At 72.7% G+C, this 55474-nt stretch carries 54 protein-coding genes and 1 CRISPR repeat array (1 of these 55 cut by a window edge); of the genes, 27 read left to right on the top strand and 27 right to left on the bottom strand.

What is annotated here, in order from left to right:
• On the bottom strand, positions 1-591 hold the beginning of the coding sequence (locus KBB57_RS06680; protein ID WP_290747847.1) for a protein meaA. 1377 nt of this gene lie to the left of the window's left edge; 591 of the gene's 1968 nt are visible here — the first part of the coding sequence; the start codon lies at positions 589-591; its stop codon lies beyond the left edge, outside the window.
• A gap of 259 nt (positions 592-850) precedes the next feature.
• On the opposite strand from KBB57_RS06680, the gene ccrA reads away from it, so the two are divergent.
• From ccrA to KBB57_RS06645, 7 genes are all read left to right on the top strand, one after another.
• The gene (gene ccrA, locus KBB57_RS06675; RefSeq protein ID WP_290747844.1) at positions 851-2149 is read left to right on the top strand and encodes a crotonyl-CoA carboxylase/reductase; all 1299 of its coding nucleotides are present in this window, start codon (positions 851-853) and stop codon (positions 2147-2149) included.
• A gap of 205 nt (positions 2150-2354) precedes the next feature.
• The gene (locus KBB57_RS06670; RefSeq protein ID WP_290747842.1) at positions 2355-2570 is read left to right on the top strand and encodes a hypothetical protein; all 216 of its coding nucleotides are present in this window, start codon (positions 2355-2357) and stop codon (positions 2568-2570) included.
• Positions 2548-3249, top strand: a complete 702-nt coding sequence (locus KBB57_RS06665; protein WP_290747840.1) for a LuxR family transcriptional regulator — start codon at positions 2548-2550, stop codon at positions 3247-3249. Before KBB57_RS06670 ends, KBB57_RS06665 begins: the two co-directional genes overlap by 23 nt.
• A 269-nt stretch (positions 3250-3518) precedes the next feature.
• The gene (locus KBB57_RS06660; protein ID WP_290747838.1) at positions 3519-4334 is read left to right on the top strand and encodes an SDR family NAD(P)-dependent oxidoreductase; all 816 of its coding nucleotides are present in this window, start codon (positions 3519-3521) and stop codon (positions 4332-4334) included.
• 43 nt (positions 4335-4377) lie between these two features.
• Positions 4378-4728, top strand: coding sequence for a YraN family protein (locus KBB57_RS06655; RefSeq protein WP_290747836.1), 351 nt, complete (start codon positions 4378-4380; stop codon positions 4726-4728).
• A 225-nt stretch (positions 4729-4953) separates the two neighbouring features.
• On the top strand, positions 4954-5898 hold the full coding sequence (gene gshB, locus KBB57_RS06650; protein WP_290747834.1) for a glutathione synthase: 945 nt from the start codon (positions 4954-4956) through the stop codon (positions 5896-5898).
• A complete protein-coding gene (locus KBB57_RS06645; RefSeq protein WP_290747833.1) occupies positions 5895-6788 on the top strand; it encodes an alpha/beta hydrolase fold domain-containing protein in 894 nt (297 codons plus the stop codon). The genes gshB and KBB57_RS06645 overlap by 4 nt, the downstream gene beginning before the upstream one ends.
• An 85-nt stretch (positions 6789-6873) precedes the next feature.
• Here the strand turns inward: KBB57_RS06645 and KBB57_RS06640 are convergent, their stop codons facing one another.
• Entirely contained in the window at positions 6874-8376 is a 1503-nt protein-coding gene (locus tag KBB57_RS06640) for a YifB family Mg chelatase-like AAA ATPase (RefSeq protein ID WP_290747831.1), read from the bottom strand.
• 191 nt (positions 8377-8567) lie between these two features.
• On the opposite strand from KBB57_RS06640, the gene KBB57_RS06635 reads away from it, so the two are divergent.
• The 4 genes from KBB57_RS06635 (at position 8568) to KBB57_RS06620 (ending at position 12427) form a co-directional block, all read left to right on the top strand.
• On the top strand, positions 8568-9449 hold the full coding sequence (locus tag KBB57_RS06635) for an RNA polymerase factor sigma-32 (protein WP_290747828.1): 882 nt from the start codon (positions 8568-8570) through the stop codon (positions 9447-9449).
• Between the two features lie 119 nt (positions 9450-9568).
• Positions 9569-10477 carry a ChaN family lipoprotein gene (locus KBB57_RS06630; protein WP_290747825.1) on the top strand — a complete coding sequence of 303 codons (909 nt, stop codon included), beginning with the start codon at positions 9569-9571 and terminating at the stop codon, positions 10475-10477.
• Between the two features lie 11 nt (positions 10478-10488).
• Positions 10489-11703, top strand: a complete 1215-nt coding sequence (locus KBB57_RS06625; RefSeq protein ID WP_290747822.1) for a TIGR03862 family flavoprotein — start codon at positions 10489-10491, stop codon at positions 11701-11703.
• Positions 11704-11872: 169 nt separating this feature from the next.
• Positions 11873-12427: a DUF2087 domain-containing protein gene (locus KBB57_RS06620; protein WP_290747819.1), complete on the top strand. Its 555-nt coding sequence runs from the start codon at positions 11873-11875 to the stop codon at positions 12425-12427.
• 109 nt (positions 12428-12536) lie between these two features.
• On the opposite strand, the gene KBB57_RS06615 is transcribed toward KBB57_RS06620, so the two are convergent.
• Positions 12537-13004: a PaaI family thioesterase gene (locus KBB57_RS06615; protein ID WP_290747816.1), complete on the bottom strand. Its 468-nt coding sequence runs from the start codon at positions 13002-13004 to the stop codon at positions 12537-12539.
• 81 nt (positions 13005-13085) lie between these two features.
• Here KBB57_RS06615 and KBB57_RS06610 point away from each other — a divergent pair, with 81 nt between their 5' ends.
• Positions 13086-13877, top strand: a complete 792-nt coding sequence (locus tag KBB57_RS06610) for an enoyl-CoA hydratase (RefSeq protein ID WP_290747814.1) — start codon at positions 13086-13088, stop codon at positions 13875-13877.
• Positions 13878-14058: 181 nt separating this feature from the next.
• On the opposite strand, the gene rpmG is transcribed toward KBB57_RS06610, so the two are convergent.
• The 4 genes from rpmG to serS form a co-directional block, all read right to left on the bottom strand.
• Complete coding sequence (gene rpmG, locus KBB57_RS06605; protein WP_012179442.1) at positions 14059-14226, bottom strand: 50S ribosomal protein L33; 168 nt, start codon at positions 14224-14226, stop codon at positions 14059-14061.
• A gap of 285 nt (positions 14227-14511) precedes the next feature.
• Positions 14512-14970 carry a universal stress protein gene (locus KBB57_RS06600; RefSeq protein WP_290747802.1) on the bottom strand — a complete coding sequence of 153 codons (459 nt, stop codon included), beginning with the start codon at positions 14968-14970 and terminating at the stop codon, positions 14512-14514.
• A gap of 179 nt (positions 14971-15149) precedes the next feature.
• Complete coding sequence (locus tag KBB57_RS06595; RefSeq protein WP_290747801.1) at positions 15150-15893, bottom strand: VIT1/CCC1 transporter family protein; 744 nt, start codon at positions 15891-15893, stop codon at positions 15150-15152.
• Between the two features lie 649 nt (positions 15894-16542).
• On the bottom strand, positions 16543-17835 hold the full coding sequence (gene serS, locus KBB57_RS06590) for a serine--tRNA ligase (protein WP_290747800.1): 1293 nt from the start codon (positions 17833-17835) through the stop codon (positions 16543-16545).
• Between the two features lie 658 nt (positions 17836-18493).
• Between serS and KBB57_RS06585 the strand changes: the two genes are divergently transcribed.
• Entirely contained in the window at positions 18494-20047 is a 1554-nt protein-coding gene (locus KBB57_RS06585) for a trimethylamine methyltransferase family protein (RefSeq protein ID WP_290747799.1), read from the top strand.
• A gap of 6 nt (positions 20048-20053) precedes the next feature.
• Here KBB57_RS06585 and KBB57_RS06580 read toward each other — a convergent pair whose 3' ends face one another.
• Positions 20054-20587 carry a hypothetical protein gene (locus KBB57_RS06580; RefSeq protein WP_290747797.1) on the bottom strand — a complete coding sequence of 178 codons (534 nt, stop codon included), beginning with the start codon at positions 20585-20587 and terminating at the stop codon, positions 20054-20056.
• 136 nt (positions 20588-20723) lie between these two features.
• Positions 20724-21017 (bottom strand): DUF6477 family protein, encoded by a 294-nt coding sequence (locus KBB57_RS06575; protein WP_290747795.1) that lies wholly within the window; start codon positions 21015-21017, stop codon positions 20724-20726.
• 268 nt (positions 21018-21285) lie between these two features.
• On the opposite strand from KBB57_RS06575, the gene KBB57_RS06570 reads away from it, so the two are divergent.
• On the top strand, positions 21286-22419 hold the full coding sequence (locus tag KBB57_RS06570; protein ID WP_290747793.1) for a DUF6456 domain-containing protein: 1134 nt from the start codon (positions 21286-21288) through the stop codon (positions 22417-22419).
• Between the two features lie 94 nt (positions 22420-22513).
• Positions 22514-23611: a redox-regulated ATPase YchF gene (gene ychF, locus KBB57_RS06565; protein WP_290747791.1), complete on the top strand. Its 1098-nt coding sequence runs from the start codon at positions 22514-22516 to the stop codon at positions 23609-23611.
• A 10-nt stretch (positions 23612-23621) separates the two neighbouring features.
• Here the strand turns inward: ychF and KBB57_RS06560 are convergent, their stop codons facing one another.
• Together KBB57_RS06560 and KBB57_RS06555 are read right to left on the bottom strand one after the other, a co-directional pair.
• Complete coding sequence (locus KBB57_RS06560; RefSeq protein WP_290747789.1) at positions 23622-24011, bottom strand: type II toxin-antitoxin system VapC family toxin; 390 nt, start codon at positions 24009-24011, stop codon at positions 23622-23624.
• Between the two features lie 6 nt (positions 24012-24017).
• The gene (locus tag KBB57_RS06555) at positions 24018-24248 is read right to left on the bottom strand and encodes a type II toxin-antitoxin system Phd/YefM family antitoxin (protein ID WP_290747787.1); all 231 of its coding nucleotides are present in this window, start codon (positions 24246-24248) and stop codon (positions 24018-24020) included.
• 187 nt (positions 24249-24435) lie between these two features.
• Between KBB57_RS06555 and KBB57_RS06550 the strand changes: the two genes are divergently transcribed.
• Entirely contained in the window at positions 24436-25068 is a 633-nt protein-coding gene (locus KBB57_RS06550) for an acyl-homoserine-lactone synthase (RefSeq protein ID WP_290747786.1), read from the top strand.
• 66 nt (positions 25069-25134) lie between these two features.
• Complete coding sequence (locus KBB57_RS06545; protein ID WP_290747785.1) at positions 25135-26655, top strand: ATP-dependent RecD-like DNA helicase; 1521 nt, start codon at positions 25135-25137, stop codon at positions 26653-26655.
• Here KBB57_RS06545 and KBB57_RS06540 read toward each other — a convergent pair.
• Both KBB57_RS06540 and KBB57_RS06535 read right to left on the bottom strand, forming a co-directional pair.
• Positions 26646-27521 carry a transglutaminase family protein gene (locus KBB57_RS06540; RefSeq protein ID WP_290747784.1) on the bottom strand — a complete coding sequence of 292 codons (876 nt, stop codon included), beginning with the start codon at positions 27519-27521 and terminating at the stop codon, positions 26646-26648. The two genes, KBB57_RS06545 and KBB57_RS06540, sit on opposite strands and share 10 nt — an antisense overlap.
• 292 nt (positions 27522-27813) lie before the next feature.
• Positions 27814-28020 (bottom strand): DUF1674 domain-containing protein, encoded by a 207-nt coding sequence (locus KBB57_RS06535; protein ID WP_290747782.1) that lies wholly within the window; start codon positions 28018-28020, stop codon positions 27814-27816.
• A gap of 59 nt (positions 28021-28079) precedes the next feature.
• Between KBB57_RS06535 and htpX the strand changes: the two genes are divergently transcribed.
• From htpX to purH, 4 genes are all read left to right on the top strand, one after another.
• Positions 28080-29087: a zinc metalloprotease HtpX gene (gene htpX, locus KBB57_RS06530; protein ID WP_290747780.1), complete on the top strand. Its 1008-nt coding sequence runs from the start codon at positions 28080-28082 to the stop codon at positions 29085-29087.
• A complete protein-coding gene (locus KBB57_RS06525) occupies positions 29084-30355 on the top strand; it encodes a transcription antitermination factor NusB (protein ID WP_290747778.1) in 1272 nt (423 codons plus the stop codon). The genes htpX and KBB57_RS06525 overlap by 4 nt, the downstream gene beginning before the upstream one ends.
• Before the next feature lie 253 nt (positions 30356-30608).
• Entirely contained in the window at positions 30609-32303 is a 1695-nt protein-coding gene (locus tag KBB57_RS06520; protein WP_290747776.1) for a heparinase II/III family protein, read from the top strand.
• Positions 32304-32336: 33 nt separating this feature from the next.
• Positions 32337-33926, top strand: coding sequence for a bifunctional phosphoribosylaminoimidazolecarboxamide formyltransferase/IMP cyclohydrolase (gene purH / locus KBB57_RS06515; protein ID WP_290747774.1), 1590 nt, complete (start codon positions 32337-32339; stop codon positions 33924-33926).
• A gap of 57 nt (positions 33927-33983) precedes the next feature.
• Here the strand turns inward: purH and cobT are convergent, their stop codons facing one another.
• Both cobT and KBB57_RS06505 read right to left on the bottom strand, forming a co-directional pair.
• Positions 33984-35858, bottom strand: a complete 1875-nt coding sequence (gene cobT / locus KBB57_RS06510) for a cobaltochelatase subunit CobT (protein ID WP_290747772.1) — start codon at positions 35856-35858, stop codon at positions 33984-33986.
• On the bottom strand, positions 35855-36268 hold the full coding sequence (locus tag KBB57_RS06505) for a helix-turn-helix domain-containing protein (RefSeq protein ID WP_290747770.1): 414 nt from the start codon (positions 36266-36268) through the stop codon (positions 35855-35857). Before KBB57_RS06505 ends, cobT begins: the two co-directional genes overlap by 4 nt.
• Before the next feature lie 81 nt (positions 36269-36349).
• Here KBB57_RS06505 and KBB57_RS06500 point away from each other — a divergent pair, with 81 nt between their 5' ends.
• Both KBB57_RS06500 and KBB57_RS06495 read left to right on the top strand, forming a co-directional pair.
• On the top strand, positions 36350-36955 hold the full coding sequence (locus KBB57_RS06500) for an NADPH-dependent FMN reductase (RefSeq protein ID WP_290747768.1): 606 nt from the start codon (positions 36350-36352) through the stop codon (positions 36953-36955).
• Positions 36956-37231: 276 nt separating this feature from the next.
• Positions 37232-37531, top strand: a complete 300-nt coding sequence (locus tag KBB57_RS06495; protein WP_290747767.1) for a hypothetical protein — start codon at positions 37232-37234, stop codon at positions 37529-37531.
• A gap of 18 nt (positions 37532-37549) precedes the next feature.
• Here the strand turns inward: KBB57_RS06495 and KBB57_RS06490 are convergent, their stop codons facing one another.
• Positions 37550-37858 (bottom strand): hypothetical protein, encoded by a 309-nt coding sequence (locus tag KBB57_RS06490; RefSeq protein ID WP_290747766.1) that lies wholly within the window; start codon positions 37856-37858, stop codon positions 37550-37552.
• Between the two features lie 105 nt (positions 37859-37963).
• Positions 37964-38089, bottom strand: a complete 126-nt coding sequence (locus tag KBB57_RS06485) for a Loki-CTERM sorting domain-containing protein (RefSeq protein WP_290747765.1) — start codon at positions 38087-38089, stop codon at positions 37964-37966.
• Here KBB57_RS06485 and KBB57_RS06480 point away from each other — a divergent pair.
• Positions 38084-39031, top strand: a complete 948-nt coding sequence (locus KBB57_RS06480; RefSeq protein WP_290747764.1) for a hypothetical protein — start codon at positions 38084-38086, stop codon at positions 39029-39031. The two genes, KBB57_RS06485 and KBB57_RS06480, sit on opposite strands and share 6 nt — an antisense overlap.
• A gap of 46 nt (positions 39032-39077) precedes the next feature.
• Here the strand turns inward: KBB57_RS06480 and KBB57_RS06475 are convergent, their stop codons facing one another.
• From KBB57_RS06475 to crcB (KBB57_RS06435), 9 genes are all read right to left on the bottom strand, one after another.
• Positions 39078-39563 carry a cupin gene (locus KBB57_RS06475; protein WP_290747763.1) on the bottom strand — a complete coding sequence of 162 codons (486 nt, stop codon included), beginning with the start codon at positions 39561-39563 and terminating at the stop codon, positions 39078-39080.
• A 38-nt stretch (positions 39564-39601) separates the two neighbouring features.
• A complete protein-coding gene (gene gltB, locus KBB57_RS06470) occupies positions 39602-44125 on the bottom strand; it encodes a glutamate synthase large subunit (RefSeq protein ID WP_290747761.1) in 4524 nt (1507 codons plus the stop codon).
• 53 nt (positions 44126-44178) lie between these two features.
• Positions 44179-44601: a GFA family protein gene (locus KBB57_RS06465; protein WP_290747759.1), complete on the bottom strand. Its 423-nt coding sequence runs from the start codon at positions 44599-44601 to the stop codon at positions 44179-44181.
• Positions 44602-44606: 5 nt separating this feature from the next.
• The gene (locus KBB57_RS06460; RefSeq protein WP_290747757.1) at positions 44607-46043 is read right to left on the bottom strand and encodes an NAD(P)-dependent oxidoreductase; all 1437 of its coding nucleotides are present in this window, start codon (positions 46041-46043) and stop codon (positions 44607-44609) included.
• Positions 46044-46229: 186 nt separating this feature from the next.
• Positions 46230-47051: an undecaprenyl-diphosphate phosphatase gene (locus KBB57_RS06455; RefSeq protein WP_290747755.1), complete on the bottom strand. Its 822-nt coding sequence runs from the start codon at positions 47049-47051 to the stop codon at positions 46230-46232.
• Between the two features lie 95 nt (positions 47052-47146).
• Positions 47147-48133, bottom strand: a complete 987-nt coding sequence (locus tag KBB57_RS06450; protein ID WP_290747753.1) for a complex I NDUFA9 subunit family protein — start codon at positions 48131-48133, stop codon at positions 47147-47149.
• Positions 48134-48204: 71 nt separating this feature from the next.
• Entirely contained in the window at positions 48205-48888 is a 684-nt protein-coding gene (locus KBB57_RS06445; RefSeq protein WP_290747751.1) for a DUF2270 domain-containing protein, read from the bottom strand.
• Positions 48889-48992: 104 nt separating this feature from the next.
• Complete coding sequence (gene crcB, locus KBB57_RS06440) at positions 48993-49370, bottom strand: fluoride efflux transporter CrcB (protein WP_290747749.1); 378 nt, start codon at positions 49368-49370, stop codon at positions 48993-48995.
• Between the two features lie 17 nt (positions 49371-49387).
• Positions 49388-49801 (bottom strand): fluoride efflux transporter CrcB, encoded by a 414-nt coding sequence (crcB, locus tag KBB57_RS06435; protein WP_290747747.1) that lies wholly within the window; start codon positions 49799-49801, stop codon positions 49388-49390.
• 165 nt (positions 49802-49966) lie between these two features.
• Here crcB (KBB57_RS06435) and KBB57_RS06430 point away from each other — a divergent pair, with 165 nt between their 5' ends.
• The 3 genes from KBB57_RS06430 to KBB57_RS06420 all read left to right on the top strand — a co-directional run bounded on the left by KBB57_RS06430 (position 49967) and on the right by KBB57_RS06420 (position 53600).
• Positions 49967-50521, top strand: a complete 555-nt coding sequence (locus KBB57_RS06430) for a dihydrofolate reductase family protein (RefSeq protein ID WP_290747745.1) — start codon at positions 49967-49969, stop codon at positions 50519-50521.
• 131 nt (positions 50522-50652) lie between these two features.
• Entirely contained in the window at positions 50653-53253 is a 2601-nt protein-coding gene (gene clpB / locus KBB57_RS06425) for an ATP-dependent chaperone ClpB (RefSeq protein ID WP_290747743.1), read from the top strand.
• Positions 53250-53600, top strand: a complete 351-nt coding sequence (locus KBB57_RS06420) for a hypothetical protein (RefSeq protein WP_290747741.1) — start codon at positions 53250-53252, stop codon at positions 53598-53600. Before clpB ends, KBB57_RS06420 begins: the two co-directional genes overlap by 4 nt.
• 21 nt (positions 53601-53621) lie before the next feature.
• Here the strand turns inward: KBB57_RS06420 and KBB57_RS06415 are convergent, their stop codons facing one another.
• Positions 53622-54560 (bottom strand): transposase, encoded by a 939-nt coding sequence (locus KBB57_RS06415; RefSeq protein WP_290747739.1) that lies wholly within the window; start codon positions 54558-54560, stop codon positions 53622-53624.
• 594 nt (positions 54561-55154) lie between these two features.
• Positions 55155-55319: a CRISPR direct-repeat array (repeat unit 23 nt; unit sequence GTTTCGATCCACGCCCCCGCGCA).
• Positions 55320-55474 lie beyond the last annotated feature (155 nt).

Below are 55474 nucleotides of genomic sequence, written 5' to 3'. Positions count from 1 at the left end.
CTTCACCTGGTCGAGCACCGCGCAGGCCGTCGCCAGCGCGAAGGCCAGCTCCTGCTCCGGCGTCGCCCCGGCCTCCTGCAGATGGTAGGAGCAGACGTTCATCGGGTTCCACTTCGGAACCGCCCGGAACGTGTACTCCGCCACGTCCGCGATCAGCTTCAGCGACGGCGCCGGCGGGAACACGTAGGTCCCCCGCGAGAGATACTCTTTTATGATGTCGTTCTGCACCGTGCCCTGGAGCCTCGCGACATCCGCCCCCTGCTCCTCGGCGACCGCGACATAGAGCGCGAGCAGCCAGGCCGCGGTGGCGTTGATCGTCATCGAGGTGTTCATCGCCTCGAGCGGGATCTGGTCGAACAGCGCCCGCATGTCGCCGAGATGGCTGACCGGCACCCCCACCTTGCCGACCTCGCCGCGCGCCAGCACGTGGTCGCTGTCGTAGCCGGTCTGCGTCGGCAGGTCGAAGGCGACCGACAGCCCGGTCTGCCCCTTCGCGAGGTTCTGGCGATAGAGCGCGTTCGACTTCGCGGCCGTCGAATGCCCGGCATAGGTGCGGAACAGCCAGGGCTTGTCGCGCTTAACCTCGGTCATGTGCCCTCTCGCCCTTCCGAATCACCGTCGTTCGGCGGCAAGCTTAGTTCGTTTGCAGTGCAGCGCAAACGCGAGAAACAATCTTGCGCGAGCCCATGGCCACGCCACGTTAATCTTGCCCGCGGCGCGCGCCGCATCGCAGCAAGAATCCGGTTGATCGCGAGGTCCGATAATGTAATAGCTCCTAGCTGGCCTCTTCCCGCAACAAAATTTCGCCGCCGCTCGCAGCGATCCCTCGCCGAGATCAAGGAGACCCCCGATGGCCTTCATGGACGTCACCCAGACCCAGCCGGCCTATGACGCGCCGCAAAAGGAGCTCTACGAGGTCGGGGAGATCCCGCCGCTCGGCTACGTGCCGCCGAAGATGTACGCTTGGGCGATCCGCCGCGAGCGCCACGGCGAGCCGGACAAGAGCTTCCAGCTCGAGGTGGTCGAGACGCCCTCGATCGACTCGAACGAGGTGCTGATCTTCGTCATGGGCGCGGGCGTCAACTACAACGGCGTCTGGGCCGGCCTCGGCAAGCCGATCTCGCCCTTCGACGTGCACAAGGCCCCCTACCACATCGCCGGCTCCGACGCCGCGGGCATCGTCTGGGCCGTGGGCGACAAGGTCCGGCGCTGGAAGGTCGGCGACGAGGTCGTGGTCCACTGCAACCAGGACGACGGCGACGACGAGGAATGCAACGGCGGCGACCCGATGTTCTCGCCCTCCCAGCGCATCTGGGGCTACGAGACCCCGGACGGCAGCTTCGCCCAGTTCGCCCGCGTGCAGGCCCGCCAGCTCATGCGCCGGCCGCAGCACCTGACCTGGGAGGAGAGCGCCTGCTACACGCTCACCCTCGCCACCGCCTACCGCATGCTCTTCGGTCACGAGCCGCACGAGCTGAAGCCCGGGGACAACGTGCTGGTCTGGGGCGGCACCGGCGGCTTGGGCGTCTACGCGGTGCAGCTCATCAACACGGCGGGCGCCAACGCGATCGCGGTGATCTCCGACGAGAGCAAGCGCGACTACGTGCTCAGCCTCGGCGCCAAGGGCGTGATCAACCGCAAGGACTTCAACTGCTGGGGCCAGATGCCCAAGGTCAACACGCCGGAATACAAGGCCTGGTTCGACGAGGTCCGCAAGTTCGGCAAGGCGATCTGGGACATCACCGGCAAGGGCGTGAACCCCGACATGGTGTTCGAGCACCCCGGCGAGCAGACCTTCCCGGTCTCGGTCTTCGTGGTGAAGCGCGGCGGCATGGTGGTGATCTGCGCCGGCACCTCCGGCTTCAACCTGACCATGGACGCGCGCTACCTCTGGATGCACCAGAAGCGGGTGCAGGGGTCGCACTTCGCCAACCTCAAGCAGGCGAGCGCCGCGAACCAGCTCATGCTGGAGCGCCGGCTCGACCCCTGCATGTCCGAGGTCTTCCCCTGGAACGAGATCCCGCAGGCGCATCTGAAGATGCTGCGGAACCAGCACAAGCCCGGGAACATGGCCTGCCTCGTCGGCGCGCCGCGCACCGGCCTGCGCACCTTCGCGGACGCGATCGAGGTCAGCCAGGGCCGCGCCTGACCCCCTCCCGCGACCTCGCCGAGACGACCCGAAAACGCCCCGATTCCGGGGCGTTTTCTCTTTTCCGTTGACGCGAGGTTAAGGAAATCAAGGATTTGGCCTGGACCGCCCCCGCAGTTTCTGGGGGGTCAATATTGGTGAGTTTAACGCTTTCGGGCCCCGTGCTATCGACGTTCATCCGGAATTCATTGACACCGAGGCAGCCATGACGAAATCCGACTGGGTCATTGATATTCTGAGGGACATCCGGCAGTTTTCCGAGAAGAACGGCATGCCGGAGCTGGCGGAGCAGCTGGACGACGCGATCTTCGTCGCCGCCCGCGAGATCGGCGCCAAACTTGACGCTGCAGGATCGGGCGAACTTGGCACGGGCAGAGCTAGAAGCCGTACTGGAACGCTTGTCGAGCACGAAGTCCATTGAGGAGCTTCATGTCTGGATCCACGAGCTCCGGGATGTCCTCGGCGTAGATCACGTCATCTATCACACCGCGAACATCAGGGGCGAGCAGGTCGGAGCATTCACCTACCCGCTCGACTGGGTCCGCCACTACATCGAAAACGATTACCAGGCGATCGATCCGGTGCTGCTCGGGGCGGTCAAGCGATTCCATCCCATCGACTGGAAGACGCTCGACTGGTCGAGCCCGCACGCCCGCCAGATGATGCGTGAGTCGCAGGCGGCGGGGCTCGGCAACCAGGGCTGGTCGATCCCGATCTGGGGTCCGAAGGGCGAGTTCGCGATCTTCACCGTCAACCACCGCGCCACCGACCCGCAATGGGCGGTCTACACCCGCGACCACGCCAAGGAGCTCCTGCTCGCCTCGCACCTCGTCCACCAGCACACCAAGCGCATCCTCAACAACGAGGTCGAGGCCCCGACCACCGACCTCTCCCCCCGCGAGCGCGAGGTGCTCTCCCGCCTCGGCCTCGGCGAGAGCCGCGCCCGGGTCGCCGACGCGCTGCAGATCTCGGAGAACACGCTGCGCGCCTATATCGACAGCGCCCGCCACAAGCTGGGCGCCGCCAACGTCACCCACGCGGTGGCGCTCGCCACGGCCCGCGGCATGATCGTCCCCTCCGGGGTGTTGCCGAAGTATTGAGGCGCAGGGCCCCGCGCCGGCGACGCCGGGGCGCCCGGCGCGGGGACGGTGAAGATTTCACTGACCTGCCGCGCCCCCCATGCCGGCGGCGGCGCCACGCGATCGGCCGTCCCGCCGGCGCCGTTGCCGAAACGTCGATCCGGGCGCACGGTCGGACTTCGTTAACCCCGGCCCCTTAACGCTTCCCTACCTCTGCTGCCCACGCCTTCGCCGCGACGGCGCGCGCCCCCCGCGCGCCGTCCGGCGCCCTCGCCCCCGGGAGACCGCCCATGCCGCTCGACCTCGCCTCCGCCGCCTTCGATGGCCGCACGATCCTCGTCACCGGGGCCGCGCGCGGCATCGGCCTCGCCATCGCCGCCCGCTTCGCCGAGGCCGGCGCTCGCGTCGTCCTCGGCGACATCCTGATCCCCGAGGGCCGCGCCGCCGCCGAGGCGCTGACGGCCCGCGGCCTCGCCGCCCGGTTCACGCCGCTCGACGTCAGCGACGAGCCGTCCTGGACCGAGGCCGTCGCCTGCGCGATCGAGGACGGCGGCCGGCTCGACGTCGTCGTCAACAACGCCGGGATCGAGATCACCACGCTGATCGCCGACGCCGACGCCGCGGCGTTTCGCCGCCTGTGCGACGTCAACCTGACCGGCGTGCTCCTCGGCATGAAGACCGCCTTCCGCGCCATGCGCCCGGGCGGCGCGGCGGGGCGCGGCGGCGCGGTCGTCAATGTCTCCTCCACGGCGGCGCACACCGCCTTCCCGGCCACCGGGCCCTACGCCGCCACCAAGGCCGGGGTGGAGCGCCTGACCAAGGTCGGCGCGGTCGAGGCCGGCCGCCTCGGCTACGGGGTGCGGGTGAACTGCGTCCATCCCGGGATCGTCGACACCGCGCTCAGCGCCGGCTCGGCGCGCCGCCTGATCGAGATGGGCCTCTTCCCCGGCGAGGCCGAGCTCCAGGCCTTCATGCTGGCGCAGACCCCGATCGGCCGCTTCGGCGCGCCCGGCGACGTCGCCGAGACGGTCGCCTTCCTCGCCTCCGACGCCGCGGCCTACGTCACCGGCGTCGGCGTCCCGGTCGCCGGCGGCCTCGGCGTCTGACGGAGCCCTTCCCCTCCCTCCCCTCGCGTGCTAGTTTTGTTCCATGCGCGCGCAACGTCACCACACCGGAATCGCCGCCGAGGAGGCCGCCGCCCGGCGCTACGCCGCGGAGGGCGGCCGCGTCCGCGCCGCGCGCTGGCGCTGTCCCGAGGGCGAGCTCGACCTCGTGGTCGAGCTTCCCGGCGAGATCGTCTTCGTCGAGGTGAAGGCGCGGCGCGCCCATGGCGCCTACGCGGTCAGCGAGCGGCAATGGGCGCGCATCGGCGCGGCGGCGAGCCGCTATCTCGCCGAGCGCACCGACGGCAGCCTGCCCTGCCGCTTCGACCTCGCGCTGGTCGACGGCGCCGGCCGGCTCGAGCGCATCGAGAACGCCCGCTCCTTCGACGGCTGGTAGCCGCCTCCCCCCGCCGTCCGCGGCCAGGGGCCGCGGCCGCCGGGCGGACCCGGGCGCCGCGTCGAGGTCGCGCGGGTTGCGCCGTGCCGCCCGCGGCGCGCTCGACCGTTCCGCTTGCGGCGCCGTCTCCCCGCCCCGGCGGCCGGACGACGCCCGGCTGCGGGGCGGCTTGCGCCGGCGGGGCGGGTCGGCCATGACTGCCGCCGTCACAAGCGGAGCGCGCCCATGGGGTTGAACGTCGCCGTCCAGATGGACCCGATCCAGGCGATCAACATCGCCGCCGATTCGACCTTCCGCCTGATGGAGGAGGCGCAGGCGCGCGGGCACCGGCTGTTCTACTACACTCCCGACCGGCTGGCCCTCGACGACGGGCGGGTGACCGCGCGCGGCTGGCCGGTGGAGGTGCGGCGGGTCAGGGGCGACCACTGCACGCTCGGCGAGGAGACGGTGGTCGACCTCGGCGCCTTCGACGTGGTGTGGTTGCGCCAGGACCCGCCGTTCGACATGGGCTACATCACGACCACCCACCTGCTCGACCTGCTCGCGCCGGGCACGCTGGTGGTCAACGATCCGTTCTGGGTGCGGAACTTCCCCGAGAAGCTCCTCGTCCTGCGCTTCCCCGACCTGACGCCGCCCACGACGATCGCCCGCGACCTCGCCACCCTCAAGGCGTTCAAGGAACGGCACGGCGACATCATCCTGAAGCCGCTCTACGGCAACGGCGGGGCCGGGGTGTTCCGGCTCGACCCCAACGACCGCAACTTCACCGCGCTCTGGGAGGTGTTCGCCGGCATCAACCGCGAGCCGCTGATCGCGCAGAAGTTCCTGCCGGCCGTCTCGGCCGGCGACAAGCGGGTGATCCTCGTCGACGGCGAGCCGGTCGGGGCGATCAACCGCATGCCGGCCGAAGGCGAGACCCGCTCCAACATGCATGCCGGCGGCACCCCGGTCGCCGTCGGCCTGACGGAGCGCGACCGCGAGATCTGCGCGCGCATCGGGCCGCTCCTGCGCGAGAAGGGGCAGGTCTTCGTCGGCATCGACGTGATCGGCGACTGGCTGACCGAGATCAACGTGACCTCGCCCACCGGCCTCCAGGAGCTCGAGCGCTTCGACGGGACCAACGCCGCCGCGCTGATCTGGGAGGCGATCGAGCGCCGGCGCCGGGGATGAGCCTGCGGCTCCTCGCCGTCGACCTCGTCCTGCGGTTGCGCGAGAAGCCCTACCTCGCCCGCGAGACCGACTTTCCCCGCGGCCGCGCCCGCATGGAGCGCGAGGCGGCGCGGTTCCCGCTGCCGCCGGGCGCCGTGCTCCGGGACGCGCCGCTCGGCGGCGTTCCCGCCCTGCGCCTCGACGGGCCGGAGGGCGGGCCGGTGCTGCTCTGGCTCCATGGCGGGGCCTACTGCATCGGCTCGCCGCGCACCCATGCCGCGATGGCCGCGCGCCTCGCGCGGGCGGTGGGCGCCGCGGCCGTCCTCCCGGACTACCGGCTTGCCCCCGAGCACCCCTTCCCGGCGGCGCTCGACGACGCGGCCGCCGCCTGGGCGGCGCTCCTCGCCGAGGGCGTGCCCCCGCACCGGGTCGCGCTCGGCGGTGACAGCGCCGGCGGCGGCCTCGCCTTCGCCCTTCTGCACCGCCTCCTCGCCGAGGGCGCGCCCCTCCCCGGCGCAATGCTCGCCTTCAGCCCCTGGGCCGACCTGACCCAGACCGCCGCGAGCCTCGGCGCTCTCGCCCGCCGCGACGCGCTGATCCCCGTCCGGCGCTTCGCCGAGATCCGTGACCTCTACCTCGGCCCCGCCGATCCGCGCGACCCGCGCGCCTCGCCGGTCTTTGGCCGTTTCGCCGGCGGCCCGCCCGCCTTCGTCCAGTCCAGCCGTGCCGAGGTCCTGCGCGACGACGCCCGCGCCCTGGCGGCCCGGCTCGCGGCCGACGGCGTCGCCGTCGTCCACGACGAATGGGCGCGGGCGCCGCATGTCTGGCAGATGTATCAGGGCTTCTTGCCCGAGGCCGACCAGGCCCTCGATCGCGCCGCCGCCTTCGTCGCCGCCACCCTTGCGCCGTGAGTCGCAAGGAGACGGCGCCGCGGGCTCGACGGGGAAGCATGTGCGACGCCGGCGCGGCGCCCCCGTCCGCCGCCGCCGTCGGCGGTCAGAACGCGAGCCGGTAGCCTACGGCCTCCGCGACGTGCCGGCGCTCCACCGGGCCCGATTCCTCAAGGTCGGCGATCGTCCGCGCCACCCGGATCACCCGGTGGTAGCCGCGCGCCGAGAGGCCGAACTTGCGCGCCACGTCGGCGAGGAGCCGCTTCGCCTCGTCCGTCGTCTCGGCCACCGCCTCGAGCAGGTCGCCCTCGGCGTCGGCGTTGACCGAGACGCCGGGCATGTCCGCGTAGCGGTCGCGCTGCGTCGCCCGGGCTCGCGCCACCCGGGCCGCCACCGCGGCGCTCGGCTCGCCCGGCCCCGCCTCGGCGAGGTCCTCGACCGCCACCTGCGGCGCCTCGACCCGCAGGTCGAAGCGGTCCATCAGCGGCCCGGAGATGCGCCCGAGATAGTCCACCCCGCAATCCGGCGACTTCGCGCAGGCCCGGCTCGCGTCGGCGAGGTGCCCGCAGCGGCAGGGATTGGCGGCGGCAACCAGCATGAACCGGCAGGGATAGCGCACATGGGCGTTGGCGCGGGCCACCACCACGTCGCCGGTCTCGATCGGCTGGCGCAGGGTCTCCAGCACCGCGCGCGGAAACTCGGGCAGCTCGTCGAGGAAGAGCACGCCGTGATGGGCGAGGCTGATCTCGCCCGGCTTCGCGCCCTTGCCGCCGCCGACGATCGCCGCCATCGAGGCGGTGTGGTGCGGGGTGCGGAACGGCCGCTCGCGCGAGATGCCGCCCTCGGCGAGCAGCCCGGCCAGCGAATGGATCATCGAGGTCTCCAGCGCCTCGGTCGGCTCCAGCGGCGGCAGGATGCCCGGCATCCGCGCCGCGAGCATCGACTTGCCCGAGCCCGGCGGTCCGACCAGCAGCAGGTGGTGCCGCCCCGCCGCGGCGATCTCCAGCGCCCGCTTGGCCTTCTCCTGGCCCTTGACGTCGGCGAGGTCGCGCGGGGCGGCCCCGGGGGGCGCGAGGCCCGGCTGCGCCGGCGCGAGTGCGGCGCGCCCGGTGAAGTGGTTGACGAGCCCGAGGAGCGACTTCGACCCGATCACCTGCACCGCGCCGACCCAGGCCGCCTCCGGCCCGCAGGAGGCCGGGCACACCAGCCCGCACTCCGCCTCCGCCGCCGCCACCGCCGCCGGCAGCGCCCCGATCACCGGCACCAGCGACCCGTCGAGCGACAGCTCGCCCAGCGCCACGTTGGCCTCGATCGCGTCCCGCGGCACCACCTCCATCGCCGCGAGCACTGCGAGCGCGATGGGCAGGTCGAAATGCGAGCCCTCCTTCGGCAGGTCGGCCGGCGAGAGGTTGACGGTGATGCGCTTGGCCGGCAGCGCCAGCCCCATGGCGGTCATCGCGGCGCGCACCCGCTCCTTGGCCTCGGTCACCGCCTTGTCCGGCAGGCCGACGAGGTTGAAGGCGGGCAGGCCGGCGGAGATGGCGCACTGCACCTCGACGAGCCGGGCCTCGACGCCCTGGAATGCCACCGTGTAGGCGCGCGCGACCATCCGTCCCTCGCTGGGTTCGCCGGAGGCTTGGCGCGTCGCCGTTAGCGGCCGGTTAACGCCGGCGCGGAACCCCCCGGAACGAAGCGGCCGGATCGGCGTTACCTCCCTGCGCCGAGGTCGGGGCCGGCATCGGCACGCCCCGACGGCCAGACGCCGGGGCGGATGCGGCCCCGCTCGGAGGAGGGCAGGGAATGGCTTTCGACGACGCCGGGATTCGAAGCATGACGCGGCGCGCCATGGGCGCGGAGATGCTCGACGCCGAGACCGAGCTGCGCCTCGCCCGCGCCTGGCGCGACCACGGCGACGAGCCCGCGCTGCATCGGCTGGTGAACGCCTACATGCGCCTCGCCGTCTCGATGGCCGCGCGCTATCGCCGCTACGGCGCCCCGATGCCGGACCTGGTGCAGGAGGCCGGCGTCGGGCTGATGAAGGCGGCGGAGAAGTTCGACCCCGACCGCGGGGTGCGGTTCTCGACCTACGCGGTCTGGTGGATCAAGGCGTCGATCCAGGACTACGTCATGCGCAACTGGTCGCTGGTGCGCACCGGCTCGACCTCGTCGCAGAAGGCGCTGTTCTTCAACCTGCGCCGGGTGCGGGCGCGCATCGAGCGCGAGGCCTTCGCGCATGGCGAGGTGGTGGACGGGCCGCGGCTGCGCGAGATGATCGCCGAGGAGATCGGCGTGCCGCTGCGCGACGTCGAGATGATGGACGCCCGCCTCGCCGGCGCCGACTTCTCGCTGAACGCCCAGCAGGCCGGCGACGAGGGCCGGGAATGGGTGGAGACGCTGGAGGACGACGCGCCCCAGGCGGCCGAGACGGTTGCGCGCAACGCCGACATCGCCCGCGCCCGCGCCTGGCTCGCCGAGGCGATGGGCGCGCTCAACGCCCGCGAGCGGATGATCATCGTCGAGCGGAAGCTCCGCGACGAGCCGCGCACGCTGGAGAGCCTCGGCCAGCAGCTCGGGCTTTCCAAGGAGCGCATCCGGCAGCTCGAGGCGCAGGCGCTGCTGAAGCTGCGCCGCCGTCTGGAATGCGCCACCGGCGCCGCCGCGGAGGCGCTCGTGGTGGCGTGAGGCGCCTTCGGTGAGGTGACCCGGCCGCGCCGGCGTGGCATAGTCCCGCCCCGCGAGCGGTGGGGAGGGCGGCGAGGCCATGCGAGCTCCAGCGATGTCCGGCCGGGCGGGGTCTTCCGGTGAGTGAGGCGTCGCGTGGCTTCGGGACCGTGGCGGGCCGGCGCCGGAGGGCCGTCCGGTCCGCCATTGTTGCTCTGGCGCTCTGCGCCTCGGTTCCGGTCGGGGGTCGGGCGGCGGACGATCCGGGGCTGGCGGGCTTTCTCGACGCGGCGCGCGCGGCGGACGTCGTCATCCTCGGCGAGATCCGCGACAACCCGGAGCATCGCCGCCGCCAGGAGGAGATCGTCCGCGCCCTCGCCCCGGCGGCGATCGTGTTCGAGACCATCCCGCAGGACCGCGAGGCCGGGCTCAACGCGGCGCGCGAGGCTGGCGGCGACCACGCGGCGCTGGCGCAGGCGCTGGGCTGGTCCGCCGCCGGCTCGCCGGATGTCGAGCCGCTGGTCCGGATCATGGACGCCGCGCCCGGGGCGCGGGTCTTCGGCGCCGCGCAGCCGGCGGCCGCGGTGGCCGAGGCCGCCGCCGAGGGAGCGGCGGAGGCCTTCGGGAGCGACGCCGCGGTCTACGGCCTCGACCGGCCGCTCGATCCGCAGGAGCAGGCGGCCCGCGAGGCGGCCGCGCAGGCCGCGCAGTGCGGCGCCGTCGCGCCCGGGGCGCTGGCGGGCATGGTCGAGGCCGGGCGCTTCCGCGACGCCGGCATCGCCGACGCGACGCTCTGGGCGCGGATCATGACCGGCGACGGGCAGGTGGTGGTGATCGCCGGCAACGCCCAGGCCGACAAGCTGCACGGCGCGCCGCCGCTGATCGCCCTCGCCGAGCCCGAGGCGCGGATCGTCGCCCTCGGCCAGTTCGAGGACGCGCCCGCGGGCGCCCCCGGCGCCGAGGGCGAGGGCTTCGACGCCGTGCTCCTCGCCCCGCCGCCCCCCGACAGGGCCGACCCCTGCGGCGGCCTGCGCCCGCCCGGCGAGTGAGCCCCGGGGCCGTGGCGACCGACCAACCCGACGCGCTCGTCGTCGGCGCCGGCCCGGCCGGGCTGATGGCGGCCGAGACCCTCGCCGCTTCCGGCCGGCGCGTCCTCGTCGCCGAGGCGAAGCCCTCGATCGGCCGGAAGCTGCTGATGGCCGGCAAGTCGGGGCTGAACCTCACCCGGGACGAGCCCCCCGCCGCCTTCGCCGCCGCGTATCCCGAGGGCGGCGCCGCGCTCGCGCCGATCCTCGCGGGCTTCGGTCCCGCCGAGGTCGTCGCCTGGGCGCGCGGCCTCGGGATCGAGACCTTCGCCGGCAGCTCGGGGCGCGTCTTCCCCGTGGCGATGAAGGCCTCGCCGCTGTTGCGCGCCTGGGCCGCCCGCCTCGCCGGGCTCGGCGTCGCCGTGCGCCCCCGCTGGCGCTGGACCGGTTGGCAGGACGGGGCCCTCGCCTTCGCCACGCCCGAGGGCGAGGTCCGCCTGCGCCCGCGGGCCACCGTCCTCGCCCTCGGCGGCGGCTCCTGGGCCCGGCTCGGCTCCGACGGCGCCTGGACCGCGACCCTCGCCGCGGAGGGCGTCTCCCTCGCGCCGTTCCGGCCGTCGAACGTCGGCTTCCGGGTCGCCTGGTCGGCGGCGATGGCCCGGCACTTCGGGGCCGCGGTCAAGCCGGTGCGCCTCCGCGCCGGCGACCTCGCCACGCGCGGCGAGTTCGTCGTCTCGGCCCGCGGCGTCGAGGGCGGCGGCGTCTACGCGCTCGGCCCGGCGCTGCGGGCCGGCGCGCCGCTCGTCGCCGACCTCGCCCCCGACCTCGACGCCGCCGCGGTCGCCGCCCGGCTCGCCCGCCCCCGCGGCGGCGCCAGCCTCGCCAACCACCTGCGCCGCGCCCTCGGCCTCTCCCCGGTCAAGATCGCGCTCCTGCGCGAGTTCGCCGCCCCCGCGCTGGCCGATCCCGCGGCGACCGCCGCGGCGGTCAAGGCGCTCCCCCTCCGGCTCGACGGGCCCCGCCCGATCGACGAGGCGATCTCCACCGCGGGCGGCCTCGCCTTCGCCGGGCTCGACCCCGACCTGATGCTCCGCGCCCGCCCGGGCGTCTTCGCCGCCGGCGAGATGCTCGACTGGGACGCCCCGACCGGCGGCTACCTGCTGACCGCCTGCTTCGCCACCGGCCGCCACGCCGGCGCCGCCGCCGCGCGATGGAGCGCGCCGGTTGCCGCGCCGCCTGCGTTGCGGTAGAGAGCCGCCACGGTCGGCAGCTCACCGAGGCGTCGCTGTCCCCCCGCGGGGAAGCTGAACCTGCCACAGACGCGACAGACACCGGCCGTTTCCGTCCAGTGCCGCGCCGCAAGCCAGCGACCAGCGATACGCGCAACCCGCGTCCTGCGGCACGCCAGGGACCGAACAGATGCCGAGAAACCCGATTCCCCTCGCCACCGGGGACGTATCTGCCTTCGCCCGCGCGCTCTCCGCCCAGCTCCGGGCGGCGCCGGAGCCCCCGGGGCACCTCACGCTCCTCAACATGCTCGCCCGCGCCGGCGGCTTCCGCAACTTCCAGCACCTGCGCGCCGCCGACGCCGCGGCCGCCCGCCTCGCCGCGCCGCCGCCCGTGCCGGAGACGCTCGACCACCGCCTCGTCGAGCGCGCCCTGCGGCTTTTCGACGCCGGGGGCCGGCTGCTGCGCTGGCCGTCGCGCCGGGGGATGCAGGACCTCTGCCTCTGGCCGCTCTGGGCGCGCCTCCCCGCCGAGCGCGAGCTGCACGAGCGCGACGTCAACGCCATCCTGCGCGAGGCGACCTGCTTCGACGACCCGGCGATCCTGCGTCGCACGCTCTTCGACCTCGGCCGGGTGACCCGCCGCCGGGACGGCGCCGGCTACCGCCGCCTCGAGATCCGCCCGCCCGCCGAGGCCCGCGCGCTCATCCGCCACGTCGAGTCCCGCCGAGCCTCCCGGCCGTCCTGACCGCAGACCGCCGGCCCCCGGGGCCGGCGCCTTGCATGGCCGAGGCCCGCCTGCGCACCCGCCACGATCCCGGCGCCGGCGCGCGCCGGCGCCTGACCGGCGCCCAAGCTCATCCCGCCGGCCCTCCGGGGCCAGCGTCCTTGCCGCTCCCGCCTGTCCGCCGGGCCGGCGGGATCGAGTAGGTGAGCCCCGCCCGCGCCACCGGCGCCGCGCCGCCCTCCGAGTAGAGCAGCACGTCGCCGACCGCGAGGCTGCGCCCGAGCTTCAGGAGCCGCGCCTCGGCGACCAGCGCCCCGGGCGCGGGCTTGCGCAGGAAGTCGATCGCGCAGCTCGTCGTCACCGTCAGCGGCTCCGGCCCGATCATCGCCAGCGTCACGATGTAGAACGCCACGTCGGCGAGCCCGAACATCGCCGGCCCGGACACCGTCCCCCCGGGCCGCAGGTCCGCCGCGCCCGCCGTCATTCGCACCCGCGCCCGCATCGGCTCCAGCCCGACGATCTCGAACCGCCCGGCCATCTGCGGGAACACCTCCGCCAGGAAGGCGTGCAGTTCGGGAATGGACATCCTCAGCCGCATCGTGCCTCCTCGCATCCGCTCGACGGCGATCCGGCCGCGAGCCTGTCGCGGGCCGTCGCGGACCGCAAGGGGAGGACGGACATGCCCGAGGCGCTGGTGCTGCGCGAGGACGCCGACGCGGTGGCCACGCTGACGCTGAACGACCCCGACCGCCTCAACGCGCTCTCGACCGAGATGCTCGCCGCGCTTCAGGTCGAGCTCGACATGCTCGCTGCCGACCCGAGCGTGCGCGTCGTCATCCTCCGCGGCGCCGGCCGCGCCTTCTGCGCCGGCCACGACCTGCGCGAGATGACGGCGGCGCGCCGGGCCGAGGACGGCGGCCTCAACTTCTTCGAATCGCTGTTCGCCCAGTGCGCCATCCTGATGACGACGCTGCCGAAGCTGCCGCAGCCGGTGATCGCCGAGGTCCAGGGCGTCGCCGTGGCGGCCGGCTGCCAGCTCGTCGCCTCCTGCGACCTCGCCGTCGCCGCGCACGGCGCGCGCTTCGGGGTGAACGGCGTCAACATCGGCCTTTTCTGCTCGACCCCGATGGTCGCGCTCACCCGCAACCTGGGCCGCAAGGCGGCGTTCGAGCTCCTGACCACCGGCGAGCTCGTCGAGGCGGAGGAGGCGCGCCGCCTCGGCCTCGTCAACCGCGTCGCCGCGCCGGAGGCGCTGGCGGAGACCACCCGCGACCTCGCCCGGGTCCTCGCCGGCAAGCTCGGCCCGGTGGTCGCCATCGGCAAGCGCGCCTTCTACGAGCAGGCCGAGCTCGACGTCGCCGCGGCCTACGACCACGCCGGCGCGGTGATGACCCGGAACATGCTGCGCGAGGACACCGCCGAGGGGATCGAGGCCTTCCTCGCCAAGCGCCCGCCGCGCTGGACGCAGTAGGGCGGCGTCCGGCCGGACGGGACCATCCCGGCGATTCAGGTCATCGCGCAAGTCGGGACGCCGGAGCGCACGGACCCGACGCCGCTCCGGCGAATCGCCCGCAAACGCCGACGGCCCGACGCAGGCAGCGCCGGGCCGTCGACAGGATCGCTCATGCGCCGGCCCCGCGGCCGGCGCCGGATCACTTGATCTTGCCTTCCTTGTACTCGACGTGCTTGCGCGCGACCGGATCGTACTTCCTGACGACCATCTTCTCGGTCATCGTCCGCGCGTTCTTCTTCGTCACGTAGAAGTGCCCGGTGTCGGCCGTCGAGTTCAGCCGGATCTTGATCGTCGTGGGCTTCGCCATCGTCTCGTCCTCTCGGCGCGGGACGCGCCCCGCACACATCGATCGGCCCCGCGGACGGGACCCGAAAAACCAGAGCGCCCTTCTACCGGCTCCGCGCCGCCTGTCAAGCCGCGCCCGACCCCGGGAATACCGGCGATCGCCCGAAGGCCCGCGCCCCTTCTGTCGGGCAGGTTCCCCCATCGGGACGGGGGCAAGGGGGAGACCGCCTCCGGCGCGACGGCGCCCCGTCGGTTCGGGACCGGCGCGCCGCGAGGCCCTCCAGCGACGCGGGAAGAGCCCCGCGCCTCACGTCGTCGCGGTGATCTGCTCCTTGGTCATCGAGCCCGGGACGATGGTGATCGGCACGCCGAGCTCCGCCAGCCGCCGGCCGGTCAGCGCCGCGACGATCGGCCCCGGCCCGGACTTCTCCACCCCGGCGCCGAGCACGATCACCCCGATCTCCGGGTCCGACCTCACATGCTGGATGATCGCGTCCACCCGGTCGCCCTCGCGCACCGCGAGCGTCGGCGTCACCCCCTCGCGCTTCTCCATCCGGTCCTTGAAGATCTGGAAATGCGCCTCGATCTTCTCGCGCGCCTCGGCCCGCATCACGTCGGCCACCCCGAGGAAATGCTGGAACTCTTCCGGGTCGACGATCGCCAGCATCACCACGCCGCCGCCGGTCTTCGAGGCCCGGATCGCCGCATAGCGCATGGCGTTCAGCATCTCGGGCGAATCGTCGAGGATGATCAGGAACTTCCGCACGCGCTTCCCCCGGCGTTTCCCCCGATCATTCCCGAACCGCCGCCGCGGCGCAACCCGGCCTCGCGCAGCGCCCATAGGGCGCCTGCCCCTGTCGAAGCGGGCGCCGGCCGCGCTGCGAAACCATGAATCTCGTTATATCTCAGCCCCATGACCCTGCGCCCGCGGGCGAAGCCGGCCGGTCACCGGAAGGCGAGGCCGACGAGGTAGGCGACCACGGCGCAGACGCCGCCGACGAGGACCGTCTCGCCCACCGAGCGCGCCAGCCCCTGCGCGGTGACGCGCCAGCGCAGCAGGCCGAGGGCGGCCAGCGCCGCGAAGGTCATGCCCAGCGACAGGCGGAAGGTCGCGGGCTCCGGGGGGAGCAGGAAGTAGGGCCAGAGCGGCATCGAGCCGAAGGCGAGGAACGACACGAAGGTGGCGAGCCCGCGCGCCGCCGGGCCGTCGCCGGTCGGGTCGGGCAGCTCCAGCTCGTGCTGCATCATGAAGTCGGCCATGAAGTCGGGGTTCCGCGCCATGACGTCGGCCATCGTGCGGGCGTCCCCGGGGGTCAGGCCGCGGCGGGCGAGCAGCTCCACCACCTCGGCGTGCTCGAACTCCGGGTTGGCGGCGATCTCCGCCAGCTCCTTCGCCCGCGCCGAGACGTAGACGTCGCGCTCCGACCGGCTCGACAGGAACTCGCCGAGCCCCATCGCCGTGCCGTCGGCGAGGAGGTTCGCGAGTCCGAAGAGCAGCACCGCCATGCCGCCGACCGCCGCGGCGCCCTCGCCGGCGCCCGCGCCAGCGAAGCCCGCCACCACGGAGAAGGTGGTGACGATCCCGTCGTTGCCGCCGTAGACGATCTGCTTGAGGAATTCCTGCAGCCGCCCGATCCGGTGCTCCGCGCGCCTGTGCCGCGCGAAGGCCGCCGCGAAGTCCTCCGCCACGCCCGCCTCCTCCGCTCCGCGCGGGAGAGCCTAGAGCAATGTCCGGCCGGACGGAACGTCCGGGTGTTTGCTGCGCCGCAGGGCCGGCGCATCATATCATACCGGACTCGCTTGATCTGTTCCGTTCGGCCGACGGATCGACAGGTCCGGGCGTGTCGACGTTGATCGGGTGGAGAATGACGGCGTAAAGAAAATTGCGGGCATGCCTGCCTGCCCTGGAATTTTCGCGCAAATACATTTCGAAATATTTTGAATATATCGGTGAAAATCATTGCATCGTCATTAGCGCCGCATTTTCGCGGCGCGCGTTCGACTCACTTCGAAGTTCCGTGGTCCCCGCCACAACTGCTCTGCGTCGAGCCGGGTGACATGCGCATGTCACCCGGCGGGCGCCGTCGCGGGACGGACCCTCGCCGCTCCGGAGATCGGCGACGCGGGGAGGGCAGGTCGGGACCTGAACAGCCAAAGCCAGGATCAGGCGCCGGATGCCTGCCGATGCCTCCGCGTCGGCAGCGCGCCGCGCTCCTGGCAGGCGCGTTCCGCCCGCCAGGCCGGCGCGCCGGATGCTCCGGGAGGACGCCGGGCCAAGGGCGCGCCGTCGACGCGGAAGGTTGCGGCGGCCGGCCGCTACTGTCGCCCGGCTCCCCTGCTAGACGAGCCGGCCCTCCGGGTCGATGCGGGCGGCGCCGCGCAGGTAGGGGTGGAGCGCGGCGGGCAGGCTGACCGAGCCGTCGGCCTCCTGGCCGTTCTCCAGCACCGCGATCAGCGTCCGGCCCACGGCGAGGCCGGAGCCGTTCAGGGTGTGGACGAACTCCGGCTTCTCGCCCTCGCCGCGGCGGAAGCGGGCGTTCATCCGCCGGGCCTGGAAGTCGCCGCAGACCGAGCAGGAGCTGATCTCGCGATAGGCGTCCTGCCCGGGCAGCCAGACCTCGAGGTCGTAGGTCTTCTGCGCCCCGAAGCCCATGTCGCCGGTGCAGAGCGCCACGACCCGGTAGGGCAGCTCCAGCGCCTGGAGCACCGCCTCGGCGCAGCCGGTCATCCGCTCGTGCTCGGCGCGGCTGTCCTCGGGCCGGGTGATCGACACCATCTCGACCTTCTCGAACTGGTGCTGGCGCAGCATCCCGGCGGTGTCCTTGCCCGCCGAGCCCGCCTCGGAGCGGAAGCACTGGGTATGCGCCGTCATCCGCATCGGCAGGGCGGCGTCCTCGACGATCTCGCCGGCGACGAGGTTGGTCAGCGTCACCTCCGAGGTCGGGATCAGCCACCAGCCGTTGGTGGTGCGGTAGCTGTCCTCGGCGAACTTCGGCAGCTGGTTGGTGCCGTACATCGCCTCGTCGCGGACGAGGACCGGCGTCCACGTCTCGGTGAGCCCGTGCTTCTCGACATGGAGGTCGAGCATGAGCTGGGCGAGCGCCCGGTGGACCCGGATCGCCGCGCCGCGGAGAACGACGAAGCGGCTGCCCGAGAGCTTCGCCGCCGCGGCGAAGTCCATCCCGGCCGCGGCGGCGGCGATCTCGTAATGCTCCTTCGGCGGGAACCCGAAGACCCGCGGCGCCCCCCAGCGGCGAAGCTCGACGTTCGCCGTCTCGTCCCTGCCGTCGGGCACGTCGTCGAGCGGCGCGTTGGGAATGCCCATCAGCAGGTCCCGGACGGCGCCGTCCGCCTCGGCGGCCTCGGCCTCCAGCCGGGCGATCTCGTCCTTCTTGGTCGCGACGAGGCCGCGCAGCCGCTCGAACTCCGCCTCGTCGCCCCTTGCCTTGGCCGCGCCCACCGCCTTGCTCGCGGCGTTCCGCTCGGCGAGCGCAGTCTCGGCGGCGTGGATCAGGCCGCGCCGCCGGCCGTCGAGGGCGAGGACCTCCGCGGACATCGGCGCGAGCCCGCGGCGGGCGAGGGCGGCGTCGAAGGCCTCCGGCGTCTCGCGGATCAGGCGGATGTCGTGCATGGGCTTCCCCCGGGTCTGGCGGCGGGCCGGGGGTAGGACGGATCCCACCTTCCATGCAAGGGGGAGCAGGGACCGCGCGGGCGGGAGGCCCGGCTTCGCACAGACCCTTGCCGCCTCCGTCGCGCAGCGTGGACCGCGGCCACACTGCACGACAGGAGCCGGTCGCCGCCCGAGGCCGCGTCGCTCTCCCCGACCGAAGCGGGCTCTGCCCGCGAGGCTGCGGCGCGACAAGCGAAAGCAAGGCTTTCGCCGCGCCGACGGCTGGAGCGCGTTGGCGCGTAAGCCGTCAGGGGTCCAGATTTCTCCGTCGCGCGCAATCCGTCCGTGAGCGCCCCGGCGAGCGCGGAATCGCGCTCGCCCCCCGAGGGGCGAGCGCGGACGGATTTGCCACGGGTCAAATCCGTCTGGCGTCACCGTCCCGCACTCTCCCGACCGGGGTTTCTCTCCACTGTCGTGCAGTCTGGACCGCGGCAGTGTCCACACATCCGCCTCAAGCAAAATCAATGGTTTGCCGAATATTCACGCGTGAACACCCCTCCTCTCCGCCCGGCGGGGCCCCGGACCCGATGTCGCGGGCTGGCGCTGCGAGGGCGGAAAAGGGAGAGGCGGGGGACGCGGGCTCCGCTAGATGGGAGCGACAGGCGCGGAGGAGGATGCGATGAGCGACGTCAGCGAGGCGGCAGCCGGCGGGAGGCGCCGCAGCGGCGGCGGGGCGGCGCGCCGGGCCGAACGGACCGCGCCCCGCATCGAGGCCGCGCCCTTCATCCGCCGGCGCGTCCCCAACTACGAGATCCTCGACGAGGAGGGGCTGGCGCTGATCGAAGCGAACGCCGACCTCCTGCTCGAGGAGATCGGCGTGCGCTTCTCCGAGAACCCAGAGGCGCTGGAGCGCTGGAAGGCGGCCGGGGCCGACGTGCGCGGCGACCGGGTCCACCTGCCCCGCGGCCTCGCCCGCAGCCTCTGCCGCACCGCGCCCCCGTCCTTCGTGCAGGTCGCCCGCAACCCCGAGCGCAACGTCGAGATCGGCGGCAAGAACCTCGTCCTCGCCCCGGTCTACGGGCCGCCCTTCGTGCGCGACCTCGAGAAGGGCCGCCGCTACGCCACGATCGCCGACTTCCGCGAGCTGGTGAAGCTCGGCTACATGTCGAAATGGGTCCACCATTCCGGCGGCACGCTCTGCGAGCCGACCGACGTCGCGGTGAACAAGCGCCACCTCGACATGCTGCACGCCCACATGACGCTGTCCGACAAGCCGTTCATGGGCTCGGTGACCGCGCCCGAGCGGGCGGCCGACTCGGTGGAGATGTGCAGGCTCCTCTTCGGCGCCGACCGGGTCGGGCCGGAATGCTTCATGACGAGCCTCATCAACGTCAACTCGCCGCTGGTCTTCGACGCCACCATGATGGGCGCGCTCGAGGTCTACGCCGCCGCCGGACAGGCGACGATCGTCTCGCCGTTCATCGTCGGCGGGGCGATGGCCCCGGTCTCGGTCGCCGGCACGCTGACCCAGGTCCTGGCCGAGGCGATGACGGGGATCGCCTATTCCCAGCTGATCAACCCGGGCTGCCCGGTGATCTTCGGGGCCTTCGTCACCTCGATCGACATGAATTCCGGCGCGCCGACCTTCGGCACGCCCGAGGCCTCGAAGATCCTCTGGGGCGCGGGCCAGCTCGCGCGCCGGCTCGGCCTGCCGTTCCGCTCCGGCGGCGGCCTCTGCGGCTCGAAGCTGCCCGACGCGCAGGCGGCCTACGAGACCGCCAACACCTTGCAGGCCGCGCTCCTCGGCGGGGTCAACTTCATGCTCCACGCCTGCGGCTGGCTCGAGGGCGGGCTGGTGACGAGCTTCGAGAAGTTCGTGATGGACGCCGACCAGCTCGGCGTCCTGCACTCGCTGGCCGAGGGGATCGACCTCTCCGAGAACGGCCAGGCGCTCGACGCGATCCGCGAGGTTGGGCCGGGGGGGCACTATCTCGGCTGCGCCCATACCCAGGCGAACTTCAAGACCGCGTTCTGGCGGACGGAGGTTCTGGACTACCGGCCCTACGAGGCCTGGGCCGAGGCGGGCGAGCCCGACTCGGTCACGCTGGCGAACCGCCGGCTGCGGAAGATCCTGGCGGAATACGAGAAGCCCGGCCTCGATCCCGCCATCGCCGATGCGCTCGCCGACTACGTCGCCCGGCGGAAGGCGAGCGAGCCCGATGCCTTCGCGTAGGGGCGGCTACCGGACGACGTCGAGCGCGTCCGGCGCGGCGGCGTCGCTGTCGTAGCGCCATTCCGGCACGCGCACGGTCGGGTGCGGGTGGCGGAGGTTCATGGCCAGCACGCCGGCCTCGATCAGGCCGATGCCGAGGAAGAGGATGGCGGTGGGCCAGATCGCCCGGCCGCGGCGGCGCCCGGCGGCGGCTGCGGGCTCCAGCGAGGCCTGCCAGCCGCGGCCCTGCCAGGCGAAGCGGCGCTCGAGCTCGCGGAGGTAGGTCTCGATCTCGCGCAGACGGATGTCATGGGTCCGGGCGATCAGCCAGCCGGAGAGCAACAGCACCAGCGGCGCGAGGCTGAGGAGGGCGAGCATCGGCTCCGCGTAGCTGCGGGTGTCGACGCGGATGATGCCCCAGGTGATGAGGATCGAGCCGAAGACGGTGGCGTATTGCAGGCGGGAGCGCTGGCTCTCGTGCCGGTCGATCGCGGCGCGCAGCGCGATGTATTCTTCCTTGTGAAAGCTCCAGCGGCTTTCCGGCTGCGACTCGTCTCCCATCCCGGATCCCCGGCCGACGCCACTGGCGGGACGAGGCTACCGGGAAAGCCGCGCGGCCCGCAAGCGCGGCGTCGGCCGGGCATGGCGGGCGGGCCCCTTCGCCTTCGCGAGGGCGGCGGCGCCGCCCCCGGGTTCCTCAGGCGGCGGAGGCCGCCGCCGGCAGGAGGCGCGCCTCGGCGAGGAGCGCGGTCAGCACGGCGACGTGGCGGTGGATGTTGTAGGTGGCGCCGCCGGTGGTGCGGGTGGTCTCGAGGCGGCGCTCCTCGGCGAGCAGCGGCTGGAGGGAGTCGCCGGGCGCCGCGTCGGCGGAAGCGCGCACCAGCCGCTTCAGGTCGCGGTCGCGGCGATACTCGGCGATGCCGGCGCGGGCGGCGCGGACAAGGATCTTGGGCCGGCGGAGGTCGGTGAGAGCGGCGATGGAAGCGGTCATGTTCGTGGTCCCTCGGGAGCTTGTTCTCGACACGGGCCGATGTGGCACGGCGCGGAGGGGTGTTGCACAACCATAGGATGTATCGTGCGCTCGTAGTTTAAATTAACTACTTGAATTATAACGATATTAGTATTCGTTAAGACCCTTTTTACGAATCAACCATAGGACGAGTTTTGCGAAAATTGGTCATTCCGGGGTCATCGCTGTGTCTCAAGCGAGCGTCGCGTCAGCCGCTTCCATGCCACCGGCGCGCGGATCGGGGGGGCCGATGCCGACCTGGTTGCCCGACGCCGCGGCCGTCTATCTCGCCCATACCGCGGGCGGCGTTCCGATCCGGGCGCTGGCGCGGGCCAAGGGCTGCCATGCCTCCACGATCCTGCGGCAGGTGCGCCGGGTCGAGGCCTGGCGCGACGATCCGCTGGTCGATGAGGCGCTCGAGCGCCTCGGCCGGACGCAGCCGCTTCGCGCCGATGTAACAACGAACGAGGAGTTGTCGCTCATGTCCCACCAGGCCCTGCGCTCCGGCGCGCAGCAGGAAGATCCGGCGGCCGCGCGGATCGACCGCGAGGCGCGACGGATCCTGCGCCGGCTGTGCGAGAAGGGCGCCTTCCTCGCGGTCGCGCCGACCATGGAGAAGGCGGTCGTGCTGCGCGAGGTCGTGCCGGGCAAGCAGAACCGCATCGCCGTCGTCGATCGCGACGTGGCGCACGCCTTCGCGTTGCAGGAATGGATCGCCTGCGAGAAGGCCGGCAAGATCGCCTGCTACGCGATCACGCCGGTCGGCCGCGCCGCGCTGAAGCGGCTGCTGACCGAGGAGCGGATGGCGCGGGGGCCGCAGCTGGTGGACGGCTTCGCCGAGGGGCAATCGTCGTTCCAGTCGCCGTTCCAGGAGCAGCACCGCTTCTTCGCCGAGCGCGAGGTGATGGACGAGGACGGCTCCGGCGAGCGGCGGCTGCGCTTCAACCTGGCCGAGAGCCCGCTCAGCGTGCTCGGCCGCAAGCGCGACAAGGACGGGGTGGCCTACCTGGCGGCCGACCTGATCGAGGCGGGCGAGCGGCTGCGCGAGGATTTCGAGCTGGCGCAGATGGGGCCGCGGGTGGCGCAGAACTGGGACCGGTTCCTGACCGCCGGCGGGCGGGGCCAGCTCCAGGCCGGGCGCGGGCAGGCCGAGGGGCCGCAGGACGCGCGGGTGCGCGTCGCCAAGGCGATGGAGGCGCTGGGGCCGGGGCTCTCGGACATCGTGTTCCGCGTGTGCTGCTTCCTCGAGGGGCTGGAGACGGCGGAGAAGCGGCTCGGCTGGTCGGCGCGGTCGGGCAAGGTGGTGCTGAAGATCGCGCTGGAGCGGCTCGCCCAGCACTACGGCGTCTCGCGCATGGGCGCGCCGCGCGCCGCGATGCAGTAGGCGGCCTTCCGCTTTCAGCCGGCCGGGCCGCCTGCGCTTGCGCGTGGCGGCCCGGTTGCGTAGAGGCCCCTCTCACGCCGCCGCGGGAGGGAACATGGGCTTTCGGACCGGGATCGTCGGGCTGCCGAACGTCGGCAAGTCGACGCTGTTCAATGCGCTGACCCGCACCGCGGCGGCGCAGGCGGCGAACTTTCCCTTCTGCACGATCGAGCCGAACGTGGGCGAGGTGGCTTTGCCCGACCCGCGGCTGAACCGGCTGGCGGAGATCGCCAGGTCGAAGGCGATCATCCCGACGCGGATGACCTTCGTCGACATCGCCGGGCTGGTGCGCGGGGCGTCGAAGGGCGAGGGGCTCGGCAACCAGTTCCTCGCCAACATCCGTGAATGCGACGCCATCGCGCATGTGCTGCGCTGCTTCGAGAACGACGACGTCACCCATGTCGAGGGGCGGGTCGATCCGGTGGCCGACGCCGAGACGGTGGAGACCGAGCTGATGCTCGCCGATCTGGAGAGCGTCGAGAAGCGGCTCGCGGGGCTCGTGCGCAAGCTCAAGGGCGGCGACAAGGACGCGGCCGATCAGGCGCGGCTGCTGGAGGCGGCCAGGGCGGCGCTGGCCGAGGGGCGGCCGGCGCGGACCGTCGCGGTGGCGGCGGAGGACGCGCGGGCCTGGCGGCTGCTGCAGCTCCTGACCGCGAAGCCGGTGCTCTACGTCTGCAACGTCGAGGAGGCCGCGGCGGCGACGGGCAACCGCCATTCGGCGGCCGTCGAGGCGAAGGCGAAGGCCGAGGGGGCGGGTTGCGTCGTCATCTCGGCGGCGATCGAGGAGGAGATCGCCCAGCTCGACGATGCCGAGCGGGCGGAGTTCCTGGCGGCGATGGGGCTGGAGGAGGCCGGGCTCGACCGGCTGATCCACGAGGGCTACCGGCTGCTCGGGCTCGCCACCTACTTCACCGTCGGGCCGAAGGAGGCGCGGGCCTGGACTATCCCGGCCGGGACGCTGGCGCCCGCCGCCGCGGGCGTGATCCACGGCGACTTCGAGAAGGGCTTCATCCGCGCGGAGACCATCGCCTACGACGACTTCGTCTCGCTCGGCGGCGAGCAGGGGGCGAAGGAGGCGGGGAAGATGCGCTCGGAAGGCAAGACCTACCGGGTCGCCGACGGCGACGTGCTGCACTTCCTGTTCAACACCTGAGGCGCGGGCCTCACCAGAGCCGGCGAACCCCGTAGGCGTCGAAGGCGGTCTCGTTCGAGATCAGCTCGAGATCGCCGCCGAGCGCCTGGGCGATCAGCATCCGGTCGAACGGATCGGCATGTGGCCCCGGAAGCCGCCCGGCGCGCTCCGCGTCTCCGACCGTGACGGGCAGCTCGCCGAATCCTTGGGCCAGCAGGCAGCCCGCCACATCGCGGGCGACGTCCGCGGCCGCGGGGAGCTTGCCGAGCCGATGCTTGGTGGTGAGTTCCCAGGCGGAGGCGGCGCTGACGACGACCTGACTCGATTCGGCCGTGATCGCCTCGCGCGCTCGCGGGGACAGCCGCCTGTCGCCGTCGAGCCACCACAGCAGGGCGTGGGTGTCGAGGAGCAGGCGCGCCATCGGCCGCTACTCCCAGCGGGCCAGTTCCTCGTCCGGGAGGGGCTCGAAGAACGCGTCCGTCGTCGCGGCGCGGCCCTTCATCGAGCCGAAGCGCCGCTTGGGCGCCGGGCGGTCGAGCGGGACGATGCGGGCCACGGGCTTGCCGGCGCGCGCCAGCACCACGTCCTCGCCCGCCTCGACGGCGGCGACGAGGCGCGAGAGGTTGGTCTTGGCTTCGTGGATGTTGACCGTCTTCATGGGCTTCTCCTCTGACTAAGTATCTAGCTAAGCGGGGCCTCTCCGTCAATGCGCCGGGGAGCCGTTGCGCGCCGCGGGCAGGGAGCGAACGGCGATCGTTGCGCGGCAATCATGGTGAGCGCACGCTCGGAGATTGTTAGGATTCGTCCGTGTATTCGATACGAACGAATTCTGAAGGAACGCGCAAATGATCCGCTTCGTCTACGGTGACCAGCTCGACAACTTCCCTTACCTGAGGAAGACGATGCTTCAGGATCGTGCCGCCCAGTTCAAGGAGCGGCTCAACTGGGACGTCACCGTGAATGAAGCCGGCGAGGAGACGGATCAGTACGACGAGCTGAACCCGCTCTACGTGATCTGGGAAGGCCCGGACGGCCGGCATGGCGGGTCTATGCGCTGCCTGCCGACGCTGGGCCGGACGATGACGGCGGAGCACTTCCTGCACCTGACCGACGGCGTCCGCATCGAGAGCCCGATGATCTGGGAGGTCACCCGGTTCTGCCTCGCCCCGAACGCCGGTCCCGGCGTCGCCGCGGCGCTGATGCTGGCGGGCTGCGAGTTCGGGCTGCGCTTCGGCCTCGAGCAGTGCCTCGGCGTCTTCGACGCGCGGATGCCGCGGATCTACGGCCGCATCGGCTTCTCGCCCGACGTGATCGGCACCGACGGCGAGGGCCGCGAGGGCATCTCCGTCGGCATCTGGACCTTCACCGACGAGGCGCGCCGCACCATCTCGCAGCGCTCGGGCATCCCGACCGCGCTCGCCGAGCGCTGGTTCGACGCCTCGTTCTCGGCGCCGGCGTATACCGAGGCCGCGGCCTGAGGCTGGCCGGCGCCGCCGCCGCCCGGTAGAACCGGAGCGACGGCGGCGGCGCGGGGACGGCTCTCCTTGGAATTCTCCGACGACCAGGCGGCGGCCTTCGCGCGAATCGCCGCCACGCTGCGCGGCGCCGGGGTCGACATCGAGGCGGGCGCGATCCTGTCCGAGGGCGGACCGCAGAAGGCGCTCGCCGTGCTGGGCCGGGCCGGTTCCGGCAAGACCATGCTCCTCGCCGACGTGGTCGCCCGGCTGATCGGGGCGGGGCTGGAGCCGGTCTCGGGCGACTACGAGGCGCGGCGGGGCCGCAGCCGGCGGAGCGTCGCCGTGCTCGCCCCCACCAACAAGGCGGCGAGCGTGCTGCGCGGCCGGGGCGTGCCGGCCACCACGCTGCACCGGGTGCTCTATACGCCGCTCTATCATCCCGACTACGAGGCGATCGCCGAGTGGCTGACCGGCAAGGGCCTGCGGCCCAAGGTCGAGGGCCTGACCGAGGCGGCGCTCGACCGCGCCGAGGCGTCCTACAAGGTCCATCTCTCGATCCCCGGCGCGCTGGCCGCGGCCGGGCTGCGTGGCTCGGACTTCATCAAGGGCTGGAAACGGCGCGAGGAGCCGCTCGACATCGGGCTGATCGACGAGGCCTCGATGCTCGACGCCAAGCAGCTCGACGATCTGGCGAGTCTCTGCCGCACGCTGATCCTGTTCGGCGATCCCGCGCAGCTCGCGCCGGTGGGCGGGGGCGGCGCGATGGTGTTCGACACGCTGCCCGAGGAGCGACGGCTGACGCTGGCGCGGGTGCATCGCCAGGCCGAGGGCAATCCGATCATCGACCTCGCCAACGCGCTCGGCGACCCGGCGATCGACTTCGCCCGGTTCGAGCGGCTGGTGCAGGCCACGGCGGCGCGCGACCCGCGCGTCGTCATCGCGCCGCGGGTCGATGCCACGGCGATGGCGCGCGCCCCTGCCCTGGTCTGGCGCAACGCGACGCGGGTGCGGCTGATCGATGCGTTCCGCCGGGCGCACGGGGCGCCGGCGGATGCGCTGCTGCCGGGGGAGCCGCTGATCTGCGACGGCATCGAGCTGCCGCTGAAGCATCGCCGCAAGCGCATCGACCTCGAGGCGCGCGGGCTGATCAAGGGGGCGCAGGCGATCTATCTCGGCCCCGGCCGGCAGACGGGCTTCGCGCGGCTGTGGCTGCCGGGCGCGGAGGAGCCGCAGATCGGGGTGGCGAGCATCATCCAGATCGAGAGCCCCGGGGCGGAGGAGCCGTTCATCCCGACGGCGGCCAACATGGGCGCGGTGTTCCTGCACGGGGCCGCGGTGACCATCCACAAGGCGCAGGGCTCGCAATGGCCGGAGGTTCAGGTCTTCGCCCCCGACCTGTGGGCGGCGGCGCAGTCGGGACGCGAGGAGGCCGGCGCGCCGCTGTGGAAGCGGCTCGCCTACGTGGCGATCACCCGGGCCGAGGAGCGGCTCGCCTGGGTGACGCGCTACGCGCTGGCGCGGCCGACCGAGCCGCTGGGGACCGGTGACCTCCGCCGCCCGGTCGCGCCGGGAACGCTGGCGCTGAGCGGCGGCGAGGATCAGGCATAGGCGGGCTCGCGCAGGCCCGTTCCGTTGAGGGAAAGGCTCGGGCCGGGGCGCTCGATCGCGCCGGCTACCTCGTCGCACCAGACCTTGAAGCCGGCGATCCGGTGCTGGCCGAAGGAGGCGATCATCGCGGTGTCGGCGGCGTCGCGGCCGCGGACCATCAGGATGCGGCCGATTCGGGGCGTGTTGTAGCGGGCGTCGAAGGTGTGCCAGCGGCCGCCCAGCCAGACCTCGAACCAGGCGCAGAAGTCCATCGGGTCGGGGTTCGGCGGAATGCCGATGTCGCCGAGGTAGCCGCTGGCGTAGCGGGCCGGGATGTTCATGGCGCGGCAGAGCGCGATCGAGAGGTGCGCGAAGTCCCGGCAGACGCCCCGGCCCTCGCGCATCGCGTCCGCGGCCGTCTTGGTCGGGCTGCCGTAGCCGTAGCCGAAGCTGATGTGGTCGTGGACGAAGTCACAGATCGCCTGCACCCGCGCCCAGCCCGGCTCGACGCCGCCGAAGAGGCTCCAGGCTTCGGCCCCGAGCAGGTCCGATTCGCAGAAGCGGCTCGGCATCAGGAAGCGCAGGGTGGCGTCGGGGAGCTGGTCGACGGTCGCCTCGCGCGCGTCCGGCGCGACCGGGTCGGCGGAGCCGTCGTGGGCGACGACGAAGTCGGAGGTCAACGTCGCCCCGCCCGCCGGCAGGACCAGCCGGCTGATGCGGTTGCCGAAGTTGTCCCGGTACGTGGCCACCGGAACCTGCGGATCGGTCTCGACCGCGCCGGTCCCGCTCACCGGCGCGAGGCCTTCGGGATGGGGCGACAGCGCGCAGAGCGTCGGGGTCGGGGCGTCGACATGGATGGCGATCTCGAAGCCGGCACGGATGAGCATTCTGGTCGTCCCTCTGCTGGGGCGTCTGCGGAAGATCGGCCGGAGCGGATGGCGTGGGCCGGATACGCGATGCAACGCGGACGTGCTTGTTCCGTTCCGAGCGCTCCCCTCTCGAGCGCGCGAGCTTGCCGGGGCCGCGCCAGCAGGCGGCGGTGACCAGAGGTTGAGCGGAATGCGCGCAGCACGATTATTAACCTGCGCCCGTCGTGGAGGCGTCCGCTCGGCGCCTGTCGGCGCGCCCAAGCCCGGGCGGGACACCCACCGAGAGCGGCCGCGCGAGGGCGGCGGCGGGTCAGAAGTCGGTGGCGATGCCCTTCACTTCCCAGTCGCCGAAGCGGATCGGCTCGGGGCCGTCGCGGCCGCCGAGCTCGGGCGGGAGGTCGAGCGGGAGCGTGGCGGCGCGGCGGGCGGTGGCCTCGGCCAGCGCGCGGGCGGCCGCGGCGGCGATGCGCGCCTCTTTCTCGGCGGGGAGGGCGGTCCTATATTCCGGGTCGGTCATGGCCTCGGCATGGCTCGACGGGGGCGGAAAGGCAAGAGGCGGAAAGGCGGCGGGAGGGAATGAACTACTTCCGGACGATGCTGCTCCTCGCGGCGCTGACGGCGCTGTTCATGGCGGTGGGCTATCTGATCGGCGGCACCGGCGGCATGATGATCGCGCTCTTGTTCGCGATCGGCACCAACGCCTTCGCCTTTTGGAACTCCGACAAGATGGTCCTGCGGATGCACGGCGCCGAGCCCGTGACGCGGGCGAGCGCGCCGGAGCTCTGGGACATGGTCGCGGCGCTGGCGCGGGCTGCGGACCTGCCGATGCCGAAGGTCTACATCATCCGGCAGGACCAGCCGAACGCCTTCGCCACCGGGCGGAACCCGCAGAACGCCGCGGTGGCGGCGACGACGGGGATCCTGCAGGCGCTGAGCCGGGAGGAGCTGGCCGGGGTGATCGCCCACGAGCTTGCCCACATCAAGAACCGCGACACGCTGACGATGACGATCGCCGCCACGGTGGCGGGCGCGATCTCGATGCTGGCGCAGTTCGGCTTCTTCTTCGGCGGGGGCGGCGGCGATCGCGACCGCAATCCGCTGGGGCCCTTGGGCATGATCCTCGCCGTGCTGTTCGCGCCGATGGCGGCGGCGCTCATCCAGATGACGATCAGCCGGACGCGGGAATACGCCGCCGACCGGATGGGCGCGGAGATCGCCCGCGACCCGATGGGCCTCGCCGACGCGCTGCGCAAGATCGCCGCCTATGCCGGCCGGATCCCGATGGCGAGCGCCGAGCGCAACCCCGCCTCCGCGCCGCTCTTCATCATCAACCCGCTCAGCGGGACGCGGATGGACAACCTGTTCTCCACGCATCCGAGCACCGAGAACCGCATCGCCGCGCTCGAGGCGATGGCCGCCGCCATGCCGCGCGGCGCGACGCCGACGGTGGACGCCGGGATGGGCGGCCAGGGGATGGGCGGCGGAGGGATGGAGGGCGCGGAACGCTTCCGCCGTCGCAGCGAGGACGCGCGGACGACGACGACCTCGATTCCGTCGGCGGGTCGGCGGCCCGGGATGCGGTGAGCTCGCCCGGACACGCGGCGCGCGCCGCGGCGGCGGCGCTCGTCGCCGGTGTACTGGACGAGCGTCGCACCCTCGCCGACCAGGCCGGGTCGCTCGGCGCGCTGGCGCCGGCGGAGCGGGCCCGCGCGCAGCGGCTCGCCGCCGAGACGCTGCGCCACCTCGGCCGGATCGACGCGGTGATCGCCCCCTACCTGCGCAAGCCGCCGCCGGCGGCGGCGCGTCATGCGCTGCGCCTCGCCGCGGCGGAGGTGTTCCTCGACGGGACGCCGCCCCATGCCGCCGTCGACGGCGCGGTGCGGCTGGTGCAGGCGCATCGCAAGGCTGCGCATCTCGCCGGGCTGGTCAACGCCGTCGGCCGCAAGGTGGCGGCGGACGCCGGGGCCTGGACGGCGGCGCCGGAGGGCGGCCTGCCGGAGTGGCTCGCGGGGCCGGCGCGGGAGGCCTGGGGCGCGGCGGCGGTCGCGGCGATGGAGGCGGCGCAACGGCGGCCGGCGCCGCTCGACTTGACGCTGCGCGACCCCGCCGAGGCGCCCCGCTGGGCGGAGGCGCTGGGGGCCGAGGTGCTGCCGACCGGCGGGTTGCGGCGCGAGGCGGGCGGGCAGGTCTCGGCGCTGCCGGGCTTCGCCGAGGGGGCGTGGTGGGTGCAGGACGCCGGCGCGGCGCTGCCGGCGCGACTGCTGGCCCCGGCGCCGGGGCGGCGGGCGCTCGACCTCTGCGCGGCGCCGGGGGGCAAGACGCTGCAGCTCGCCGCCGCGGGGGCGGAGACGACGGCGCTCGACCTGTCGGGGCCGCGGCTCGCCCGGCTGAAGGAGAACCTGGCGCGGACGGGGCTCGCCGCGCGGGTGGTGGCGGCGGACGCCCTGCGCTGGGAGCCCGAGGCGGAGTTCGACGCGATTTTGCTCGACGCGCCGTGCTCGGCGAGCGGGACGACGCGCCGCCATCCCGACCTGCCGCATCTGCCGCGCGACCTCGGGCCGCTGCGGGAGGTGCAGGCGGGGTTGCTGGCGCGGGCCTGGGACTGGCTTGCGCCGGGGGGGCGGCTCGTCTTCGCCACCTGCTCGATCCTGCCCGCCGAGGGCGAGGACCAGGCCGCCGCCTTCGCCGCCGCCCGTCCGGAGGCCCGGCGGGTCGCGGCGGACGCCGCGGCGCTGGGCGTGCCGGACGGGTGGATCGACGCGACCGGCGCCCTGCGGCTGCGCCCGGACTTCTGGGCGGAGCGCGGGGGGGTGGACGGATTCTATGCGGCGCTGTTCGAGAAGGCGGGGTGAGGCGCGCGTGCGGGCCGTGCGGCTCTGGCGGCATGGCACCCCTGACGGCCAATCGTGACGCGCCGGCGTCCTCGAGCGGCGCCGCGGCTCCAAGGGGGCGGCAGCCCGGGACGGGCGCCAGCTAGGCCGCTGATCCCGATGGATTTTTGCGCGGGGACGTGATTCAGCCGGCGGGACACGTGCCGGGTGACAGGGCGGGCGGCCCGACCTAAGCTCGGGGTGCGTGTGTGGGCGCGAGGGGCTGCGGAACGGATTGACCGACAAGACGCTCTCCGCGCGCATCCTCGCCCCGGCCGGACGGCTGCGCGACCGGCTGGCGGTTCGGCGGGCGTGGCTCGGGGCGCGCGGGGCGGCGGGGATGAACCTGCCGGAGCCGATGTATCTCGGCGAGGCGGACCGGGGGTCGCGGCTGGTCGGCGACGTCTGGGCGGTGGCGGGGCGCGAGATTGCGCTGGCCGGCCGGCCGATCTGGGACGCGGTCGGGCTCGACCCGCGGATCGAGCCGGCGCGGCAGGGGTTCGGCTGGCTCGACGACCTCGCGGCGCTCGGCAACCGGCCGGCGCGAACGCTGGCGCAGGGCTGGACGCAGGACTGGATCCGCCGCTTCGGCGGCGGCGCCGGGCCGGGCTGGGAGCCGGAGCTGGCGGGCGCGCGGGCGATGCGCTGGGTGGCGCATGCGCGGCTCCTGGTCGAGGGCGCCGACCGACCGGCCGAGGCGGCGTTCTGGCGGGCGCTCGGCGCGCATCAGCGCTACCTCGCGCGGGCCTGGCCGCGGGCGGCGGCGGGCCTGCCGCGGCTGCGGGCGCTCGCGGGGCTCGTGTGGACCGGACGGGCGCTGCCGGACGCCGGCGCGCGCGCGGCGGTGGAGCGGATGGGCGAGCTCGCCGAGGCGATGGTCGGCCGCGAGGGCGAGCTCGCGGCGCGCAGCCCGGAGGAGCTGGCGCGGGTGCTGGCGCTGCTGACCTGGACGGCGCGGCTGCTGGAAGACGGCGGGAGCGGCGCGTCGGCGGCGCATCTCGGGGCGATCGTGCGGCTGGTGCCGACGCTCCGGCCGCTGCGCATGGGCGACGGGACGGTGGCGCGGTTCCACGGCGGCGGCGGCTGGGACGCCATCGCCATCGACAAGGCGCTGGCCGAGCTGCGGCTGGAGACGCAGCCGCGACCGCGGCTGCCGATGGGCTTCGCCCGGCTGACGGGCGGGCGCATCGTGCTGGTGATGGACGGGGCGGCCCCGCCGGGCGGCGCGGCGGCGGCGACCGCCCATGCCGGGACGCTCGGCTTCGAGATGAGCGTCGGCCGGCAGCCGCTGGTGACCGGCCAGGGGCCGGGCGGGGCGTTCGGGCCGCCGGCGGCGCTGGCGTCGCGGCAGACGCGGGCGCATTCGACGGTGGAGGTGGACGGCGCGTCCTCGGCGGGCTTCGCCGGGGGGGCGCTGGTCGCGGGGCCGACCCTCGTCTCGGTGCGGCTGGCGCAGGACGCGACAGGGATGTGGCTCCTCGCCACCCATGACGGCTATGTCGCGGGCAAGGGGCTCCTGCACGAGCGGCGGATCTTCGTCGACGCGCGGGGGGGCGAGGCGCGGGGCGAGGAGATCCTGACGGTCACCGACGCGCGGGCGCGCGAGACCTACGACCGGGCCGCGCGGGCGGCGGGGGGGCGGCTCGGATTCGCGACGCGGTTCCACCTGCACCCGGACGTGGCGGTCGTGGAGGACGATCCGCAGGCGCCGCTGCTGAAGCTGCCGGGGGGCGAGGCCTGGGAGTTCCGGGCCGGCGGCGGCGAGGTCGCGGTCGAGGAATCGGTCTGGCACGATCCGGCCGCCGCGGCCCCGCGGCGGACCCGGCAGGTGGTTGTGCGCTCCGAGGTGGTCGAGTATCTCGGCCAGGTCACCTGGTCCTTCCTCCGCGTCCTCGACGCGCCGAGGGCCGTCCGGGCCGAGCCGCGCTGAGGCGGCCGCGCCCAGAAGCTCGGAGCCCGACCGATGCCTGAGAAGATCGTCAAGATCGCCCGCGCCCTCTTGTCGGTCTCCGACAAGACCGGGCTCTTGCCGCTGGCGGCGCGGTTGGCCGAGGCGGGGGTGGAGATCCTCTCGACCGGCGGCACCGCGGCGGCGCTGCGCGAGGGCGGCGTGCCCGTGCGCGACGTCGCCGAGGCGACGGCGTTCCCGGAGATGCTGGGCGGGCGGGTCAAGACGCTGCACCCGGCGGTGCACGGGGGCCTGCTGGCGCTGCGCGACGACCCGGCGCACAAGGCGGCGCTGGCGGAGCACGGGATCGGCGAGATCGACCTCCTCGTCGTCAACCTCTACCCGTTCGAGGCGACGGCGGCGAGCGGGGCGGATTATGCGACCTGCGTCGAGAACATCGACATCGGCGGGCCGGCGATGCTGCGGGCGGCGGCGAAGAACCACGCCTTCGTCACGGTGCTGACCGACGTGGCGGACTACGCGCCGTTCCTCGCGGAGTTCGAGCGGACGGGCGGCGGGACGGGGATCGCCTTCCGGCGGGCCTGCGCGCTCACTGCCTACGGGCGGACGGCGGCCTATGACGCGCGGGTGTCGGGCTGGCTCGCCGGCGCGATCGGCGAGGCGACGCCGCGGCGGCGGGTGTTCTCGGGGCGGCTGGCGCAGGGGCTGCGCTACGGCGAGAACCCGCACCAGCGCGCTGCTTTCTACATCGACGGCTCGCGGTCGGGGATCGCCGGCGCGCACCAGCGCCAGGGCAAGGAGCTGAGCTACAACAACATCAACGACGCCGACGCGGCCTGGGAGCTCGCGTCGGAGTTCCCGGCGGCGGAGGGGCCGGCCTGCGTGATCGTCAAGCACGCCAATCCCTGCGGCGTGGCCGGGGGCGCGACGCTCGAGGCGGCGTATCGGGCGGCCTACGACTGCGACCGGGTCTCGGCCTTCGGGGGCGTGGTCGCGTTCAACGGCGAGCTCGATGCGGCGGCCGCGGCGGCCGTGGCGGAGATCTTCACCGAGGTGGTCATCGCGCCGTCGGTGTCGGCGGAGGCGGCGGAACTGCTCGCGACGCGCAAGAACCTGCGCCTGCTGACCGCGGGCGCGGCGCCCGACCCGGCGGCGCCGGGGCTCGCGTGGCGGCAGGTCTCGGGCGGGTTCCTGGTGCAGGACCGCGACGCCGGGCGGATCAGCCCGGCGGCGTTGCAGGTGGCGACGAGGCGGGCGCCGACGGAGGCGGAGCTCGCGGACCTGCTCTTCGCCTGGCGGGTGGCGAAGCACGTGAAGTCGAACGCCATCGTCTATGCCCGCGGCGGCGCGACGGTGGGGATCGGCGCCGGCCAGATGAGCCGGGTGGACAGCGCGCGCATCGCGGCGCGCAAGGCCGCCGACATGGCCGAGGCGCTGGGGCTCGCCGAGCCGCCGACGGTCGGGTCGGTCGCGGCGTCGGACGCGTTCTTCCCGTTCCCGGACGGCGTGCTTACGCTCGCGGAGGCTGGCGCGACGGCCGTGATCCAGCCGGGGGGCTCGCTGCGTGACGCCGAGGTGATCGCCGCCGCCGACGAGGCGGGGCTCGCCATGGTCCTCACGGGGATGCGGCACTTCCGGCACTGAGCCGCGGCTCCGGTCCCGTACTGGGGGAGCGCGGCGCTGTCCGAGGGACCGGCGCCGCTACCGGCCGCGACGCTGGAGGCGGCCGCGGGGGCCGCGGACGGGATCGTTGTCGAAGAGCGAGGCCAGCTGCTCGGTCATCGCGCCGGCGAGCTGCTCGACGTCGGTGATGGTGACCGCGCGGGTGTAGTAGCGGGTCACGTCGTGGCCGATGCCGATGGCGATCAGCTCGACCTGGCGGCGGCGCTCGATCATGGCGATGACGTCGCGGAGGTGGCGCTCGAGGTAGGTCGCCGGGTTGACCGACAGGGTCGAGTCGTCGACAGGGGCGCCGTCGGAGATCACCATGAGGATGCGCCGCGCCTCCGGCCGGCCGGTCAGGCGGCGGTGGGCCCATTCCAGCGCCTCGCCGTCGATGTTCTCCTTGAGGAGCCCCTCCTTCATCATCAGGCCGAGATTGGCGCGCGCCCGCCGCCAGGGCGCGTCGGCGGGCTTGTAGACGATGTGGCGGAGGTCGTTCAGGCGGCCCGGGGAGGGGGGACGCTGGGCGGCGAGCCAGGTCTCGCGGCTCTGGCCACCCTTCCAGGCGCGGGTGGTGAAGCCGAGGATCTCGACCTTGACCTGGCAGCGCTCCAGCGTCCGCGCCAGCACGTCCGCCGAGATGGCGGCGATCGAGATCGGCCGGCCGCGCATCGAGCCGGAATTGTCGATGAGGAGCGACACGACGGTGTCGCGGAAGTCGGTGTCGCGCTCGCGCTTGAAGCTGAGCGGGGTCATCGGGTTCGCGACGACCCGGGCGAGGCGGCCGGCGTCGAGCGTGCCCTCCTCGAGGTCGAATTCCCAGGCGCGGTTCTGCTGGGCCTGGAGGCGGCGCTGCAGGCGGTTGGCGAGGCGCGCGACGGCGCCCTTCAGCGGCTCGAGCTGCTGGTCGAGATAGGCGCGCAGGCGTTCGAGCTCCAGCGCGTCGGCGAGGTCGTCGGCGGCGATCTCCTCGTCGAACCTCGTCGTCCAGACCTTGTAGCCGGGATCGGCCTCGGAATGCGGCGGGGGCGGGCGGTCGTCGGGGGGCTCGCCCTCCTCGAGATCGGCGTCGTCGGCAAGGTCGGCCTCCTCGGCGTCGGAAAGGGCGGCCTGCACGGCGCGGGAATCCGGCTGCGCCTCGGCGCTCTCCTCCTCGGCGGTCGAGTCCTCGGAGCCGTCGTCGTCGGCGTCGCCGCCGCTCTCGTTCTCCTCGCCGGTCTCGTCCTCGTCCGGCTCGCCGGCCTCGTCCTCGGGCTCGTCCGCGTCGGGGTCGTCGCCGAGCTCGTCGCCGTAGCCCAGGTCCTCGATCACCCGGCGGGCAAAGCGGGCGAAGGCCTGCTGGTCGTCGAGCACCGCGTCGACGCCGCTCATGGCGCCGCCGGCGTGGCTGTCGAGGAAGCCGCGCCAGAGGTTGAGCACGTTGGCGGCGCCGCGGGGCAGCGCCCGCTCGGTGGCGATCTCGCGCACGAGATAGCCCGCGGCGACGGCGAGGGGGGCGCGGGCCGGGTCGGTGATCTCGGCGTAGCCCATGCGCCGGGCCTCCTCGGCGATCTTGGCGTCGATGTTGCCGGCGGTGCCGGGCATCGCGCGCGCGCCCATCGCCTCGCAGCGGGCCGTCTCCATGGCGTCGAAGAGCGCGGCCGCGGTCTCGCCGTGCGGGGCGTAGCGGCGGTGGGTGGCGTCGCTGTGGTAGCGCAGGCGCAGGGCGTAGGCGTCGGCGACTCCGCGGGCGAGCATGACCTCGTCGCGGGTCATCCGCCGCGTCACCTGGGGCAGGCGCATGTTGCCGCCGGCGTAGCCGGGGGGGTCGACCGAGAAGGCGACGGAGAGCTCCGGCTGGCCGGCCATGGCGCGCGTCGCCTCGGCGAGCGCCTTCTTGAACGGCTCGGCGGGATTGTCGGCGGGCTTGGTCATGCGCGCCAGAGATCATGCGGCGCCGGCGTCCGCAAGGGCTGCGCCGCGCCCTCGCGGGCGGCGAAGGCGCGGCGCGCCGCCTCGATGCGCTCGGCGTTCTCGATCGTCCAGCGGGCCAGCGCGCAGACCGGGCCGAGCAGGCTGTAGCCAAGGTCGGTCAGCGCGTACTCGACCTGGGGCGGCGTGGTGGGCGTGACCGAGCGGGTGACGAAGCCGTCGCGCTCGAGGCTGCGCAGCGTGGTGGCGAGCATCTTCTGCGAGATGTCGCCGATCTGGCGCTTCAGCGCGTTGAAGCGGGTCGGGCCGGCGCCGAGGTGGCGGATGACCAGCACGGTCCACTTGTCGCCGACGCGGGCGAGCAGCTCGCTGATCCGCGCGCAGGCGGTTTCGTCGTGCTCACCTGGCGCCATGGACGTGCCCTCTTGACCGCTTCGCCGCTATCGCTAACTCACCTGGTGACGGAATTATACCAGTTTCAAGAGGAGACCGCCATGACCGACAAGCCCCGCATCGCCGTCATCATCGGCTCGACGCGCGATTCGCGCTTCGCCGACAAGCCGGCGCAGTGGATCCACGATCTCGCGCAGCAGCGCAACGACTGGGAGGTGGAGCTGGTCGACCTGCGCGACTTCGACCTGCCGCTCTTCAACGAGAAGGCGTCGAACGCCTGGGTTCCGAGCGAGGATGCGCGCGCGGCGGCGTGGCAGGAGAAGCTCGCGGGCTTCGACGGGTTCATCTTCGTGACCTCGGAATACAACCGCTCGATCCCGGGCTCCCTGAAGAACGCGCTCGACCAGGCCTACAAGGAGTGGGTGCGCAAGCCGGCGGCGGTGCTCGGCTACGGCTCGGTGGGCGGCGCGCGGGCGGCGGAGCACCTGCGCACCATCGCGATCGAGCTGCAGATGGTTCCGATCCGGCACGGCGTGCATATCGGCGGCGTGGATTTCTTCAAGGTGCATCCGATGGGGCAGAACGCGCCGATCGCCGAGATCGAGGGCAACATCCTGCCCGCAGCGAAGGCGATGCTCGACGACCTCGACTGGTGGACCCGCGCCACGATGTCCGCCCGCGCCGGGGACGAGCGCGCGGCGGCATGAGGGCGCCCGCCCGGCGGTTTGCGCCGGGCGGGGCCGCTGCTATCCTCGAAGGCGGCGAGGGCGCGGGTCTTGGCGCCCCGCTGGCGGGGCTGAGGCGATGGCGGGGGCTGCGGAGTTCCATCTCGTCAGCGAATGGCGCCTCGACGCCAACGTCGAGGCGGTGGCGGATGTGCTCCTGGCGCCGGAGGGTTTCCGGACTGGTGGCCGGAGGTCTATCTCGCCGTAGAGGAACTCGATCCCGGCGGGCCCGACGGCGTCGGCCGGCGGTTGCTTCTGTTGACGCGGGGATTCCTGCCCTACCGGCTGCGCTGGATCGCCACGCTGGTCGAGAACGACCGCCCGCTGGGCTGGGCGATCGCGGCCGAGGGCGATCTGGTCGGGCGCGGCGAGTGGCGGCTCCGGCGGGACGGCGGCGCAACCGTGGCGCGCTACGACTGGCGCGTCGCGGCGGCGAGGCCGTCGCTCCGGCGGCTGTCGCGGCTCCTCGCGGCGCTCTTCGCGTGGAACCACCGCTGGGCGATGGCGCGAGGGCGCGAGGGGATCGCGCGCGAGCTGGAGCGTCGCGCGCGGGGCTGACGGCGGGGCCGCTCGGGCTCAGGCGGGGCCGATCTTCTCGACGAGGCGGGTCCATTCCTGCGCCGCGTCGTCGCTGAAGCGGCGCTCGCCGGCGCGGCGATACCAGTAGTCGGAATTGCCGCGGTCGCCCTCGATCCAGTGCGCCAGCGCGTGGACGAGGTCGTGGGCGTGGTCGCCCTCCCGCGACTGGCAGATCTCGTGCGCCTTCTCCCATTCCGGCCCGGTCCTGAACCCGCCCTTGCGCAACCACCACAGCGCCTCCAGCGCCGGGGTCATCCCGGCGGGCGGCGTGTCGGCGGCGAGGCTGGCCTCGAGGTCGGTTTTCATCGGCGGATCCTCCCGGGCCGAGGATAGAGGGCGCGGGCGGGACGCGAAAGGACCGCCGTCCGGGAGGACGGCGGCCCTGAATCCTGGCCTGGCGGGCCTTTGAGGTCAGGCGGCCCTGCGCCGGCGGCGGCGGGCCAGCCCGAGGGCGCCGAGGCCGGCGAGCAGGAGCGGCGCGGCGGCGGGCAGCGGCGCCGGCTTCTCGGGCGCGACGGTGTCCGGGTTGAGGTGCATCTCGCCGTCGAGGACCGCGGTCAGCGCCCCGAGCGAGCCCTCCGGTACTCCTCGAATTCGGCGGACGATGCGTCGTTCGAACCGACAACGGGCGAGGCGGGGGTTTCTTCGCACGGGGGCGGAGAAATTCTGAAGGAATGGTTAACGCGCGAGCGGCAGGGCGTTGACCTCGTCGCGCATGGCGCTCACGATATGCTCACGAAAGCGTCAAATTGGGGATGGGTGATAGTGCGTTGCATTCTCTTTCTGGCCCTGCTGGCTTTCGCCGGCGCGCCTGCGCGGGCCGCGATCATGAAGCTCACCTACTGGGGAACGGTGAGCAACGTCGTCACCAACGAAGAGGGGTGGAACGATGGCTCCTACATGTTCGGGCAGGATCTCCTCGGCGCGGACGTTCGGTACGAGGTGATATACGACTCAACCGTGGGACATCGTCAGGACGGGGCGACGGACCGCCTGATCGGAGGCAAGATCACGCGTGATCGCTCGCCGGGGCTCGCGACCAGCGTGACAGTCGCGGGCGTGACGCAGAAGGTCGGCGTGAAGCAGTCGACGGCCGTGGCTCGGGTGGATCGGTACAAGTTTCTCGGCGCCGCCATCGAGTCGGACTGGGGCGTCATCCGCGCGAAACCGGTGCTGGGCAAGACGATCATGAGAGCGTTGGTCGATGGCTGGGCCTACAGTTCTTTGATCCCCAGCGCTTTCGACGTCAGCATGGCCCGGACGGTGGCGACGGGCGCCATGGACCTGCGTCTCATGGACTGCACCTTCATTCGGCTCGATTATTGCCAGCGGCAACGCTGGGTGCATCTCGATGTCGACACGACGGCCATCGAGATCGCGCCGTCGGCGGCGCCGGTGCCGCTTCCGCCGGCCCTTCCGTTCCTCGCAGCGGGCGTCGTGACGCTCGCCGGCGTCCGCTTCCGGCGCCGCCGGTCGTAGGACGAGGTTGCTCGCCCGAGGGCCCGGCCCGCCTCTTGGGCCGGACTCAGCGCCAGAGCGTCGGGACGCCTTCAGCGACGCCGGCGGGGTCGCGCGCCGGGGCCGGGAGGGCGCGGATGCGGGCGGCCTGGGTCGGGCTGGCGGGGCCGCGCAGGATGTCGGCGCGCTGGCCCGGCGGGTAGGCGCCGACGACGAGGAAGTCGCCGCTGGCCGCGAGGCGGCGATGGCCCGTGCCGGCGGGCAGGACCACGACGTCGCCCGCGGCGACCGTCACCTCGCGGCCGCCCGGGCCGCCGAGGCGCAGGCGGGCCGAGCCTGTGGCGACGCCGAGCGCCTCGTGGCCCTCGCTGTGGAAGTGATCGAAATCGAAGACGCCGTCGCGCCACTGCGGCGGCCAGCCGTTGGCGGCGAAGACCGCCTCGATCGCCGCCGCGCCGCCGCCCGGAACCACGCCCCGGTGCAGGAGCACGGGGAAGCGGCGGTGGTTCGGGATCGCCCCGGACGGCGCGAGGAGGAAGCTCTCGGTCGGCATGGCGAAAGCGGGGGCAGCCGCAGCCGCCCCCGGCAAGGTCAGGCCCGCGCCTCGGCCGGCTCGTCGGCGAGCGGATGGGCGAGGCGGCTCAGCATCTCCTTCGGCACGATCTGCACGAAGCGCGGCAGCGCCTCGTCCCAGTTGCGCAGGATCTCGGCGGCGAGCGGGCTGCCGGTCTCGGCGCCGTGGCGGGAGATCATGCCGTGCAGGAGGTCCTCCCAGGCCTGGGCCCGCACCGGCACTGCGATCACGGTCTCGCCGTTCAGGCGCAGGCCGAGCTCGTTCTCCGGGTCGTAGAGGAAGGCCATGCCCCCGGTCATGCCGGCGGCGAAGTTGTCGCCGATCCGGCCGAGGATCACCGCGACGCCGCCCGTCATGTATTCGCAGCCGTTGGAGCCGCAGCCCTCGACGACCACCTCGGCGCCCGAGTTGCGGACGCAGAACCGCTCGCCCGCCCGCCCTGAGGCGAAGAGCGAGCCGGCGGTCGCGCCGTAGAGCACCGTGTTGCCGATGATGGCGTTCTCGTGCGGCGTCAGCGGCGAGCCGAGCGGCGGGCGCACCACGATGGTGGCGCCCGACAGGCCCTTGCCGACATAGTCGTTCGCCTCGCCCTGCACCTCGATCTTGAGGCCGGGCGCCGCGAAGGCCCCGAGCGACTGGCCGGCGGACCCGGCAAGCTTGATCGTCAGGTGGTCGGGCTGGAGACCATTGTTCATGCCGAACCGCTTGACGATGTGGCTGGACACCCGGGTGCCGATCGAGCGCAGGGTGTTCTGCACCGTATAGCTGAGCTGCATCTTCTCGCCGTCCTTGAAGAACGGCTCGGCGTCCTGGACGATGCGCGCGTCGAGCGTGTCGGGCACGACCTGGCGCGGCCGGCGCCGGTCGAGCGGCGCGCCGCCGCTCTGCACCTGGATCAGCAGCGGGTTGAGGTCGAGGTCGTCGAGATGCTCCGACCCGCGGCTGACCTGCTTCAGCAGGTCGGTGCGGCCGATCACCTCCTCGATCGAGCGGGCGCCCACGCTCGCCAGCACCTCGCGCACCTCCTCGGCGTAGAAGGAGATCAGGTTCACCACCTTCTCCGCCGTGCCGGTGAACTTCTCGCGCAGCCGCGGGTCCTGGGTGCAGACCCCGACCGGGCAGGTGTTCGACTGACACTGCCGCACCATGATGCAGCCCATCGCGATCAGCGCCGCGGTGCCGATGCCGAACTCCTCGGCCCCGAGCATCGCCGCGATGACGATGTCGCGCCCCGTCCGCAGCCCGCCGTCGGTGCGCAGCGTCACCCGGTCGCGCAGGTTGTTGATCGTCAGCACCTGGTGCGCCTCGGAGAGGCCCATCTCCCAGGGGAGGCCCGCATACTTGATCGAGGTCACCGGCGAGGCGCCGGTGCCGCCGTTATGGCCGGCGATCAGGATCACGTCGGCCTTCGCCTTGGCGACGCCCGCCGCGATCGTGCCGACGCCGGACTGGCTGACCAGCTTCACGCAGACCTTGGCCTTGGGGTTGATCTGCTTGAGGTCGTAGATGAGCTGGGCGAGGTCCTCGATCGAATAGATGTCGTGGTGCGGCGGCGGCGAGATCAGCGTCACCCCGGGGGTGGAATGCCGCAGCCGGGCGATCAGCTCGGTGACCTTGATGCCGGGCAGCTGGCCGCCCTCGCCGGGCTTCGCGCCCTGCGCGATCTTGATCTCGAGCTCCTCGCACTGGTTGAGATACTCGGCGGTGACGCCGAAGCGGCCCGAGGCGACCTGCTTGATCTTGGCCGACGCATTGTCGCCGTTCGGCATCGGCAGGAAATGCGCCGGGTCCTCGCCGCCCTCGCCCGAGTCGGACTTCGCGCCGATGCGGTTCATGGCGATGTTGAGCGTCTTGTGCGCCTCCGGCCCGAGCGCGCCGAGCGACATGCCGGGGGTGACGAAGCGCTTGCGGATCGCGGTGATCGACTCGACCTCCTCGAGCGCCGCAGGGCTCACCTTGGGGGTGAAGTCGAGCAGGTCGCGCAGCTGGATCGGCGGCCGGGCCTGCATGGCGGCGGAATACTGCTTCCAGAGCTTGTAGTCGCCGCGGTCGCAGGCGGCCTGGAGCATGTGCATCGCCCGGGCTTCCCAGGCGTGGGTCTCGCCGGCGCGGCGCGCCTTGTAGAAGCCGCCGATCGGCAGCACGCTCTCGGCGGCGCCGAAGCCCCGGGCATGGGCGCGCTCGATCTGGCGCTGCAGGCCCGAGACGCCGATGCCGGAGATGCGGCTGACCATGCCGGGGAAGTACTCGGCGACCAGCGCGCGGGAGAGGCCGATCGCCTCGAAGTTCAGCCCGCCGCGATAGGACGAGACCACCGAGATGCCCATCTTGGACATGACCTTGAGCAGGCCCTGGTCGATGGCGGTGCGGAAGCGCGCGACCGCCTCGGTGAGGGTGCCCTCGACGAGGCCGCGGTTGATGCGGTCGGCGATGGAATCCTCGGCGAGATAGGCGTTGACGGTGGTGGCGCCGCAGCCGGTCAGCACCGCGAAGTAGTGCGGGTCGATGCACTCGGCCGAGCGTACGTTGACCGAGGTGAAGGTCCTGAGGCCCTTGCGGGTCAGCCAGGAATGCACGGCGCTGGTCGCGAGGATCATCGGCATGGCGACCCGCTCCGGGCCCTGCCGGTGGTCGGTCAGCACGATGTGGTTCGCCCCGGCGCGCACCGCCTCCTCGGCCTCGGCGCGGATGCGGGCGAGGCCGTCGCGCAGCGCGCCGTCGTCGGCGCCCGCCGGGAAGGTGCAGTCGATCTCGACGACGGAATCGCCGAACTGCCGCAGCATTCCCTCGAAGAGCGCGTTCGAGACGAAGGGGCTCTCGAGCTGGAGGATCTCGGTCTGGCTGTTGTCCTCGTCGAGGACGTTCTTGAGGTTGCCGAACCGGGTCTTCAGCGACATCACCCGATGCTCGCGGAGCGAGTCGATCGGCGGGTTGGTCACCTGGCTGAAGTTCTGGCGGAAGTAGTGGCTGAGCGGCCGGTAGCGGTCGGACAGGACCGCCGGCGGCGTGTCGTCGCCCATCGAGCCGATGGCCTCCTTGCCGTCCTCGGCCATGGCGTGGAGGATGACCTCCAGCTCCTCGATCGTGTATCCGGCGGCGGCCTGCCGGCGGCGCAGCTCGGCGCCCTCGTAGACCGGGCGCTCGGGCGCGTCGGCGGTGATCTGCTCGAGGTCGACGATCGAGCCGACCCACTCGCCGAAGGGCTGGGCGGCGGACATCAGGTCCTTGATCTCGGCGTCGTGGTAGAGCTGGCCCGAGCCCATGTCGACGCCGATCATCTGGCCGGGGCCGAGCGCGCCCTTCTCCTTGACCGTCATCTCGTCGGCGGGGACCATGCCCGCCTCGGAGCCGGCGATCAGGATGCCGTCGCCGGTGACGACGTAGCGCATCGGCCGCAACCCGTTGCGGTCGAGTCCGCCGCAGACCCAGCGCCCGTCGGTCATCGCGAGGGCGGCGGGGCCGTCCCAGGGCTCCATCACGGCGTTCGAGTAGGCGTACATGTCCTGCCACGCCTGCGGCATCTTGGTGGCGAGCTTCGACCAGGCCTCGGGCACCAGCATCGACTTCGCCATCGGCGCGACGCGGCCGGCCCGGACCAGCACCTCGAAGACGTTGTCGAGCGCGGCGCTGTCGGAGCCGTTCGGCTGGATGATCGGCTTGATGTCCTCGGCAAGCTCGCCGAAGTAGTCGGAGGACATGCGGATCTCGTGGCTCCGCATCCAGTTCACGTTGCCCTTGAAGGTGTTGATCTCGCCGTTATGTGCGAGCATGCGGAACGGTTGCGCCAGCCACCAGCGCGGAAAGGTGTTGGTGGAATAGCGCTGGTGGTAGATCGCGAACGCGCTCTCGAAGCGCGGGTCGAGGAGGTCGGGGTAGAACACCGACACGTCCTCGGCGAGCATCATGCCCTTGTAGATCACCGACCGGCAGGAGAGCGAGCAGAGGTAGAAGTCGCGGATCCCCGCCCCCGCCTTCTCGATGCGGCGGCGGATGACGTAGAGCTCGCGCTCGAAGGTCTCCTCGTCGACGCCCTTGGCGTTGGAGATCAGGATCTGCTCGATCTCCGGCCGCGTGGCGTTGGCCTTGTCGCCGAGGCAGGAGATGTCCACCGGCACGTGCCGCCAGCCGTAGATGTAGTGGCCCATGCGCAGGACCTCGGTCTCCACGATGGTCCGCGCGGCCTCCTGCGCCCCGAAGTCGTTCCGCGGCAGGAAGATCTGCCCGACCGCCAGCCGCTCGGCGCGCGGCGTGTGGCCGGTGCGGCGGACCTGCTCCTCGAAGAAGGCCTTCGGGATCTGCACGTGGATGCCGGCGCCGTCGCCGGTCTTGCCGTCGGCGTCGACCGCGCCGCGGTGCCAGATGGCGCTGAGCGCGCGGATGCCCTTCTCCACCACCGCGCGGCGCGGCTTGCCGTCGATGGCGACGACGAAGCCGACGCCGCAGCTGTCGCGCTCCTCGTCGGCCGCGTAGAGCCCCTCGGCCTCGAGGCGCTTCAGCGCGGCTTCCTGCTCCCGGACCCAGGCTTCGTCGTAGGTGGTCATGGCAAGGTCTCCTGGCGGGGGGCGCTCTCACGCCCGGGCGTGGCGGTCGACGGTCAGGCCGAGGCGGCGAAGCGGGCTTCGGTCTCGGCCTTGGTCATCCGGGGATGCTCCCCGGCGAGGTCGTAGGTGTCGGGCTTGCGGTCGATGTAGATCTCGCCCCCGAAGGGGATCCCGCCCGGCTCGTCGAGGAGCCCGAGCGCGAGATACATCCAGCCGGCCTTCGGCCCGACGGTCAGCCGGTAGAAGAGGTTCGACCCGCACTCCGCGCACCACGTCCGCTCGGCCCAGTCCGAGGTCTGGCGGGCGGCGATCGGCGCGCCCTCGACGAAGCGGATCGCGTTGGGCGCGACCTCGACGGAGAAGTTGACCGAGCCGGTCCAGCGCCGGCAGGTCTCGCAGTGGCAGGCGTGGAACTTCGTCCCCGGCGCGAGGGCCACCTCGAACCGGCAGGCGCCGCAGACGCAGGAGCCCTTCATCCCCCTCACTCCGCCGCGATGCGCGCCGCGCCGTCGAGCCGGCGCAGGATGCTTTCCGCCGCGTCGCGGCCGTCGCGGATCGCCCAGACGACGAGGCTCGCGCCGCGGACGATGTCGCCGACCGCGTAGACGCCCGGGAGGCTCGTCTCCTTGGTGGCGAAGTCGGCCTTGACCGTGCCCCAGCGCGTCACCGCCAGCTCCGGCGCGCCCCAGAGCGTCGGCAGCTCCTCGGGCTCGAAGCCGAGCGCCTTGACGACGAGGTCGGCCGGCTCGGTATAGTCGGCGTCCGGCACCTCCTCCGGCGCCTGGCGGCCGCTCGCGTCCGGCGCGCCGAGGCGCATCCGCGCGACGCGGACGCCGGTCACCCGCTCGTCGCCGAGGAAGCCGCGGGGGTTCGTCAGCCACAGGAACTCCACGCCCTCCTCCTCGGCGTTCTGCACCTCGCGCTGCGACCCCGGCATGTTGGCGCGGTCGCGGCGGTAGAGGCACTTCACGCTGACGGCGCCCTGGCGGATCGCGGTGCGCACGCAGTCCATCGCCGTGTCGCCGCCGCCGATCACCACCACCCGCTTGCCGTCGGCGTCGAGCGTGCCGTCGTCGAACTCCGGCACCGCGTCGCCGAAGCCCTTGCGGTTCGAGGCGGTCAGGTAGTCGATCGCCCGCACGATCCCGGCGAGGCCGGAGCCCGGCCCGCCGAGCTCGCGGGTCTTGTAGACGCCGGTGGCGATCACCACCGCGTCATGGGCGGCGCGGATGTCCTCGAAGCCGATGTCCTCGCCGACGTTGCAGTTGAGCCGCAGCGTCACCCCGCCGTCGGTCAGCTGCTCGTTGCGGCGCAGGACCACGTCCTTCTCCAGCTTGAAGCCGGGGATGCCGTAGGTGAGGAGGCCGCCCGCCCGGTCGTAGCGGTCGTAGATGGTCACCTGCACCCCGGCCCGGCGCAGCATGTCCGCCGCGGCGAGCCCCCCGGGCCCGGCGCCGATGACGCCGACACTCTCGGTGCGCTCGCGCAGGGGGCGGATCGGCTGGACCCAGCCCTCCTCCCAGGCGGTGTCGGTGATGTACTTCTCCACCGCGCCGATCGTCACCGTGCCATGGCCGGACTGCTCGATGACGCAATTGCCCTCGCAGAGCCGGTCCTGCGGACAGATGCGGCCGCAGATCTCGGGGAAGGTGTTGGTGGCCTGGCTGATCTCGTAGGCCTCGCGCAGCCGGCCCTCGGCAGTCAGCTTCAGCCAGTCGGGGATGTTGTTGTGAAGGGGGCAATGCGTCTGGCAGTAGGGCACGCCGCACTGCGAGCAGCGGCTCGCCTGCTCGGCCGCCTTGGCCGCGGCGAACTCGCGATAGATCTCGTCGAAGTCCTCGCGGCGCTCCGCCACGCCGCGCTTGCTCGGCATGTCCCTCGGCACGCTGACGAACTTCAGCATGATGTTGCCCGCCATGACCGCTCCCTCCTGCGACATTTGCGCAAGTTTCGGTACTCGCCCGCCGACGGCAGGGAATTTCCGAACCCTTACCCGAGGCTCGCAGGAAAGAAAAGTCAGTTATGCTGACCCGATTAGCCGATCAGGGTGCGGGCCTCATCAATCGGTGAAAGTTTAGGCAGAGATTAGGTCAGCTTTGGCGACTTAGTTACCATTCCCGGATCCAGCTCCGGCCCAGATCGCCACAAGGGCGACCACGCCGACCGCGATTCGCCACCAGCCGAACGGCGCGTAGCCGCGGCGGGAGACGAAATCGAGGAGCCGCCGCACCACGAACACCGCCGACAGGAAGGCGGCGACGAAGCCGACGGCGGTCACCGCGAGATCGTCCGTCGAGAGGAGGTGGCGGTTCTTGAAGAGGTCGTAGGCGAAGGCGCCGGCCATGGTCGGCATGGAGAGGAAGAACGAGAACTCCGCCGCCGCGCGCTTGTCTGCGCCGGAGAGGAGCCCGCCGACGATGGTCGCGCCCGAGCGCGACACGCCCGGGATCATCGCGAGGCACTGGAAGAGGCCGATCTTGAAGGCGAGCGACAGCGGGAAGTCGAGGGCGTCGTGGTAGCGCGGGTTGTCGGCCATGCGGTCGACCCAGAGCAGCACCACGCCGCCGAGGACCAGCATCACCGCGATCAGCGTCGGCGTCTCGAAAAGCACGTCCTTGATCAGGTCATGGGCCAGCACGCCGACCACAACCGCCGGCAGGAAGGCGATCAGCACCGCGACGATGAAGCGCTGCGCCCGCGGGTCGTGCGGCGCCGCCCGGGCGATGCCGATCAGCCGCCCGGCGTAGACCGAGAGGATCGCCAGCACCGCGCCGAGCTGGATCAGCACGGCGAAGGTGTTCCCGGGCGAGGTGAAGCCGAGGAAGTACGAGGCGAGGAGCAGGTGGCCGGTCGAGGAGACCGGGATGAACTCGGTCAGGCCCTCGAGCACGCCGAGGACCGCGGCGACGAAGAGCGTGTTCTCCATCGGGGGTCAGGACCGGGCGGCGCGCGCCGGGGCGCGCTCGGCTGGGAGCGGAAGCTGGGACATCGCGGTACTGGTTACTCCGGGCGCTGGCGGCGTCAGCTGCGGAGCTGCGCCGCGGAATCCTTGATCGCGGCGTACTGGCCGCCGGGCCGATAGGCGTAGAGGTAGCTCTCGAGGACGGCCGCCATCGCGGTGGGCGCAACCCCGAGGTCGGCGAGGCCCTTCGCGCCGGGCGCGACGACGTTGTCATGGGCGAGGAGGCGTACCTGGTCGCGGGTCAGCATCTCGTTGACGAAGGCGCCGAAGCTGATCCGCTGGGCGAAATCGAGCGCCGAGCCCTGGAGCGCGGCGAGGCCCGCCGGCACGGTCACGATCAGACGGCGGCGGCGGACGATGTCGAGCAGCCGCTCGATCAGCGCGCGGAAGCTCGCGACGTCGGGGCCGCCGAGCTCGTAGACGCCGGGCGCGGCGTCGCCCCTGGCCGCGGCCTCGGCGGCGGCGGCCACGTCGTCGACATAGACCGGCTGGAAGCGCGTGCCGGGCGAGACCAGCGGGATCACCGGCGAGATCCGCGCCATCCGGCCGAAGCGGTTGAAGAAGGCGTCATCGACGCCGAAGACGATCGAGGGGCGCAGTATGACGGCCCCGGGGAAGGCGGCGAGGACGGCGGCCTCGCCGGCGGCCTTGCTGCGCGCGTAGAGGCTGTCGCCGCCTGCGTCGGCGCCGATGGCGGAGACGTGGACCAGCCGCGTGGCGCCCGCCGCGGCGGCGAGGCGGGCGACGCGGCCGGCGCCCTCGTCCTGAACGGCGTCGAATTGCTGCTTGCCGTTCTCGACCATGATGCCGACGCAGTTCACCACCGCGGTGGCCCCGGCGACGGCGCGGCGGACGCTGTCCTCGTCGCGGATGTTGGCCTGCACCGGCTCGACCTGTCCGACGACGCCGTAGGTGCGCACGAAGAGCGCCTCGTTCGGCCGGCGCACGGCGACCCGGACCCGCCACCCCGCCCGCGCCATGCGTCGCGCGACATAGCGGCCGATGAACCCCGAGCCGCCGAAGATGGTGACGATGGGGCTGGGCATGGCGATTCTCCCTGGCGCGGTCCTTCGGGTGGTAGCGTCGCGGCGGCCGTGGAACAAGTCCCGGCGGAAGCTCAGCCGGCCGCGATCAGCTTGCCGTCGCTCCGGCGCCGCTTCTCGGCCCGCAGCGTGAAGATGGCGACGGCGATCCAGGTTCCGTGGAACGCGACGCCCGCGAGGATGACGAGGCCGCCGGGAATCGGGCCGATCGCGGCGCGGTCGAGATAGGTGCCCCAGTTGTGGACCGGCACCGGATGGATGGCGATCTTGCCGAAATAGGCCACCGCCTGCACGGCGAGGATGTAGGCGTAGTTCTTGCGCAGCCGCCGGCCGACCGAGGTCAGCATCGAGATGTGGAAGCGCGGATGGCTGTAATCCTCGGCGAGGAGCGTGTTCCACTGTCCGTCCAGGCGGACGCCCTCGCCGCGCAGCAGCGGCCCGTAGAGGTCGGTCTCCATCAGCCGGCAGCGCGCCCGCCAGACGTTGAAGTAGCGATAGCGCCGCGCCTCGAACATCAGGAACACCACGACGAGGAGGCCGACCAGCATCAGCGGCAGCGGCGAGGCCGAGGGGCCGGAGAAGGTCAGCGACAGCGCCAGCCCGGTGGTGACCACCGCCCAGTTGGTGGTCTGGTCGAGCCGGGTTCGCCAGATCGTCGAGCGGTAGACCTCGCCGCGGTAGAGATGCGCGACCGCGCCGAGCTCGGCGGAATCAAAGGTCGTCCGCGGCGTCGCCGGGCTCGCAGTATCCAAGGGCATGGCGCTCTCCCCGAAGCGCGTGTCCGGTCAGTATAAGCCCGCGCGCCCGCAAGTCCATTCGTTCGGTTTCAAGGGCTTGACCGGATTCCTCGCGGAAGCGCGGGTCAGGCGCGGTCGAGGCGCCGGCCGAGCCGCCAGCCGGTGAGGACCGCGGCGAGCCAGAGCGGGACCGAGAGGGCGACGTAGAGCAGCGCCACCGGGGCCGCGCCGCGCTGCGCGAGCTGGAGCGTGTCGAGCGCGAAGGTCGAGAAAGTGGTGAACCCGCCGCAGAAGCCCGCCATCAGGAAGAGGCGGACCGCCGGGCTCGCCGGGAACCGGCCGCCCGGCGAGGTGAGCGCGGCGATGAGGCCGATCAGGAACGACCCGGCGACGTTGACCGCGAGCGTCCCCGAGGGGAACGGCGGGCCGAGCGCCGCCTGCAGCGCCCCGGCGCCCTCCCAGCGGGCGAGCGAGCCGAGGGCGCTGCCGAGCGCGACCGCCACGGTCTCGCGGCCCGCGCTCAGCGGAGGAGATCCGCGAGGGCGAAGCCGGCCGCCACGGCCGCGATCGAACCGGCCACCGACGCCGCGACGTAGCCGAAAGCCGCGCCCGGCCGCCCTTCCTCGGCGAGCGTGAGCGTCTGCAGCGCAAAGGCGGAGACGGTGGTGTAGCCGCCGAGAAAGCCCGTCCCGAGCAGGAGCCGCAGCGGGTCGTGCTCCGCCGGGACCAGCGCCGCGAGCGCGCCGACCATCGCCGCCCCGGAGAGGTTGACCACGAGGATCCCCCAGGGAAACCCTTCGTCGGTCCGGCGGGTCACCGCCATCGCCGCGACATGCCGCGCCGCGCCCCCGAGGGCGCCTCCGAGCGCGACGGCGGCGAAGGGAAGAAGGCTCGACACGCGGCGCAGGCTGCGGCCGCCGGGGCGGGCTGTCAACCGCCGTCGGTTCCTTGCCGTATCGCTGCCGCCTGCGCAGGGCGTGGGACCGCTCACCCCGAATCGTGAAAATGCCGGAGGTTGCCGAACCGCCCTGCGCGCTCCACGATCACGCCGGCCGTCCCCGGGCGCCTCCGGCGGGCCGGCGCCGGATCGGAGAACGCCATGGGCAAGCTGATCGTCTGGAACCTCGTCACCCTCGACGGCTGCTTCGAGGGCCCCGAGCCCTGGGACCTGTCCTTCCACGCGCTCGCCTGGGGAGACGAGTTGCGCGACCTCAGCCTGACGTTCGGGGCGCAGGCCGAGGCGCTGGTCTTCGGGCGCAAGACCTACGAGGGCATGGCGGCCTACTGGCCGGAGGCCGACGAGGACGGCGGGATCAAAGCCTACATGAACGCCCTGCCGAAGCTCGTGGCCTCGCGCACCCTGACCGACCTCGCCTGGAGCAACAGCCGGGCGACCGCCGACATCCTCGGCGAGATCCGCGCGCTCAAGGCGCGCTCGGAAAAGCACCTCTACATCTTCGGCAGCGCCGACCTGGTCGCCTCCCTCTTGCCGGAGGGGGTCATCGACGAGATGCTGATCGGCGTCGTCCCGGTCATCCTCGGCCGCGGCCGCCCGCTCTTCCGCGAGGGCGACCGCGTCTCGCTGACGCTCCTCTCGGCCGAGCCGACCCGCGGCGGCACGGTCATCCTGCGCTACGCGCTGGCCGGCGCCTGAATCTCGCGCGGGCGACTGTGGCAATCTTGCAACCACCGAGGCCCCGCCCTACGTTCTCGCCAAGGCCTTCCCCGGGACGCGCCGCACAGGTGGGCGTCCGACCGAAGGCGCCGAGAGGGAGATGAGACGACATGAATTTCGAGAAGTTCAGCGATCGCGCCCGCGGCTTCGTCCAGGCCGCGCAGACGATCGCCATGCGGGAAAGCCACCAGCGCTTCCTGCCCGACCACCTGCTGAAGGCGCTGCTCGACGACGAGCAGGGCCTCGCCGGCAACCTGATCCGCGCCGCCGGCGGCGATCCCGGCATCGCCTACGCCAATGTCGAGGCGGCGCTCGGCAAGCAGGCCAAGGTCGAGGGCGGCGACGGCCAGCTCTACATGGACACCCAGACCGGCAAGGTGCTCGCCGAGGCCGAGAAGATCGCCAAGCAGGCCGGCGACAGCTTCGTCACCGTCGAGCGGATGCTGACGGCGCTCGCGCTCGTCAAGTCCGAGGCGCAGGCGGCGCTCAAGGCCGCGGGCGTGACGCCGCAGGGGCTCAACGGCGCGATCAACGACATCCGCAAGGGCCGCAAGGCCGACACCGCCGGGGCCGAGGATGGCTACGACGCGCTGAAGAAGTACGCGCGCGACCTGACCGAGGCGGCGCGCGAGGGGAAGATCGACCCGATCATCGGCCGCGACGAGGAGATCCGCCGCTCGATGCAGGTCCTCAGCCGCCGCACCAAGAACAACCCGGTGCTGATCGGCGAGCCCGGCGTCGGCAAGACGGCGATCGCCGAGGGCCTCGCGCTCCGCATCGTCAACGGCGACGTGCCGGAGAGCCTCGCCGACAAGCGGCTGATGGCGCTCGACATGGGCGCGCTCATCGCCGGCGCGAAGTATCGCGGCGAGTTCGAGGAGCGGCTGAAGGCCGTGCTGAACGAGGTCCAGGCCGCGGCGGGCGAGATCATCCTCTTCATCGACGAGATGCACACGCTGGTCGGCGCGGGCAAGGCCGACGGGGCGATGGACGCCTCGAACCTGCTGAAGCCGGCGCTGGCGCGGGGCGAGCTGCACTGCGTCGGCGCGACCACGCTCGACGAGTACCGCAAGTACGTCGAGAAGGACGCGGCGCTCGCCCGGCGCTTCCAGCCGGTCTTCGTCTCCGAGCCGACCGTCGAGGACACGATCTCGATCCTGCGCGGCATCAAGGAGAAGTACGAGGTCCACCACGGCGTACGCATCTCCGACAGCGCGCTGGTCGCGGCGGCGACGCTCTCGCACCGCTACATCGCCGACCGGTTCCTGCCGGACAAGGCGATCGACCTGATGGACGAGGCCGCCTCGCGGCTGCGGATGCAGGTCGACTCGAAGCCCGAGGAGCTCGACACGCTGGACCGCGAGATCCTGCAGAAGCAGATCGAGGCCGAGGCGCTGAAGAAGGAGACCGACCAGGCGTCCCAGGACCGGCTGGAAAAGCTCGCCAAGGAGCTGTCGGGCCTCGAGGAGCGGTCGCGCGAGATGACCGCCGCCTGGCAGGCGGAGCGCGACAAGCTCAAGGGCGCGGCCGACATCAAGGAGCAGCTCGACCAGATGCGGATCGAGCTCGAGACGGCGAAGCGGCAGGGCAACCTCGCCCGCGCCGGCGAGCTCGCCTACGGCATCATCCCCGGGCTGGAGGCGAAGCTCGCCGAGGCCGAGGCCAAGGGCGGCGCCGACGTGGTGCCGGAGGCGGTGACGCCCGAGCAGATCGCGCAGGTGGTCGAGCGCTGGACCGGCATCCCGGTCGACCGGATGCTGGAGGGCGAGCGCGACAAGCTGCTCCGCATGGAGGAGGCGCTCGGCAAGCGGGTGATCGGCCAGCACGAGGCGGTCGAGGCGGTGTCGAACGCCGTCCGGCGGGCGCGGGCGGGCCTCAACGACCCGAACCGGCCGCTCGGCAGCTTCCTGTTCCTCGGCCCGACCGGCGTCGGCAAGACCGAGCTCACCAAGGCGCTGGCGTCGTTCCTCTTCGACGACGACCAGGCGATGGTGCGCATCGACATGAGCGAGTTCATGGAGAAGCACTCGGTCGCCCGGCTGATCGGCGCGCCTCCGGGCTATGTCGGCTACGACGAGGGCGGGGTGCTGACCGAGGCGGTGCGGCGCCGGCCCTATCAGGTGATCCTGTTCGACGAGGTCGAGAAGGCGCACCCGGACGTGTTCAACGTGCTCCTTCAGGTGCTCGACGACGGCCGGCTGACCGACGGGCAGGGGCGCGTGGTCGACTTCAAGAACACGCTGATCGTGCTGACCTCGAACCTCGGCTCGCAGGCGCTGAGCGCGCTGCCCGAGGGGGCGGACGCCGAGAGCGCGCGGGATCAGGTGATGGCGGCGGTGCGGGCGCATTTCCGGCCGGAGTTCCTGAACCGGCTCGACGAGATCGTGCTCTTCGACCGGCTCAGCCGCGCCAACATGGACGGGATCGTCGCGATCCAGCTCGACCTTCTGGAGAAGCGCCTCGCGCCGCGGGGCATCGCGCTCAAGGTCGACGAGGCGGCGCAGACCTGGCTTGCCGACCGGGGCTACGACCCGGTCTACGGCGCGCGCCCGCTGAAGCGGGTGATCCAGAAGGCGCTGCAGGACCCGCTCGCCGAGAAGATCCTCGCGGGCGACATCCTCGACGGCGCCACGGTGCCGGTGAGCGTCGGGCCCGACGGACTCGCGGTCGGCGGCGAGACCAAGGCGCCGAAGGCGGCGACGGTGCATTGACCGGATGGACGAAAGGCTGGAGGGGCGGGCTGCGGCTCGCCCCTCTGCTGGCGCTGCTCGCGGTCCCGGCCGCGGCGCAGGACGAGGACGACGCGCGGCTGCGGGCCTGGGGCACGGCGAAATGCGCGGCCTATGCCAAGGCCTGGGACGCGGTGCTGCTCGGGCAGGGGACGGAAGGCCTCGGCGCGGACTTCCTGCGCGGCAACGAGGCCTTCATCGCCTCGGGCTGCCGCGAGGGGCGCGAGGTCTGCCCGCAGGGCCCGCAGGAGATCGCGGCGGCGGACATGCTGACCATCGCCGCGATGAACATGGGCGCGGCGAGCACCTTCCTGCCCTTCCGCTGCTGACCTGCCGCCGGCCTACCGGATTCACACATCCCTGTGCTCGTCGTTGGCGGTATTGTGGGCGAGGTGGGCGCCTTGCTTGAGGGAGTGGAATTCGGTCCATCCGCTGAGGATGACGATGGGGCCGGGCTTGCCGTAGTAGCCGGTCCATCCGCCGAGGCGGGCGCAGACCCATGTGGCGAAGGCGAGGCTGCCCGGGGGATGGGGGTTCTTCTGGCGCGCGGTCCGCTCCTCGAGGCTGCGGCTGGCGGCCTCGAGGAGCGGGCGGTCCTCCGGGGCGAAGGCGTCGGTGAGGGGGCGGAGCCGGGGCGGGGGCTCGCCCGCGCCCGGGCTGCCCCCGTCGCGGGCCCCGTCGCGGGCCCCGTCGCGGGCCCCGTCGCGGGCCGCGACCATCTGCATGACGACGGTGGCGGCGACGAGGCAGGCGAGGATCAGGCGGTTGCGCTGGGCCTCCGCGGCGATCCGCAGGGCCTCGATGTCGAAGCCCTTGCGCTTCGTTTCGCCGAAGGCGAACCTTCGGTTCGACGTCCGGAAGAGCTCCTCGATCTTCCAGCGTTTCGCATAGGCCGCGGCGATGGCGAGCGCGTCCGCGACCGTCCCTACGGCGCGGGTGGTCAGGAGCCGCCAATGCACCGGCGTCACGCCGGTCGGCGGGGTCTCCTCACAGAGGTCGACATACGTCATCGCCACCGGCCCGGCGCCGGCCTTGCCGCTCTCCCGCGGCGGCCTGAGGTCGAGCCGGCCGAAGCGGATCGACAGCGGGGCGGTGCGCGCCGCCACGCCGGGGCGGGCGGGCAGGTCGAGCGCGGCGAACCCGAAGCGCGGCCCCGCCGCGATCGCCGCCGCCATCCGCCCGCCCCCTGCGAGCGCCCGGTCGTGCAGGACGCGCACCAGCAGGTCCACATGGGCCGGGCGGCCGGCGAAGAGCGCGAACACGTCCGCCTCGCGATCCCCCACCACCATGACGCGCGCCGCCCCGCGGACCCGTCCCGCCCGCTCCGCGCCCGCCAGCCAGCGGGCGCTCTCGCGATCCCCGGCCTGCGGCCCGAGCCGGCTCGCCTTGCCGCCTTCGCTGCGCTCGAGGAACTGCGCGTCGAGCGCCCGAGGACCGCGCCGCTTGTCGCATCAACCGCGATCATCGCGTGCAGGTAGCTCCCGCCCCCGCCCGTCGATCGCGTCACCGTCGTGTCCTGGATCGCGAGAACCTCCCGCTCCGCGCAGGCCGCCTCAGTCCGTCCAAAGGCCGTCTCGATCATCTCGTCGAGCGTCACCGACGGATTGCGCAGGAACCGCGTGAAGCGCATCTCCCCCGCCCGGCTTCCCCCGAGCCGCCGCACCCGTACGCCCCGACCGCCCTGCGCAACCATCCGCGCGAGCAGATCGGCCCCCCTTTTTCGAGCCGTCCGTCCCCGAACCTGCCCAGCCTCATGTCCATCCCGCTCTCCCTTCCCACAAGGCAATCACGCAGGCTCCTCATTCGCAGCGCCGGGATGTGTGAATGCCGTAGCCGCGCAGGGGGCGACGCGTCGTCGCGCGGCACGAGGACTATCTGCTGTCGTTTCGATCCACGCCCCCGCGCAGGGGGCGACCAGGCAGTCGTGCTGTGGCTCTGGGGCAAGGGTCGGTTTCGATCCACGCCCCCGCGCATGGGGCGACCCGTGTCGCGCACGTCGCGGATCAGCTGCTCCGAGTTTCGATCCACGCCCCCGCGCATGGGGCGACACAGCGCCGCCCAAATGTCCCGGCTCTTTGGAGTGCGCCCCTGGGGTTGGACACGGAGGTTGGCTGATTTTCCCCCGCTCGGGCTTTCGGAGTATGAAAGCCGATGCCGGGACAACACCGCCGTCACAGCGCCGCGTTCAAGCGCCAGGTCGTCG

The organism is Amaricoccus sp., from assembly GCF_017993425.1.
Taxonomy (GTDB): Bacteria; Pseudomonadota; Alphaproteobacteria; order Rhodobacterales; family Rhodobacteraceae; genus Amaricoccus.
Note: the sequence above shows the minus strand (reverse complement) of the source record. Positions and strands in the feature narration are given on the sequence as shown.

What these genes read in the sequence shown, in the direction of transcription:
- KBB57_RS06540 (WP_290747784.1), bottom strand. Translation starts at nt 27,521, where the DNA reads ATGCTCATCCGTGCCGGCTTCGAGATCGCCATCCATGTCGACGCCCCG.
- purH (WP_290747774.1), top strand. Translation starts at nt 32,337, where the DNA reads ATGCCTGAGAAGATCGTCAAGATCGCCCGCGCCCTCTTGTCGGTCTCC.
- KBB57_RS06450 (WP_290747753.1), bottom strand. Translation starts at nt 48,133, where the DNA reads ATGCCCAGCCCCATCGTCACCATCTTCGGCGGCTCGGGGTTCATCGGC.
- KBB57_RS06585 (WP_290747799.1), top strand. Translation starts at nt 18,494, where the DNA reads ATGAGCGACGTCAGCGAGGCGGCAGCCGGCGGGAGGCGCCGCAGCGGC.
- rpmG (WP_012179442.1), bottom strand. Translation starts at nt 14,226, where the DNA reads ATGGCGAAGCCCACGACGATCAAGATCCGGCTGAACTCGACGGCCGAC.
- KBB57_RS06500 (WP_290747768.1), top strand. Translation starts at nt 36,350, where the DNA reads ATGACCGACAAGCCCCGCATCGCCGTCATCATCGGCTCGACGCGCGAT.
- KBB57_RS06430 (WP_290747745.1), top strand. Translation starts at nt 49,967, where the DNA reads ATGGGCAAGCTGATCGTCTGGAACCTCGTCACCCTCGACGGCTGCTTC.
- KBB57_RS06465 (WP_290747759.1), bottom strand. Translation starts at nt 44,601, where the DNA reads ATGAAGGGCTCCTGCGTCTGCGGCGCCTGCCGGTTCGAGGTGGCCCTC.
- KBB57_RS06655 (WP_290747836.1), top strand. Translation starts at nt 4,378, where the DNA reads ATGCGCGCGCAACGTCACCACACCGGAATCGCCGCCGAGGAGGCCGCC.
- KBB57_RS06660 (WP_290747838.1), top strand. Translation starts at nt 3,519, where the DNA reads ATGCCGCTCGACCTCGCCTCCGCCGCCTTCGATGGCCGCACGATCCTC.
- KBB57_RS06455 (WP_290747755.1), bottom strand. Translation starts at nt 47,051, where the DNA reads ATGGAGAACACGCTCTTCGTCGCCGCGGTCCTCGGCGTGCTCGAGGGC.
- KBB57_RS06610 (WP_290747814.1), top strand. Translation starts at nt 13,086, where the DNA reads ATGCCCGAGGCGCTGGTGCTGCGCGAGGACGCCGACGCGGTGGCCACG.
- KBB57_RS06670 (WP_290747842.1), top strand. Translation starts at nt 2,355, where the DNA reads ATGACGAAATCCGACTGGGTCATTGATATTCTGAGGGACATCCGGCAG.
- KBB57_RS06490 (WP_290747766.1), bottom strand. Translation starts at nt 37,858, where the DNA reads ATGAAAACCGACCTCGAGGCCAGCCTCGCCGCCGACACGCCGCCCGCC.
- cobT (WP_290747772.1), bottom strand. Translation starts at nt 35,858, where the DNA reads ATGACCAAGCCCGCCGACAATCCCGCCGAGCCGTTCAAGAAGGCGCTC.
- KBB57_RS06505 (WP_290747770.1), bottom strand. Translation starts at nt 36,268, where the DNA reads ATGGCGCCAGGTGAGCACGACGAAACCGCCTGCGCGCGGATCAGCGAG.
- gltB (WP_290747761.1), bottom strand. Translation starts at nt 44,125, where the DNA reads ATGACCACCTACGACGAAGCCTGGGTCCGGGAGCAGGAAGCCGCGCTG.
- KBB57_RS06615 (WP_290747816.1), bottom strand. Translation starts at nt 13,004, where the DNA reads ATGCGGCTGAGGATGTCCATTCCCGAACTGCACGCCTTCCTGGCGGAG.
- KBB57_RS06535 (WP_290747782.1), bottom strand. Translation starts at nt 28,020, where the DNA reads ATGACCGACCCGGAATATAGGACCGCCCTCCCCGCCGAGAAAGAGGCG.
- ccrA (WP_290747844.1), top strand. Translation starts at nt 851, where the DNA reads ATGGCCTTCATGGACGTCACCCAGACCCAGCCGGCCTATGACGCGCCG.
- KBB57_RS06475 (WP_290747763.1), bottom strand. Translation starts at nt 39,563, where the DNA reads ATGCCGACCGAGAGCTTCCTCCTCGCGCCGTCCGGGGCGATCCCGAAC.
- KBB57_RS06555 (WP_290747787.1), bottom strand. Translation starts at nt 24,248, where the DNA reads ATGAAGACGGTCAACATCCACGAAGCCAAGACCAACCTCTCGCGCCTC.
- serS (WP_290747800.1), bottom strand. Translation starts at nt 17,835, where the DNA reads ATGCACGACATCCGCCTGATCCGCGAGACGCCGGAGGCCTTCGACGCC.
- ychF (WP_290747791.1), top strand. Translation starts at nt 22,514, where the DNA reads ATGGGCTTTCGGACCGGGATCGTCGGGCTGCCGAACGTCGGCAAGTCG.
- KBB57_RS06460 (WP_290747757.1), bottom strand. Translation starts at nt 46,043, where the DNA reads ATGGCGGGCAACATCATGCTGAAGTTCGTCAGCGTGCCGAGGGACATG.
- KBB57_RS06445 (WP_290747751.1), bottom strand. Translation starts at nt 48,888, where the DNA reads ATGCCCTTGGATACTGCGAGCCCGGCGACGCCGCGGACGACCTTTGAT.
- KBB57_RS06485 (WP_290747765.1), bottom strand. Translation starts at nt 38,089, where the DNA reads ATGCACCTCAACCCGGACACCGTCGCGCCCGAGAAGCCGGCGCCGCTG.
- KBB57_RS06570 (WP_290747793.1), top strand. Translation starts at nt 21,286, where the DNA reads ATGCCGACCTGGTTGCCCGACGCCGCGGCCGTCTATCTCGCCCATACC.
- gshB (WP_290747834.1), top strand. Translation starts at nt 4,954, where the DNA reads ATGGGGTTGAACGTCGCCGTCCAGATGGACCCGATCCAGGCGATCAAC.
- KBB57_RS06550 (WP_290747786.1), top strand. Translation starts at nt 24,436, where the DNA reads ATGATCCGCTTCGTCTACGGTGACCAGCTCGACAACTTCCCTTACCTG.
- KBB57_RS06640 (WP_290747831.1), bottom strand. Translation starts at nt 8,376, where the DNA reads ATGGTCGCGCGCGCCTACACGGTGGCATTCCAGGGCGTCGAGGCCCGG.
- KBB57_RS06635 (WP_290747828.1), top strand. Translation starts at nt 8,568, where the DNA reads ATGGCTTTCGACGACGCCGGGATTCGAAGCATGACGCGGCGCGCCATG.
- KBB57_RS06580 (WP_290747797.1), bottom strand. Translation starts at nt 20,587, where the DNA reads ATGGGAGACGAGTCGCAGCCGGAAAGCCGCTGGAGCTTTCACAAGGAA.
- clpB (WP_290747743.1), top strand. Translation starts at nt 50,653, where the DNA reads ATGAATTTCGAGAAGTTCAGCGATCGCGCCCGCGGCTTCGTCCAGGCC.
- KBB57_RS06645 (WP_290747833.1), top strand. Translation starts at nt 5,895, where the DNA reads ATGAGCCTGCGGCTCCTCGCCGTCGACCTCGTCCTGCGGTTGCGCGAG.
- KBB57_RS06575 (WP_290747795.1), bottom strand. Translation starts at nt 21,017, where the DNA reads ATGACCGCTTCCATCGCCGCTCTCACCGACCTCCGCCGGCCCAAGATC.
- KBB57_RS06560 (WP_290747789.1), bottom strand. Translation starts at nt 24,011, where the DNA reads ATGGCGCGCCTGCTCCTCGACACCCACGCCCTGCTGTGGTGGCTCGAC.
- KBB57_RS06415 (WP_290747739.1), bottom strand. Translation starts at nt 54,560, where the DNA reads ATGGTGGTGGGGGATCGCGAGGCGGACGTGTTCGCGCTCTTCGCCGGC.
- htpX (WP_290747780.1), top strand. Translation starts at nt 28,080, where the DNA reads ATGAACTACTTCCGGACGATGCTGCTCCTCGCGGCGCTGACGGCGCTG.
- KBB57_RS06620 (WP_290747819.1), top strand. Translation starts at nt 11,873, where the DNA reads ATGCCGAGAAACCCGATTCCCCTCGCCACCGGGGACGTATCTGCCTTC.